Source organism: Streptomyces sp. NPDC090077, from assembly GCF_044747545.1.
Lineage (GTDB): Bacteria > Actinomycetota > Actinomycetes > Streptomycetales > Streptomycetaceae > Streptomyces.
Map to the genome: position 1 here is coordinate 1 of NZ_JBIVEG010000031.1, position 54,925 is coordinate 54,925.

Genomic DNA, 54,925 nt, shown 5'->3' on the forward strand with positions numbered 1-54,925 from the left:
CTCCGCCCCCAGACCCCCGCGCCTCAAACGCCGGCGAGGCTGGATTTGGCCGGCCGGGGCTGGAGTGCGCGGAGCGCACTTCCAGCCTCGTCGGCGTTTCCGGGCGCAGCCCGGGGAATCGGGCGAAGGGCGGATAGGGGACGGCCCCGCGCAGCGGTCGGGGGCCTACGGGATGGCCGGGGCCGGGTGCCAGATGCGGTGGAACGAGACGCGGGCCGCCTCCACCGCGTGCCGCTGGTCGGCGTGCAGCACGCCCAGGGCGTACGCGGTCGCCGGGGCGATGCGCGGCGTACGGGCGGCCGCCGCCGAGGCGGTGGCGGCCTCCGAGGCGTCCCGGTGCAGGTCAAGGGCCTCACCCGCCGCCGAGAGCCGGGCCACGTCCCCGCCGAGCGCCTCCTGCGCGTACCGGTGCACCCGCAGCAGCCGGCGCACCTCGTGCCAGGAGGCGTCCTCGTGCGCCGCGTACGGGGTGCCCTGCGCGGCCGGAAGGGCCGACACGGCCCCCGCCAGGCGGGCCCCGGTGACCTCCGCCAGCGGTTCGAGCACGTCCCCGACCCGGCCCCGCGCCGCCACCGGGTCCAGCGGGACCTCCGAGGCCAGCACCGCCACCGCGTCCGCCACCGCGTGGAAACGGGACGACCCGAGGGCCTGGAGGGTGGCCGAGTGCGCCCGGGTGCGCGCCAGCGTGAGCTGCCGGTCCAGCAGGGCGCCCGCCCGCGCCGAGCCCACCGTGAGGGCGCCCGCGGAGCCCGCCCCGCCGCGCGGCGAGGGCAGCTCGGGGGCGCCCGACAGCCGCTGCAGGGCCTCCATCAGCCGGGACAGCCGGGCGGCGTACGCGTGCTCGTCGGCCAGCGTGGACGACAGCCAGACCAGCTCGGTGCGCAGCGAGTCCGCCCAGCGCGACTCGGTGACCGCCCGGAAGGTGCTCAGCGATCCGGCGATCCGCCGCGCCGCGCCCCGCAGGCCGTACGCCGCCTCGCTGCTCTCCGCCGAGTCGGCGGCGGAGCCGCCCGCCGCGCCCGCGTCGTGCAGGCGCAGCGCGCGCAGGAAAGCGGTGGCCTGGGACCGCAGGTAGACGCCGAGCACGTCACCTGCGGTCAGGTCGTCATGGTTTGGCAGAGCCACGCCGGCGCCTCCGGGCGTCTATGAGCATCTCCTGTACGTGCCGCAGCGGCTGGCCCTCGGCGTCGGTGCTGTGCCGGGTCCATTCGCCGTCCGGGCCCAGGTGCCAGGAGGAGGTGGCGTCGGACATGCCGGTCTCCAGCATCCGGTCCAGTGCCGCGCGGTGGGCCGGGTCGGTGACCCTGACCAGTGCCTCGATGCGGCGGTCGAGGTTGCGGTGCATCATGTCGGCGCTGCCGATCCACACCTCGGGTTCGCCGCCGTTGCCGAAGGCGAAGACCCGGGAGTGCTCCAGGAAGCGGCCGAGGATCGAGCGGACCCGTATGTTCTCCGACAGGCCGGGGACGCCGGGGCGCACGGCGCAGATGCCGCGCACCCAGATGTCGACGGGGACGCCCACCTGGGAGGCCCGGTAGAGGGAGTCGATGAGGGCCTCGTCGACGATCGAGTTCATCTTCAGCCGGACCGACGCCGGGCGGCCGGCCCGGTGGTGGTCGGCCTCCTTGTCGATGCGCGAGATCAGCCCGTCGCGCAGGGACTTGGGGGCGGTCAGCAGCCGGCGGTAGGTCTCGCGGCGGGAGTAGCCGGACAGCCGGTTGAAGAGGTCGGACAGGTCCGCGCCGACCTGTGGGTCGGCGGTGAGCAGGCCGAGGTCCTCGTACAGGCGGGCGGTCTTGGGGTGGTAGTTGCCCGTGCCGACGTGGCTGTAGCGGCGCAGGGTGTCGCCCTCCTGGCGGACGACGAGGGAGAGCTTGCAGTGCGTCTTGAGGCCGACGAGCCCGTAGACGACGTGGCAGCCGGACTCCTCCAGCTTGCGCGCCCACTTGATGTTGGCCTGCTCGTCGAAGCGGGCCTTGATCTCGACGAGGACCAGCACCTGCTTGCCGGACTCGGCCGCGTCTATCAGCGCGTCCACGATCGGGGAGTCGCCGGAGGTGCGGTACAGGGTCTGCTTGATCGCGAGGACGTCCGGGTCCGCGGCGGCCTGTTCCAGGAAGGCCTGGACGGAGGTGGAGAAGGAGTCGTACGGGTGGTGCAGCAGCACGTCGCGTTCGCGCAGCGCGGCGAAGATATCGGGCGCGGACGCTGACTCCACCTCGGCGAGGTCACGGTGCGTGCCGGCGACGAACTTCGGGTACTTCAGCTCGGGCCGGTCCAGGGAGGAGATCCCGAAGAGGGCGGTCAGGTCGAGCGGGCCGGGCAGCGGGTACACCTCGGCGGCGCTGACCTTCAGCTCCTGCACGAGGAGGTCCAGGACGCCGGGGTCGATGGACTCCTCGACCTCCAGGCGCACGGGCGGGCCGAAGCGGCGCCGCATGAGCTCCTTCTCCAGGGCCTGGAGGAGGTTCTCGGCGTCGTCCTCCTCGACCTCCAGGTCCTCGTTGCGGGTCACGCGGAACATGTGGTGCGCGAGCACCTCCATGCCGGGGAACAGCTCCTCCAGGTGCGCGGCGATGACGTCCTCCAGGGGGACGTAGCGCTGCGGGGAGGCCTCCAGGAAGCGGGAGAGGATCGGCGGCACCTTGACGCGGGCGAAGTGGCGGTGGCCGCTGACGGGGTTGCGCACGACCACGGCCAGGTTGAGGGAGAGGCCAGAGATGTACGGGAACGGGTGCGCGGGGTCCACGGCCAGCGGGGTGAGCACCGGGAAGATCTGGTTGCGGAACAGGGTGAAGAGGCGGGCCTGCTCCTTCTCGGTGAGGTCGGGCCACCGGATGAGGTGGATGCCCTCCTCCGCGAGCTGCGGGGCGATGTCGTGCTGGAAGCACGCGGCGTGCCGGGCCATGAGCTCGCGCGAGCGGGTCCAGATCAGGTCCAGCACCTCACGGGGCTGGAGGCCGGAGGCCGAACGGGTGGCGACGCCGGTCGCGATGCGGCGCTTGAGGCCGGCGACGCGGACCATGAAGAACTCGTCGAGGTTGCTCGCGAAGATCGCCAGGAAGTTGGCGCGCTCCAGCAGCGGGGTCGCCGGATCCTCGGCCAGCTCCAGCACGCGCTCGTTGAAGGCCAGCCAGCTGCGCTCCCGGTCGAGGAAGCGGTTCGCGGGCAGCTCGCCGGTGTCGTCCTTGTCCTCGTAGGCGTCCAGATCGGCGTCGAGGTCGGGATCGAGGTCGACGTGACCGGTCACGCGGGAGGAGTGGGGCCGGTGGGCGGCTATGGAACCGAGGCGGGACTTGGCACCACCGGTGCCGCTTCCGCTGCCGTTTCCGCTGCCGCTTCCGGTCGCGGGGGTGTGAGACGGGTGCTGGGCGGGGACCTCGGTGGGGCCTGCGCTGGGCTGGTGGCTCATGACTCCATTCTTCCGCGCACGCGGCAGGACAGGCGCGTCGGAAGTGTCTGCCGTCAGACGGAGTCGGGGCTGCATGTCGGGAGACTCGCAAGCGCGTCTGAATGCCCGGTTAATGGCGTATGGCTTCCTGTCTCCGCCTGGCGCACGGCGCGGGGGCCGGGGCGCCGGGCGCCGCCGGGCGGGGGCGGGGTCCCCCTGGCCCGGATCAGAGAGGGCTTGGGGGTTTCCCGGCAGTCCATCGTCCTTCCGTGTCGGGCCGGCCCGTCAAGGGCGCTCCCTGCGGTCGCGTCGCTGCGCGATGTCGCTTCGCTCCACCCTTGACAGCCCGACCCGCCCCGGAAAGCCGAAAGACTGCCGGGAAACCCCCAAAAGAACGGTCACGGGGCAGAAGACGGAGGGACGGGCCCGTCAGCGACGAGACGAGGGAGCGAGGGCCGGCCCGCCGGGCATCCGGGCCCTCAAGAGACTGATTCCGGGGCGCGAGCGCGACTACCCGCACGAAAAGCCGATCAGAGCCCCTACGGAGCCCCCAGACGCAACAGATCGCTACGCGCTCCCCTTTTCCCGGCGTCCACCGACCGCCCTGGGCCGATACCCGCACCAAACGTTGACCAGGGCAGTGCGGGAAGCACATGGGCGCGACGGATCGCTACGCGCTCCTCCCGGCTTGCGTCCGGCGGTCGTCCGGGGCTGGTATCCGCACCAGACGACTGCCGGGGGCTCAGTCGAGCTGCGCGAGGGTGTCCACCAGCGTCCGGCCTTCACGGGCACCTCGCCTGAGGAGGACGGCACCCACCTTGTGCAGCTCGGCCCAGGCGTGCGGGCGGCCGACCTCCGAGGCGTCGCCGATGACGCCGAGTGCCGTGGTCAGGGCCGCCTCGGCCTCCCCGGCACCCGCGTACGCGTGGGCCAGGCAGGACCCGTACCAGGCCCGGTCCCGGCGGAAGGCCGGGGCGAAGCCGGCCAGCCCCGACGTGAGGTGCCCGACCGCACCCTCCCAGTCCCCCAGGTGCAAGTCGGCCATGCCGCGCTGGGCCGCGAACCAGGATTCCCCGTAGAAGTACAACCACGGCGGGGCGCCGGCGGCGTTCGCGATGATCCGCTGTGCCTCGTCCAGCCTCGCGTACGCCTCGTCGTGCTCGCCCTCCAGTGCGTATCCCCGGCCGGCCATCTGCACGGCCATGGCCCGCGTGGCCTCGCTCGCCCCCGGCATCGCTGCGGCGGCCTCACCCAGCCGGACACAACGCCGCCCGCTCCCGCCGGACCACGCCAGATGGGCCTTCATGCTCATCGTGGTGGCGGCCAAGTCGCCGTACCCGGCCTCCAACGCCCAGTCGTGGGAGCGGTCGAACCACCCCAGCGCCACCGGGGCGTCGTCCTGGTCCTGGGCCATCCACGCCAGGAACTGGGCGTACTCGGCCAACAGCCGCACCACCCGGTCCGCCAGCGCCCCCCGGGCCTGCCCGTACAGCCCGGCCACCTCCTTGAACTGCGCGGTGACCAGCGGCGCAACGACGCGGGACCCCACCGTGTCCTCAGCGCGCCGGTGCGCGGCCAGTAAGGCGTCCAGGGCATCCACCGAGGCGGCGTCCAGCCGCAGCCCACCCCGGCGCACCCCGGCCAACCGCTCACCGTTGGCCTCCGACACCACCCCGGGCAGCACGAGCGACGGCAGCGGTAGTGCCTCCTGTCGGGTGCCGAGGAGTTCCAGGGGCACGCCGAGGCCGTCGACGATGCGTTGCCGCACCTCAGCCGAAGTCACCGCTCGTCGCCGGTTCTCGATGGCGGAGACGTCAGGCTGCGCCAGCCCCACGAGGGCCCCGAGCCGACTCTGGCTGCTGCGCGTCAGCCTCCGCCACGTCCGCAGCAGGGCCGCCCAGTCCTCAGCCGCTGCGGCTGCTCGCAGTTCGGGGTGCACCCACGCATCCAGCTCGGGCTCCATGCCCGAAATATAGGGCGGCCCTATAGCACGCGGGAGTGGATCGGCCCGGGAGGCACCCGAGATGGTGGCTCACGTCTTCCGCTCCAACACCCAGACGACGGCAGGGAGTATCTCCATGGCGAGCCGGATCATGCGCAGCTGTGCCCGTGACGTGCTGAGCATCGACAGACCGGCTGACCCCTCCGCGCTGACAGCCGTCTTGGCCGAGCCGAACGCTGATCTCCTCGATCGCGCACACCTTCCAGGCGGTGGCGGATGAGTGAGCGCTACGAGTACGTCCCCCATCGCCTTCTCCAACGCCGTGTCCGCGATGTCGTTTCAGGGGGCGAGGGCATTCTGATGGCGGTCATCAACGAGAACGTGTCGGACGACCTCACCGAGCAGTGGATGGAGCTCGCCTACATCCGGGGCGCCTCCGGCCGCGAGTTCACCACCGCCGCCACCAACGTCGAACCCGCCCCTGACCAGCCCTAGACGGCCGCCAGTCGCCGAGATCAGAGGAGCGCGTAGCGATCTGACGCGCCCCTGCGCTTCCGCACTGCTCTGGGCGACTTTTGGTGCAGGTATCAGCCCCAGGCGGTCGCCGGACGCTTGGCCGGGAGGAGCGCGTAGCGATCTGTCGCGCTTGGGTGTTCCGTAGCGTGCTCTGAGCGACTTTTGGTGCAGGTTGTCGCGCCCCTGGCCCCGGACCGGGGCTGGACGGGCCCGGAAGGCGGGCCGGCCGGGGCCCGGCCCCTCGCCTCATCGCTGAGAGACCCGTCCCTTGATCATGGACCGTGCCGTTTCTTTGGGGGTTTCCCGGCAGTCTTTCGGCTTTCCGGGGCGGGTCGGTCTGTCAAGGGTGGCCGAAGGCCATCGCGAAGCGACGCGACGAAGGAGCGCCCTTGACAGGCCGGCACGACACGGAAGGACGATGGGACTGACGGGAAGCCCCCAACCTTCTCTGAGACCGCCCGAGGGGATCCCGCTCCCCGCGGCCACCCACCCGCACCCGGGAGGCGGGTGGGCAGGCGCCGATCGGCGGGCAGGGGTCGAGGGGGAGATAGCGGGCCCGGGCCGCAAGCCCCGTACCCCCCCCCCGCCCCCCCCGCGAGCCCCCCTCAGCTCTCCGTGCGGTACATCAGGTCGATCTCGTGCGTCGTGAAGCCCAGCCCCTCGTACACCGCCAGGGCCGCCGGGTTGTCCGCGTCGACGTACAGCATCGCCGTCGGCAGGCCGGACTCCGCCAGGTGGCGCAGGCCGATGGCGGTGAGGGCCTTGCCGAGGCCGCCGCCCTGGGCGCCCGGGCGGACGCCGACCACGTACACCTCGCCCAGCTGCTCCTCGGCGTGGACCTTCGTCCAGTGGAAGCCGACCAGTTCGCCGTCCCGCTCCGCGAGGAAGAAGCCCTTGGCGTCGAACCACGGCTGCGCGATGCGGTCGTTCAGGTCCCGCTGCGTCAGTGCGCCCTGCTCCGGGTGGTGGGCGAAGGCGGCGGCGTTGGCGGCGAGCCAGGCGGTGTCGTCCTGGCCGGGGACGAAGGTGCGGACGGTGACGCCGGCCGGGAGCGCCGGCTCGGGCAGCGGCGGGGCGTCCGGGCCCAGGGGGCGGCGCAGCTGCCGGAGTTCGCGGAAGAGGGTCAGGCCGAGCACCTGGGCGAGGTGCCGTGCGGCGGACTTGCCGCCGTGGGCCCAGACCCGGATCCGCTTGCCGGAGGCGTGCAGCAGGGCGGTGCCGAGGGCGCGGCCGTGGCCGCGGCCGCGCAGGGCGGGGTGGATGACGAGTTCGGCGGCGGGGGCCTCCACCGGGTCGGTGTCCTCCAGCTGCCCGTACCCGCACAGCCGGCCGCCGTCGGTGAGGAGGAAGTGCCGGATGCCCTCGCGCGGGCCGCCGCGCAGCTGGAGGCGGCCCTGTTCGGAGACGGCGGTGGTGCCGTCGGTGCGGGCCGCCTCTCCGATCAGCTCCAGTACGGAGGCGGCCTGCTCCTCCGTCAGCTCTTCGAGGATCTCAATCTGCCGTCCCGGCTCCAGGGCCGCTGCTGCGTCAGTCATGTTCCGAGCCTACGGCGCCACTGCCCGACGGCCGCGCGTAACCAGCTCGCAACCCGCTACCCCCTGTCGTAGCTACGCGCGTTGACCATAGGCTGCGTGGCACCTCCCAAATGTTGTCTCGCTGTCCACAAAGGGGAATAAATGTCAGCGAAGCCACAACGGCCCCGTACGGCCCGCCGGTTGACCCTCGGCGCTCTCGCTCTCACGGCGGGTGCCGGCGCGATGGTCGCCGCCGCACTGCCGGCCGGTGCCGCGAGTGGTGGCGGTACGCCTCCCAAGGGCCGCACCGTCGACGTACAGATGCTCTCGTTCAACGACTTCCACGGCACGCTGGAGCCCCCGCAGGGCTCGTCCGGCACCGTGAGCGAACGTCAGGCAGACGGCACCACCAAGGCCATACCCGCCGGTGGCGTCGAGTACCTCGCCACCAGCCTGCGCGAGGCCCGCAAGGGCCACGAGTACTCCGTCACGGCCGCGGCCGGCGACATGATCGGCGGCAGCCCGATGCTGTCCGGTCTCTTCCACGACGAGCCCTCCGTCGAGGCGCTCAACAAGCTGAACCTCGACGTGTCGAGCGTCGGCAACCACGAGTTCGACGAGGGCAAGACCGAGCTGCGCCGGATGGCGTACGGCGGCTGTCACCCGACCGAAGGCTGTTTCGAGTACGGCAAGACCTTCACCGGTGCGCAGTTCCAGTACCTCGCCGCGAACGTGACGGACGAGAAGACCAAGCGTCCGCTGATGTCGCCCACCTTCATCTGGAAGAAGGGGGACGTGAAGATCGGTTTCATCGGCGTCACCCTGGAGGGCACTCCGGACGTCGTCACCGCCGAGGGCGTCAAGGGCCTGAAGTTCGGCGACGAGGTCGAGACGATCAACAAGTACGCCGCCGAGCTGAACAAGCAGGGCGTGAAGTCGATCGTGGCGCTGATCCACGAGGGCGGTCTGCCCGCGAGCGGCGCGTACAACTACGACTGTGACGTGCCGGGTGCCGGCGCGGGCATCTCGGGTGCGATCGTCGACATCGCCAAGAACGTCGACGCGAAGGTCGACGCGCTGGTGACGGGCCACACGCACCAGGCGTACAGCTGCAACATCCCGGACCCGGCGGGCAACCCCCGTACGGTCACCTCGGCCGCCTCCCTGGGCCGGCTGTTCACCGAGACCAAGCTGACGTACGACCGGGCCACGAAGGACATCGTCCGTACGCCGGTGCTCGCGCCGAAGCCGGTCAACAAGGTCGTCTCCCGGGACGTGCCGAAGGCTCCGGACATGACCGAGCTGATCGACCGCTGGAAGACGCTGGCCGCCCCGGTCGCGAACCGTCCGATGGGTTACATCTCGGCGGACATCCCGGGCCGCGGCTCGGAGTCGCCGGAGAAGCCGCTCGGTGACCTGATCGCCGACGCGCAGCTGGAGGCCACGGCCCCGGCGGACAAGGGCGGCGCCCAGCTGGCCATCATGAACCCGGGCGGCATCCGTTCCGACCTGGCCTACAAGGCCTCGGGCGACGAGGGCGACGGGGTCGTCACGTACGGCGAGTCGTACACGGTCCAGCCGTTCAACAACCTGATGAACATCGTGGACCTGACCGGCGCGCAGCTGATCACCGCGCTCCAGCAGCAGGTCAGCGGTACGGTCAACGGCCCGAACCCGAAGATCCTCCAGGTCTCGAAGGGCTTCACGTACACCCTGGACATGACGAAGGCGGGCGCGGACCGCATCGTCGTGGACTCGGTGAAGCTGAACGGCGCGGCGATCGACCCGGCGAAGACCTACCGGGTCGTGATGAACGAGTTCCTGGCGGGTGGCGGTGACGGCTTCACCGTCCTGAAGGAGCACAAGAACAAGCTGGTGGGCGCGTCGGACCTGGACGCCTTCAACGCCTACCTGGGCAAGTCGACGGCGGCGTCCCCGATCGCCCCGCCGAAGGCGGACCGCATCACGGTCGTCAAGTAGTACCTCTCGTACCTCCGGTACGTCCCCGAGGGGGCGGTGGGCCTCGGCCCGCCGCCCCCTCGGCACGTCCGCCCCCGGGCTCGGTTCAGAGGGTCGCCAGGAACGTTCCGACGGCCGCGTGGAAGCCTTCGGGGTCGGTGAAGGGCACGAAGTGGTCGCCCTCCAGGGCCGTGTACGAGGTCCCCGGGCGCCCGCCGACCATCGCGTCGGCGACGTCCTGGGTGAGCGCCCGGCTCCGGCGGCCGTGGACGAGCAGGGCGGGGCAGGTGCTCGCGGTCCAGGTGCCGCGGTGGTCGCCGGCGCAGGCGTGGATGGAGTCGAGCATGTCCTGGCCGTGGAAGGCGAGCCGCCAGCCGCTCTTGTCGGCGAGGGGCCGCACCCCGTCGGCGACGAAGGGCAGGGCGGCCGGGTCGACGGCGCCGAGGAGTTCCTCGCGGGTGGGAGCGGAGTAGGGCAGGGCGCCGAGGAAGTCGAACCACTGCGGGCCGGCGGAGATGTCGATGACGACGGTGGCGTCGACGCCGATCAGGGCGCTCACCCGGTCGGGGTGGGCGGCGGCGAGGTGGTAGGCGTTGAGGCCGCCGAGGGAGTAGCCGAGGACGGCGACGGGCCCGGTGAGCCCGAGGTGGTCGAGGAGGGCGACGGCGTCGGCGACGTAGCCCTCGCGGCGGTAGTACGGGGCGCGGTCGGAGTCGCCGTGGCCGCGCTGGTCGGGGGCGATGACCCGCCACCCGTCGCCCAGGGCGGCGGCGAGGCCGGTGAAGGCGGCGGCTTCGGACATGCCGCCGTGGAGGGCGAGGAGCGGCCGGCCGGTGCCGCCGAAGTCCAGGTACGAGAGCGTGCGGCCGTCGATGTCCAGCGTGTCGCGCATGTGCGTGTCTCCCCGTGTCCGTGGCCGGCGGTGCTCGTGGGCATCACTCTGCCAGCGTTTGGGCAAGCGTGCAATACGCTCGTATTGCGCGCTTGCCCAAGTGTCGGCGGGAGGGGCGCGGATACCATCCGGGGCATGGGAAATCGCGAGGACCTGCTGGCCGGCGCCCGCCGCTGCCTTGAGGAGAAGGGCTACGCGCGCACGACCGTGCGCGACATCGCCTCGGCGGCGGAGGTGAGCATGGCCGCGATCGGCTACCACTTCGGGTCCCGCGAGGCGCTGCTGAACCAGGCGCTGTTCGCCGCGATGGACGACTGGGCGGCCGGCTCCGGCCGGCTCGCCGGGCAGGGCGGGACGGCGGCGGAGCGGTACGCGGACACCTGGGACCGCAAGATCCGCGACTTCCTCGACATGCGCTGGCTGTGGATCGCCAACATCGAGGCCTTCGTCCACGCCCAGTCCTCGCCCGAGCTGCTGGCGGCCCTGGCCGAGGGGCAGCGCCGGTCCCGGCGGATGGTGGCCGCCCACCTGGCCGGGGTGTCCGAGGAGGCGGTGACCGACGAGGACGTACGGGCCCTCGGGTCGGTGCACCTCGCGCTGCTGAGCGGGGTCATGGTGCAGGCCCTGACCGACCCCGGGCAGGCGCCGACGGGGGCCGAGCTCACCCAAGGGCTGCGCAGGATGGTGGAGTTGCTGGAGGAGCCCGCCCCTACCGACGGGTAGTAAACGCCGGTCCCGCACGCCATAATCCGGTCCCACCAACGGGTCGGCGAAGGGGCGGGACATGGGCGCGGGCAGAGGCACGGACACCGGCAGGACCACGGCCGGGTACACGGGCACGACCACGGCCGGAGGCACGGGCAGGACCACAGCCGGGGACACGGGCACGGCCGGGACCACGGCCCCGACCAAGCCCACGGCCCCGACCCCGACCCCAGCCCCGACCCCAGCCCCGACCACGCGCCCCGGCATCCGTACGGACACGCGCACGCGCCCCGGCACCCGTCCGGCGCCGCCCCGCCGGGCCTTCCTCGCCGGCGCCGCCGCGGTGGGCGCGGGCGCGTTCCTCGGGCTCGGCGCGGCGGCACCGGCCCGGGCGGCAGCCGCCCCCGCGCGGACCCTGGGCACCCAGGACTGGATGGCCGGCCTCGCGGACTCCACCGCCCTCCAGCGGATGACCATCCCCGGCACCCACGACTCCGGCGCCACCAAGGGCGGGCTCTACGTCGCCTGCCAGAACACCTCCATCGCCCAGCAGCTCGACTCCGGCATCCGCTTCCTCGACGTCCGCTGCCGGGTCACGGGCGGCTCGTTCGCCATCCACCACGGCTCGTTCTTCCAGGACCTGATGTTCGGCGACGTCCTCGCCGCCTGCTGGAACTTCCTCGCCGCGCACCCCTCCGAGACGGTCCTGATGCGCGTCAAGCAGGAGTACTCCGCCGAATCCGACGCCGCCTTCCGGGCCGTCTTCGACGACTACCTCGACCACCGCGGCTGGCGCCCGCTCTTCCGGATCGCCGACACCCTGCCCGCCCTCGGCCAGGCCCGCGGCCGGGTCGTCCTCCTCGCCGACAACGCGGGCCTGCCCGGCCTGCGCTACGGCGACGGAGGGGTCTTCGACATCCAGGACGACTACAACACCGAGCCCTTCGCCAAACGCGGCCGCATCGAGGACCACTTCCGCAAGGCCGTCCGCGAGCCCGGCAAGCTCTTCGTCAACTACGTCAGCACGGCCGCCTACATGCCCCCGCGCTGGAACTCCGACCGGCTGAACCCGCAGGTCCACGGCTTCGTCGACGGCTCCGAACTGGCCGGCCGCACCGGCCTCGGCATCGTCCCGATGGACTTCCCGAACACCCGCTCCGGCCTGGTCGCCTCACTGCTCCGGCACAACTGACGGCTGCTGCGACGGCTGCTCCGACGGCGGCGGCGCCGGCGCCCCCGGGATGCGCAGCACCGCCTCCGTGCCGCCCGCCCCGTCCGCGGCCGCCCGCAGTTCGGCGCTGCCGCCCGAGCGGGCGGCCGTACGGGCCACGATGGACAGGCCCAGCCCGCTGCCGGGCAGGGCGCGGGCCGACTCGGAGCGCCAGAACCGCTCGAAGACGTGCGGGAGGTCCTGCGGCGGGATGCCCGGCCCGTGGTCGCGCACGGTCAGCTCGCCCGCGTGCAGCGAGACCTCCACCGCGCCGCCCGGCGGGCTGAACTTCACGGCGTTGTCCAGCAGGTTGACCACCGCCCGCTCCAGCGCCGCCGCCTCGCCGCGTACGTACCAGGACTCCAGGGCGGAGCCGAACCGCAGCTCGGGTCCGCGCAGCCGGGCCCGGGACAGCGCGGAGGCGGCGATCTCGTGCAGGGCCACCACCCCGAGCGGGGCGTGCGGGGCCGCGTCCGGGCGGGACAGCTCCTGGAGGTCCCCGATCAGCGCGGCGAGTTCCGTCATCTGCGCCTTGACCGAGGCCAGCAGCTCCCGGCGGTCGTCGGGCGGGATGGCCCGCCCGGTCTCCTCGCTGCGCGCGAGGAGCTCGATGTTGGTGCGCAGCGAGGTGAGCGGGGTCCGCAGCTCGTGTCCGGCGTCCGCGATCAGCTGGGCCTGCCGCTCCTGGGAGGAGGCGAGCGCGGCGGTCATCGCGTTGAAGGACCGCGACAGGCGGGCGATCTCGTCGTCGCCCTCGTCCGGGATCCGCACCGTCAGGTCCTCGGTGCGGGCGACGTGCTCGACGACACCGGTGAGCTCGTCCACGGGCCGCAGCCCCGTACGGGCCACCCACAGTCCGGCAGCGCCCGCGCCGACGACCCCTATGCCGGAGACCAGGAGCAGCACCCAGGCCAGGGTTGACAGGGGCTTGTCGATGTCGGCGAGGGGTTTGGCGATGGAGATCCCGAAGGTCGGCCCGCCGGTGGTGAGGCGCCGGCCGATCGTGTAGACGCGCATCCGGTCGCCCTCGGCGGTGGTGGCGTCGTGCAGCCGGGCGGTGCTGCGTCCCGCCGCGACGTCCTTGTCGGCCTCGGTGACGGGCAGGTCGGTGCGCCCGCTCACCCAGCAGCGGCCGCCTTCGGCGGTGACGATCTGCACGGTCGCGTTCAGGTCCCCGGCGATGTCCATCTGGTTCGGGGGCGGGCGCAGCGTGCAGCCCTCGCGCAGGGTGCGGAGCACCTGTTCGCTGGGGTCGGTGGCCACCAGCGACTGGTTCAGCTGCTCGTTCAGCTGCGCCCGCACCATCACCCAGGACACGCCCGCCACCGCCGCGACCGCGACGGCGACCGCGACGGTGACCAGCAGCGCCAGCCGGGAGCGCAGCGGCAGTGCGCGGAACCTGGCGGCCGGACCCGTCATTCGGGCCCGCCCTCGCCTACGCGCAGTACGTAGCCGACCCCGCGCACGGTGTGCACCAGGCGGGGCTCGCCGGCCGCCTCGGTCTTGCGGCGCAGGTACATCACGTACACGTCGAGGGAGTTGGAGCTGGGCTCGAAGTCGAAGCCCCACACCGTCTTGAGGATCTGTTCGCGGGTCAGGACCTGGCGCGGGTGGGCCAGGAACATCTCCAGCAGCGTGAACTCCGTACGGGTCAGCTCGACCGGGCGCCCGCCGCGGGTGACCTCGCGGGTGGCGAGGTCCATGCGCAGGTCGCCGAAGGCGAGGGAGTCCCCGGCCGGTCCGGGGCCGGCGGCGGGGACGGCGTAGGAGCTGCGGCGCAGCAGGGCGCGGACCCGGGCGAACAGCTCGTCCAGCTCGAACGGCTTGACGAGGTAGTCGTCGGCGCCCGCGTCGAGGCCGGTGACGCGGTCGCCGACGGTGTCGCGGGCGGTCAGCATCAGCACCGGGGTGACGCTGCCGGAGGCGCGCAGCCGGCGGGCGGCCGTCAGTCCGTCCATCCGGGGCATCTGGATGTCGAGGACGATCAGGTCGGGGGCGTACGAGGCCGCCTGGTCGAGGGCGTCGAGCCCGTCGACGGCGGTCCGTACGTCGTACCCCTCGAAGGCGAGGCTGCGGCGCAGGGCCTCCCGTACGGCCGGCTCGTCGTCGACGACGAGGATCCGCTGCGGGTCGCCTTCGGCAGGGTTCATGGTGGTGGTCCCCCAGGGGTGGTGGTCGGTGCGCGGGGCACGTCCCAGGGTGTCAGAAGGATCAGAACGAGATGCCGAAGCCGTTGCCGCTGCTGTCCGCCCCGCTGTCGGCCCCGCTGTTCCCGTTGCCGCCGCTGCCGCCCTTGCGGAGGGAGTCGAGGTCGGCCTTGAGGGTGTTGACCGGGATGGCGAAGCCGAGGCCGACGCTGCCGGCGCTGGAGCTGTCGCTGCCGGGCGAGTAGATCGCGGAGGGCATCCCGATGATCTCGCCGTTCATGTTGACGAGGGCGCCGCCGGAGTTGCCCGGGTTGAGGGAGGCGTCGGTCTGGATGGCCTTGTACGAGGTCTTGTCGGAGCCGGTGTCGCCGTTGAACTGCTGGCCCTCGAAGGAGAACGGCCAGCCGCCGCCGCGCTGCCGCTGCGGGCTCTGCTGCTGGCGGCCGTCGGACTTCGGGACCTGCACCTCGCGGTTCAGTGCCGAGACGATGCCGCTGGTGACGGTGCCGGTGAGGCGGTCGGGGGAGCCGATGGCGACGACCTGGTCGCCGACCTTGAGCTGGTCGGAGTTGCCGAGCTTGGCGGGCTTGAGGCCGCTCGCGCCCTGGAGCTTGATCAGGGCGAGGTCCTTGGCGGGGTCGGTTCCGACGACCTTGGCGTTGTACTTCTTGCCGTCGCTCATCGTCACCTGGATCTCGGAGGCGCCGTCGATGACGTGGTTGTTGGTGGCGATCTCGCCGTCGGCGGTGAGCACGAAGCCGGAGCCGGTTCCCTGGCCGGAGGCGGTGCGGGTGTCGATGCGGACGACGGACGGGCTGACCTGCTCGGAGACTCCGGAGACGGTGCCGTTGGCGGTCTGCGAGACGTTGGTGCCGTTGACTCCGCCGACGACGGCGCCGGCCTGTCCGAGGAACTGCTGCACGGCGACGGCCGTCCCGCCGCCGACCACGGCCGCGGCGAGGGCGACGGCGGCGAGCAGTGCGACGGGGCGCTTGGCGCGGGCCGCGTGCGCGCGTCCGGCGGGGGCCGCCGCGGGGGCGGAGCCCCAGGCGTCCCACCCGCCGCCGTGGCCGCTGCCGCTCGTGCCGGCCGGGACGGTCTCGCCCTGGATCACCGGGGGCTGGTGCGCCTCGTGCCATCCGGGGGCCGGGGCGGCCGGCGGGTACGCGGGCGGCGGCGGATAGGCGGCGTCACCGGCTCCGGCGGCTCCGGCCCCGGTGTCCCGCGCCAGCCGCTCGCGCCCCCGCTGCCAGTCGTCCCCGAAGGGCGCGTCGTGGGCCGGGCCGTTCTCCTGGGGGTACTCGCCTTCGCGGCGGAAGCTCTCGGTCATGTCTACGACTCTGTCCGCGGATCATGAAAGCTTTCTGAGTCCCGGCTGAGAAGCCCGACAGAACCGCGTATGCCCGGAATAAGGGGGTGGCGGCCCGGCCCCCGCGCAGCCGCGCGGGCGGCGCGTCAGGAGGGGCGGCAGCCGCAGCTGCGGCGGATGACGAGGGCCGACGGGAACTGCTTGAGGCGCTCCCGGCGGGAGCCGGCCACGCGGAGGGCGTCGTCCAGGACGAGGTCCACGGCCGCGCGGGCCATCGCCGGGCGGTCCGAGGCGATCGTCGTCAGCGGCGGGTCCGTCAGGGCCGCTTCCTTGACGTCGTCGAAGCCGGCCACCGCCAGCTGCTCGGGCACGTCGATGCGCAGCTCGCGCGCGGCGCGCAGCACCCCGATGGCCTGGTCGTCCGTCGCGCAGAAGATCGCCGTCGGCCGGTCGGGCCGGGCGAGGACCTCCAGGGCGACCCGGTAGGCGTCGTAGCGGTTGTACGGGGCCTCGATGAGCCGGCCCTCGACCGACCGCCCGGCCTCCAGCATGGCCCGGCGCCAGCCCTCGACGTGGTCGGCGACCGGGTCGCCGACCGAGGGGGTGTTCTCGATGCCGCCGATGCAGGCCACGTACTCGTGCCCGTGTTCCAGCAGGTGGCGGGTGGCGAGCTGGGCGCCGCCGATGTCGTCGGTGACGACGGCGACGTCGTCGATGGCCTCCGGGCGCTCGTGCAGCAGCACCACCCGCGCGTCCCAGGCGTCGATCTCCGAGGCGGCGCGCTCGCTCATGCCCTGGCTGACCAGGATCAGCCCCGACACCCGCATGCCGAGGAAGGCGCGGAGGTAGTGGACCTCGCGCTCGTCCCGGTAGTCGGAGTTGCCGACCAGGACCATCTTTCCGCGTTCGGCGGCGGCCTGCTCGACCGCGTGCGCCATCTCCGCGAAGAACGGCTGGCGGGCGTCGGGGACGATCATGCCTATGAGGTCGGTGCGGCGCGACGCCATGGCCTGGGCCACGCGGTCGGGCCGGTACCCCAGCTCCTTGATCGCGGCGAGTACACGCTCGCGCGTGGCCGGGGCGACCGGCCGGGGTCCGTTGTTGATGACGTAGCTCACGACGGCGGTAGAAGTCCCCGCAAGTCGCGCTACGTCATCCCGCGTCACCTTGGCCACGCGCGGAAGTCTACGCGGGGTGACCTACCTCTGGGCAGGGTGTTTGGCCGACTGGATGGTCACAGGAGCTTCCTCCGAACGGGCTACCGGTCCGCTCGTACGGTCCGCGGCCTGCGCCGGGGCCTGTCCCTGGCCCTTTCCGGAGGTCTGCTTCGCCGCTGCCTCGGCGGCCGCGCGCTCCACCTTCTCCGGGGTGACGAAGCGGTAGCCGACGTTGCGGACGGTGCCGATCAGGGACTCGTGCTCGGGGCCGAGCTTGGCCCGCAGCCGCCGTACGTGGACGTCGACCGTCCGGGTGCCGCCGAAGTAGTCGTAGCCCCAGACCTCCTGGAGGAGCTGGGCGCGGGTGAAGACCCGGCCGGGGTGCTGGGCGAGGTACTTCAGCAGCTCGAACTCCTTGAAGGTGAGGTCGAGGACCCGGCCCTTCAGCTTCGCGCTGTACGTCGCCTCGTCGACCGACAGGTCGCCGTTGCGGATCTCCATGGGGGAGTCGTCCGAGCCCAGCTGCTGGCGGCCGGTGGCCAGCCGCAGCCGCGCCTCGACCTCGGCGGGGCCGGCGGTGTCGAGGAGCACGTCGTCGATGCCCCAGTCGGCGGTGACGGCGGCGAGGCCGCCCTCGGTGACCACCAGGACGAGCGGGCAGCCGGGTCCGGTGGACCGCAGCAGCTGGCACAGCGACCGCACCTGCGGCAGGTCGCGGCGGCCGTCGACGAGGATCACGTCGGCGCCGGGGGTGTCGACGAGGGCCGGTCCCTCGGCGGGGGCCACCCGGACGTTGTGCAGCAGCAGGCCGAGTGCGGGCAGCACCTCGGTCGACGGCTGCAGGGCATTGGTCAACAGGAGGAGAGAGCTCATGCCCGGCCACCTGCCCGGTTCGGGCGGCCGTGCTCCTGTTTGCTTCGCTGGTCCATCACGTCGGTTCCTCCTCGGTCCCGTCGAGGACGTGCGCTGTAATGCTTCGTACGTCGTGCCCGGCACCCGCCGCGGCCCCCGCGCCCTGGGGTCCCGATGGATGCCACTGTTCTCGGTCCGTTCAACGTGCTGAAAGCACAAAAGGACCCGGGGGCCACGTTGCCCGGATCCTCTACGCCGCCAGAATAGCCCACCGGCCCTTTCGGGGCCGAGGGCTGCCGTGCACCGCATTCTGTGGTTCGCGCCACGCCTTCCTCCTGCGTATGCCCTGGTTTCACCGGATCGAGCGGTCCGCCGACCGGTCCTGCGGGGCCTCGGGGCGCATGGACGGCGCGCTGAGGCACGCCGGGGTGACGGGCCGGAGGGGTCATCATGGAGGCCGACGGTAGAGAGCCGACGGAGCCGACCGATAGGAGCTGCAGTGGCAACCGGAACCATCCGCTACTGGGCGGCGGCGAAAGCCGCGGCCGAGACGGCGGAGGAGCCGTACTCGGCGCACACACTGGCCGAGGCGCTCGACGCCGTGCGGGACCGCCATCCGGGGGAACTCACCCGGGTCCTGCAGCGCTGCTCCTTCCTCGTGAACGACGAGCCCGTGGGCAAGCGCCCGCACGATGCCGTCCTGCTGACCGAGGGGGGCACCGTCGAGGTGCTCCCGCCGTTCGCGGGCGGGTGAGCGGAAACCGATGAGCACTCCAGAAGAGCAGCAGAGGCAGCGGCAGCAGGCCGCCGAGCAGGACCCGTACGCCACCCAGACCTGGCAGAGCGACACCTGGGAGACCGGCTACCAGCCGGTGCAGCCGCCGCTGGGCTCGGTGCCCGGCCAGCCGGCCGCCCCGGCGCCGGCCCAGGCCCCGCAGCAGCAGTGGGGGCAGGTCCCCGGGGCCGTGCCGTGGCCGGACGCCACCGGGGGCGGTGCGGCCGCCGAGACGGCGTACCTGCCGCCGGTGCCGGCCCAGCAGCCGCAGCAGCCGCAGTCCGCGGTGCCCGAGGGCTGGTTCCGCGACGAGCCGGCGCAGCAGCCGCAGGCTCCCGCGCAGGGTGGCTGGTCCGCGGACGCGGCCGCGCAGACGGCGTACCTGCCGCCCGTGCCGGCCCAGCAGCAGCCGGTGCCGCCGCAGCAGCCGCACTCCGCCGTGCCCGACGGCTGGTTCCGCGACGAGCCGGCGCAGCAGCCGCAGGCTCCGGCCGTGCCGTGGCCGGACGCCACCGGGGGCGGTGCGGCCGCCTCCGCAGTCGCCGAGACGGCGTACCTGCCGCCCGTGCGGGAGCCCGCCGGGGCGGCCGAGCAGACCGCGTACCTGCCGCCGGTGCAGCCGCAGGCGCCGCAGCAGCCGCAGCAGGCCTCCGCGCCCGACGGCTGGTTCCGCGAGGAGCCCGGGGGGCCCGGTTCCGCGGCCGCTTCCGCCGCCGCCGAGACCGCCTACCTGCCGCCCGTGCGGGAGCCCGCCGGAGCCGCGGAGCAGACCGCGTACCTGCCGCCCGTGCAGCCGGGTGCCGCCGCGCCGGACGCGTGGTCCGCGGGCGCCGCGGCCGCCGCCGAGACGGCGTACCTGCCGCCCGTGCGGGAGCCCGCCGGGGCGGCGGAGCAGACCGCGTACCTGCCGCCGGTCCCGTCGGAGCCGCAGCCGCAGCCGCAGTCGCAGCCGCAGCCGCAGCCGCAGCCGCAGGGCGGCCCGTCCGCCGAGTACTCGCCGCCGACCCTCGGCGGCAACACGCTGCGCGCCGTCGACCCCGCCCAGGCCCGCGCCGAGGGCCGGTCGCCGATCATCGACCCGGGTCCGCAGTCGGCGATACTGACCGCCGCCCTGGGCCTGCTGATGGCCGGTGCCGCCGCGTTCGGCCAGTGGGCGCTGCTCCTCCCGCTGATCGCCCTCCAGGGGCTCACCGCGGCCGGCTGGTTCCGCCTCAACGGCATGTGGCCGGCCCGTCAGGGCATCGTCCTCGCCTTCGCCGGGGCCCTCGTCGCCGACGGGGCGGTGCTCGCGCTGGACCGTACGTACGCCCCCGGTGCGATCGTCGGCACGCTCGGCGTCTGGGTGCTGCTGACGCTGGTGCTCCAGCTGCGCAGCCACGCGGACCCCGACGAGCGGATGTACGGGCTGATGGCCTCGGTGGCCTCCGCCGCGCTGGCCGTCGTCTGCGCGGGCTTCCTCGCCGCGGACTGGGAGCCGGTGACCACCGGTGCCGCCGCGGTGGCGGTCGCCGTCTTCGCGCGGGCCCTGCCGCTGCCCACGCCGGCCTCCGTCGGCGTCTCGCTGGCCGCCGCGGCCGGTGCGGGCATCGCGGTCGGCGGGCTGACCGGGCTGGGCGCCGGAGGGGCCCTGGTGGGCCTCGCGGCCGGCGTGTGCGCCCTGATCGGGCTGCGCGTGGCCGCGTACGACTACCCGTCCAAGTTCGTCCACATGACGGCCGGCGTCGCGCTGCCGCTGGCCGCCGCGGCCCCCGCGGTCTACCTGATGGGCCGGGTGGTCGGCTGACGTCCCGCCGGCGGGCCCCCGCCGGCACCGCCCGCGCCGCCCCCACGGCCGATCATGGTCCACTAGAACGTACGTACCGACTAGTTGGGGGAGGGACACGTGCGTTTCCTACGTGTCGTGGTGATCATCGGCGTGGTGCTGGGGGCGCTGTTCGTGGGCGCCGACCGCTGGGCGGTCGGCTACGCCGAGGACCGGCTGGCCGAGCAGGTCCGGTCCCGGCAGGGGCTCGCGGGCAGCGCCGAGGTGGAGATCCACGGCTTCCCCTTCCTGACCCAGGCGCTCAGCCGGGACCTGGAGCAGGTGGACCTGAAGCTCGGGGGCGTCGACGTCACCGCCGACGGCCGCAAGACGCGCCTGTCGGAGCTGAAGGCCTCGTTCCACGAGGTGAAGCTGAACGAGGGCTACAACGGCGGCACGGCCAAGCGGGCCGAGGGCTCCGCGCTGATCTCGTACGAGGACCTCACCAAGGCCTCCCAGAACGGCGTGGTCCTCACCTACGGCGGGGCGCCGAACAAGGTGAAGGTCACCGCGACCCTGGACTTCCTCGGCAAGACCGTGACCCGCAGCGTGGTGTCGACCGTCGCCCTCGTCGAATCCGGCGGCTCCAAGGTCGTCCGGGTCCGCGCGGACTCCGTCCCCGGTGAGGGCATCCCGGGGATCGAGAGCGCGGTGCGCAAGCGGACCGACTTCGACCGCCGCATCGACGACGGCCTGCCGGCCGGGCTCAAGCTCTCCTCGCTGACCTCGGACGAGTCCGGCGTGCACCTCGCCCTGAGCGGTTCGGACGTGTCCCTGGCCGGATCGTGAGACGGAGCGGTCCGATCCGCAGGAGGACGGGCCGCCCGACCAGCCCCGGAAGGCCGTGGGACGGCCGTCCGGGGCTTTCTCATCCCGAAATCCGGACGATCCTGTCTCGCTATATGACACGCCGGTGACAGGGCGGCCGGTTCGTCCCTACGATCCATGGCTATGAAGCATCAGCAGGCGGACCTCACGAAGCGGCGGGCAGTGGACCTGTGTCGCGTCGCCGCCATGCTCTGTCGCTCCATGTGAGGTGTGAGCCTTCCGCTCCACCGGCCGGACCGACGGCCCTTCATCCGCGTGACCGCACCGCCGCGCACCAGCCTCCTGCCCCCTGACGCCTCCCCGCGCAGGGCCCGAGAGCCGCACCCGGAACGGCACGCACAGCACAGCCCGCTTCGCAGCAGCCCCAGCACAGCCCCGCCGCAACTGCCCCGGAGGAGAACACCATGAGCCGCAGCGACGTCCTCGTAGACGCCGACTGGGTCGAAGCCCACCTGAACGACGCCAACGTCGTGATCGTCGAGGTGGACGAGGACACGTCCGCGTACGACAAGAACCACATCACCAACGCCGTCCGGATCGACTGGAAGCAGGACCTCCAGGACCCGGTCCGCCGCGACTTCGTGGACCAGGAGGGCTTCGAGAAGCTCCTCTCGGCCAAGGGCATCTCCAACGACGACACCGTCGTCCTCTACGGCGGCAACAACAACTGGTTCGCGTCCTACGCCTACTGGTACTTCAAGCTCTACGGCCACCAGGACGTCAAGCTCCTCGACGGCGGCCGCAAGAAGTGGGAGCTCGACTCCCGCGACCTGGTCGACGGCAAGGACGTCCCGAACCGCCCGGCCACCGAGTACAAGGCCAAGGCCCAGGACACCTCGATCCGCGCCTTCCGCGACGACGTCGTGGCCGGCATCGGCGCCCTCAACCTGGTCGACGTCCGCTCACCCGACGAGTTCTCCGGCAAGCTGCTCGCCCCGGCGCACCTCCCGCAGGAGCAGTCGCAGCGCCCCGGCCACGTGCCGAGCGCCCGCAACATCCCGTGGTCGAAGAACGCCAACGACGACGGCACCTTCAAGTCCGACGAGGAGCTGACCGCCCTCTACGAGGCCGAGCAGGTGGACCTGGCGAAGGACACCATCGCCTACTGCCGCATCGGCGAGCGCTCCGCGCTCACGTGGTTCGTGCTGCACGAGCTCCTGGGCCAGGAGAACGTCAAGAACTACGACGGCTCCTGGACCGAGTACGGCTCGCTGGTCGGCGTGCCGATCGAGCTCGGCCCCAACAAGTAATCCGGCGGCGGGGCGGGCACGCGACGCCCGCCCCCGCGCCCCCGCAGCAGCAGGACCTCTCTAGGACAGGACAGAGAACATGTGTGGAGCACAGATCGGCGGGCCCGACCTCGCGACGCTGAAGCCCGGTGAGACCGCGATCCAGGGCCAGGTGACCAAGGACGGCGAGCCCATCAGCGGCTACGTCCGCCTGCTGGACTCGACCGGCGAGTTCACCGCCGAGGTCCCCACCTCCGCGACGGGCCAGTTCCGCTTCTACGCGGCCACCGGCTCCTGGACCCTGCGGGCGCTCGTCCCGGGTGCCCAGGCCGACCGCGCCGTCGTGGTCGCCGAGGCCGGCGGCGTGACGGACGTCGCCATCGCGGTCTGACGCACGACCGCACCGCTGTACCGGCCGAAGGGCCGCACCCCCGGGGGTTGGACGCCACTGGAACGGGGTGCGGCCCTTCGCGCCGTCCGCCTCCGGCCCTACGCTGGAGGCATGTACGCGCGGCGCCGGCGCGCCTATTTCTGGCTCATGGGCGGATGCCTGTTCCTCTTCGTCTCCGCCTGGTCCTTCGTGCGCCTCTTCTCGGTCGAGGCGGCGGTCGCGCTGTGCGTGGTCGCCATGGTCATCCCGCCGGTCGCGGCGATGGTGGCGAACCGGCGGGGGCCGGACGACCGCTGGTGGGACGACCCCTCGGGCGATCCGAAATCGGACGAGTGGTGGGACGAACTGGACGGAAAGCGGCGCCCCGAAGACTGAAGACCGCCTATATAAAAGCGTAATAAAGATGCGTACAACGGCTCCCCGGCCCAGGGTGTCTTGGATGTGCGCGGGCGAACCATCCCGCGGCTCCATTCCCGTGGGGGGAACCCGTCTTGGAAACCGAAAACCAGGATTCGGGCACTCCGGAAATTCCGCCGGCTGATCCGGCCATTCCGGACGTACCCGTTCCGACCCGTGCGCCGCGCCGCCGCGGCCGTACGGCGCTCCTCATCGCCGCCGCCCTCGCCCTGGGCGCGGCCGCCGGCACCGTCACCGGCTACGCCGTCCAGTACCACCGCCCGCCCACGGCCCTGCCGCCGCTGGCGCAGCAGAAGCTCGACACGCCGAAGGCGCTGGCGCCGGACGACGCGACGACGGCCAAGTCGGTCAACGCGAACCGCTGGCACAAGACGGACGGGAGCCTGGCCGAGCTGCTGCTCCCGGCGCCGGACGGAGCCATGATCATGGGCAGCGGCTACGAGGCCCTGGACGTCTTCGCGGCGGACTACTTCGAAGAGCCCGGCGCGGCGCTGGCCGAACTCGCCGACGACCGGTTCCGGCGTGTCGCCTCCACGGTGTGGGCCGACGGTCACGTGGTGGTCGAAGCCCGGCTCCTGCAGTTCCGCGAGCGCGCCGGGGCGGAGACGTACCAGCAGAACCAGTTCTCGTACATGCCCGAGCCGAACTTCGCCGGCAACCGCGGAGTGGCCATCCCCGGCATGGCGCCGGACCTCGGCCACGTGTGGGTGCATTCCAAGGCCGACGGCGGCGTCCTCGGAGCCCGCGCCCTCGCCCGCCGGGGCGACATCGTCGTCGACATCAACTATTACGACGACCGGGGCAAGATCGCGGAGAGCGACGTCATCGACCTGGCCAAGCGACAGCTGGAGCGACTGTGACCGAGCCGCTGAACGACCCCGCCCCCTCGCCCACCGTCGCCGTGGGCCCGGGACGCCGCCGGACCCGCGCCTTCATCGCCGCCGGGATCGGCACCGCCCTTCTGGCGGTCGGCGCGTTCGGGGCCTCCTGGGCCCTCGACACGGCCGACCGGACTGCGACGACCCGCTACTGGGGCACCGAAGACGTCAGCCCCCGGGGACCCGGGACGCCGGAGTCCGTGCCGCCCAACGCCCTGTCGGCCAAGCTGCTGCCCCTGCCGGGCAGCCACACCCTGGGGCCGGACCTCGGGGGCGACGGCAACGACTTCTTCGTCTCCGGGGACGACGCGGTCCAGGGCTTCAAGGACGCCCGCAAGGGCCTCTCCAACACCGAGCGCAAGAAGCGCGACGAGGCGCTCGCCGAGCTCAAGCTCAAGGGCCGGGCCGGCCGCACCTACACGGAACCCACGGGCCGGTCGGTCGTGGAGATCCGGCTCATGCAGGCCGATCCGCGGTTCCTGGGCAAGACCTCCGAAATCAGCAAGAAGCTCATGGAAGCCGTCTCCCAGGGACGCGAGACGCCGAAGGTGGACGGCTACCCCGACGCGAAGTGCGCCGTGGTCACCCTCGGCGACGAGAAGCAGAAGGACAGGATCGACTCGATGGAGTGCGTGGCACTCGAGGGTGACGTCCTCGTCAGCTTCCGCGCCTACGGCCCGCAGCCCTTCTCCTCCGCCGATGCCGTCAAGTTCTTCCGGAACCAGCTGAACCACCTGAAGTCCCCCGGGGAGTCCGCGTGACCGAGCAGAGCACCACCGTCGCGGACCACCCCGAGGTACAGCCGGCCGAGGCCCCCGTACCGCCCGCCCCGAAGGACCGGCGCCGGCTCCGCGCGGCCCTCCGATGGACCGCCGCCGTCCTCGCCTTCGCGGCCGCCGGCACCGGAGCGGCGTACGGGATCACCCGGGCCGAGCGCACCGACCTGCCGGGTCTGTCCACCCTGGACGACGGCCGCTGGACCTACCCGGCGCTCGCCAAGCCGACCCTGGCTCCCGGAGCCGCCCAGCCCTTCGCCCGGGACAACGAGGACGGCATCCACTACGCGGCCCTGTCCCAGCTCCTGCTGCCCGCCCCCGAGGGCTCCGCCCCGGACCCCGCGCTCAAGCTGGAGAAGGACCAGGCGGTGTCCGTCGACACCTTCCTGGAGGAGTACGAGCCCTCCGTCCGAACCAAGATGAAGCAGGCCTTCACGGACGACGGGCTGCGCCGGATCGCCGCCCGCGGCTGGACCATGCCCGACGGCACCCGCACCCGCGTCTACCTGCTGCGCTTCCACTCCTCCGGGTTCGTCGACGCCTTCGAGGGCTGCGGCATCAACATGAACCTCAACGGGGTCAACCGCATCGAGCACGACAGCGACTGGAGCAAGGTCAAGAACGACCAGAACCCGCCCGACCTCGCGGACGTGTCCCTCTTCGCCGAAGCCGCTCCGGCCGGTGACGAGGAGGTGAAGGCCGGCTGCGTCAAGGGCGGCGACGTGCAGGCCGTGGTCCTCCAGACCCGCAAGGGGAAGGTGGCGGCCGTCCCGCTCCACCAGACGGTGATCCTCCAGGACCAGCTGCTCCACTAGGCCGCTACGGCCCACCTCACCGCGTGCGCCGGGCCCCGGGCCAGTAGGCTTGGGGACCGGCCCCGTCCACCCGCACCGAATCCTCCGAGGAGCACCCCGTGCTTGAGGCAGTCTTCACCTCCCTGCTGGTCCTGGTCTGCGTCGGCGTTCTCGCCTTCACCGGTCTGGCCGTCAAGAAGCTGTACCAGGGTCAGCGCTGAGCATCCGCCCAGCCGACCGCCCCGGAACCCCTCCCACAGATCGCCTGAGCAGCCAACCATGATCCAGATCCCGTCCGACCTGAACCCGGGCCTCGTCCCCCTCGCCTTCCTCCTCGGCACCTGGGAAGGCGCCGGCGTGTTCGACTTCCCCGGCGAGGAGAAGTGCAACTTCGGCCAGGAAGTCGTCTTCAGCCACGACGGCCGGGACTTCCTGGAGTACACCTCCCACTCCTGGGTGCTCGACGCCGAGGGCAACAAGGTGCGCCCCCTGGAGTCCGAGTCGGGCTACTGGCGCATCGACAAGGACCGCAAGGTCGAGATCGTCATGGTCCGCGACCAGGGCGTCGTCGAGGTCTGGTACGGCGAGCTCGCCGACCAGAAGCCCCAGATCGACCTGGTCACCGACGCGGTCGCGCGTACCGCCGCGTCCGGCCCGTACAGCGGCGGCAAGCGCCTCTACGGCTACGTGAAGAGCGACCTCATGTGGGTCGGCGAGAAGGCCACCCCCGACGTCGAGCTGCGCCCGTACATGTCGGCCCAGCTCAAGAAGGTCGTCACCCCGGAGGAGATCGCCGACATGGCGCGCAACCTCCCGGAGCTCCCGGAAGACGGCATCGCCTTCTTCCGCTGATCAGGCGGGCGAACGAACGGAGGAAGGGGACCGCGGGCTGACCGCGGTCCCCTTTCCGCGCTTACACTGGCCGGGTGGTGACCACCGACTGGAAGAGCGATCTGCGGCAGCGCGGCTACCGGCTGACACCGCAGCGCCAGCTCGTGCTGGAAGCGGTCGACGCCCTGGAGCACGCCAGCCCCGACGAGATCCTCGTGGAGGTCCGCAAGACGGCCTCCGGGGTGAACATCTCCACCGTCTACCGGACCCTGGAGCTCCTGGAGGAGCTCGGACTGGTCTCCCACGCCCACCTCGGGCACGGGGCCCCCACCTACCACCTCGCCGACCGGCACCACCACATCCACCTCGTCTGCCGCGAATGCACCGGCGTCATCGAGGCCGACGTGGACATCGCCGACGAGTTCACCGCGAAACTGCGCGCCACCTTCGGCTTCGAGACCGACATGAAGCACTTCGCGATCTTCGGGCTCTGCAAGAAGTGCGCGGCGGCCGAGCGCAAGCAGGGCTCCGCGTAGCTCCGTCGGCTCCGTCGTACGCTGGTGGCATGACCAGCAGCCCCTTGCTCCATCTCCCCGGCGCCGTAGAGGCCGAAGGCCGTGACGCGGGCGTGGCCGCCCACTACGGAGAGCTCTACGGCGAACAGCGCGCCCTCGCCGACGGCCGCGGCTTCGTCGACCTGTCCCACCGGGGCGTCATCGCCGTCACCGGCGCGGACCGGCTGAGCTGGCTGCACCTGCTGATCACCCAGCACGTCAGCGACCTCCCCGCCGGCCAGGCCACCGAGGCGCTGATCCTCTCCGCCAACGGGCACATCGAGCACGCCCTCTACCTCGTCGACGACGGCGAGACGGTCTGGGCGCACGTCGAGCCCGGCACCCGGGAGGCGCTCCTCGGCTACCTGGAGTCGATGAAGTTCTTCTACCGCGTCGAAGTGGCCGACCGCACGGACGAGTTCGCCGTCGTCCACCTCCCGGCCGGCTCCATCGCCGAGGTCGCGAAGGAGCACGTCGTACGGGAGACCGCGCACGGCCGGGACGTCTTCCTGCCCCGCCCGCAGCTGGAGGAGTTCGCGGCCGCCCACGGCCCCGCCGCCGGGCTCCTCGCCTACGAGGCCCTGCGCGTCGAGGCCCACCGGCCGCGCCTCGGCCTGGAGACCGACCACCGCACCATCCCGCACGAGCTGGGCCTGATCGGTGTCGCCGTGCACCTCCAGAAGGGCTGCTACCGGGGCCAGGAGACGGTGGCCCGCGTCCACAACCTGGGGAAGCCCCCGCGCCGCCTGGTCTTCCTGCACCTGGACGGCTCCGAGGTACTGCTCCCCGCGCACGGCACCCCCGTACGCCTCGCCGCGGACGGCGAGGACGGCCGCCAGCTCGGCTTCGTCACCACCGCGGTGCGCCACCACGAGCTCGGCCCGATCGCCCTCGCCCTGGTCAAGCGGAACGTCCCCGTGGACGCACCGCTGCTGGCCGGGAACACGGCCGCCGCGCAGGAGGTCGTCGTAGCGCCCTGACCGGGACGGCCCGGACGTCGACGGCTAGACGTCGATGACGATGGTGAACGGGCCGTGGTTCGTCAGCGAGACCCGCATGTCCGCGCCGAACCGCCCCGTCGCCACCGTCGCGCCCAGCGCCCGCAGCTGCGCCACGACCTCGTCGACCAGCGGTTCGGCCACCGGCCCGGGCGCGGCCGCGTTCCACGTGGGGCGACGGCCCTTGCGGGCGTCCCCGTACAGCGTGAACTGCGAGATCACCAGCAGCGGGGCGTCCACGTCGCTGCAGGACTTCTCCGCCTCCAGGATCCGCACGGACCACAGCTTGCGCGCCAGCACGGCCGCCTTCTCCGGGGTGTCGTCGTGGGTCACCCCCACCAGCACGCACAGCCCCTCGCCGACGATCTCGCCGACCGTCTCGCCCGCCACGACGACGCTCGCGCCGTCCACCCTCTGCACCACTGCTCGCATACCACCTGTGTACCAGGCGTGCACCCGTCCGGGGCCGATCGGGTGGACTGGGACTGCGTCGGCACCACGGAGAGTGGCACCATGCACGCAGGCGGTGCCCCCAGCACCGGTCGAGGGGACGGATACAACGTCATGAACACTTCTGGTACCTCCGCACCTGCACCCGCGTCACCCGCCCCGGACACCTCCGCGGGCGCCACGGGGCGGCCTCCCGCGCAGCGCACCGGCGAGCCGCTGGGGCCGACCACCCCCGCCACCGCCCTCGGCCTGCCCGAGCTGCGGGCGATGCGGCGCGACGCGCAGCGTGACGAGGCCGACCTCAGCTACGTGCGCAGACTCCTGCAGGGCCGCATCGACATCCTGCGCGCCGAGCTGGCCCGCCGTACGGACCCCGAGGCGCCGGTGGTGGACCGGCTCTCGGAGATCCTCGCCGACGCCCCGTCGACCCGCAGCGCCTCCGCCCGGCACGTCACCCTCGGCACCCCGCACAACGAGGAGTACCGGCTGCTGGCGGCGGAGATGCTGTCGGACGTGGAGCTGTCCGACCTGGAGGCGCGCACCGACGGGGAGCTGCACGACGCGATGGGCCGGCTGGTCCGCTACGAGCAGCAGGTCTCGCGGCGCCGGCAGCAGCTCCAGCGGACGGCCGACGACTCCAGTGCGGAGATCACCCGCCGCTACCGCGAGGGCGAGGCGCAGGTGGACGACCTGCTGGCGTAGCGCCGGGGCGGGTGGCCGGGTGGTGGCGCGGCGGCGGCCGGGCGGAGGCTCGGTCGGCGGCGGCTCGCCCGGCGGCGGTGAAATTGGGGCGACCCGGCCGGGGACCGGCGGTTAGCGTGGCCGGTTATGAGCGCTGACGTGCGGCCGATCGCCGCATCCGAACTTCCCGCCTGGCTCACCGCGTTGAACTCGGGCTTCCTCACCCCGGGGGCTCCGACCGAGTCCGATGTGGCCCAGCGGGCCGCGCACAGCGACCTCGCGCGCATGCAGGGGGCCTTCGACAAGGAGACGGGCCGGTGCGTCGCCACCTTCCGCTCCTTCGCCCAGGAACTGACCGTGCCCGGCGGCGCCGCCGTCGCGAGCAGTGCGATCTCGAACGTGGCCGTGCTGCCCACCCACCGCCGGCAGGGCCTGCTGACGCGCATGATGGAGGCCGAACTGGCCGCCGCCCGCGCGCGCGGTGACGTCCTGTCGACGCTGATCGCCGCCGAGTACCCGATCTACGGGCGGTACGGCTACGGCGCCGCGACCGTCCACGCCGAGTGGGAGGTCGACGTCGCCCGCACCGGCCTGGACCGCAGCCGTCCGGCGCCGGTGGACGGCGGCCGGATCGACCTGGTCGACGCCGCCGAGGTGCGGCGGGTGGGACCGGCCCTGCACGAGCGGATGCGGGCCTCCCGCCACGGCATGGTCGACCGGGACGCGCGCTGGTGGAGCCTGAAGACGGGCCTGGAGCAGATGTCGCACCGCCCGTACCGGGAGAAGATGCAGGCCGTGTACCGGGACGCGGCCGGCGAGGTGGCGGGTCTGGCCGTCTACCAGGCCGACGACCACTGGACGGACGCGAAGACCCCGCTGAACACGGTGCAGGTCGTCGACCTCCTCGCGGCCACCCCGGCGGCCGAGCGGGCGCTGTGGCACTTCCTGTGTTCCATCGACTGGGTGCTGAAGGTCCGCACCGGCAACCGCGCCCCCGACGACCTGCTGCCGGAGCTGCTGCCCGACGCGCGGGCGGCCCGGCCGGTGTCGGCCGCGGACTTCCTGTGGGTGCGCGTCCTGGACGTCGTACGGGCGCTGGGCGCGCGGACGTACGAGGTGCCCGGGGTGCTGGTGCTGGAGGTCGAGGACCCCACCGGTCCGGCGGCCGGGCGCTACCGGCTGGACGCGGGCGCCGGCACGTGCACCCGTACCGGGGAGCCGGCCGGGGTGCGGCTCGACGCGTCCGCGCTGGGCTCCCTGTACCTGGGCGACGCGTCGGCGGTGCGGCTGGCCGCGCTGGGCCGGGTCGCCGAGCTGGAGCCGGGGGCGGTGCGGCTGGCCGACGCGGTGTTCCGCACCGCGCGCCGGCCGTGGTGCCCGGACGTCTTCTGAGGCCCGGACGGGCGGGGGACATGACGGACCCGGCCGCCCGGCCGGGTCCGGGCGCCGCGGGGGGCCTATCGTCGCCACCGGGACTGCCGGGTTCCGGTGCTGTGCAGAACCAAGAGGACTGAGTGATTTGACATCGATTGTGGAACGGCTGCGCGCGGCCGGCTGCGTCTTCGCGGAGGAGGAGGCCGACCTGCTGGTCGCGGCCGCCACCGACGACGGGCACCTGTCGGGCATGGTGGCCCGCCGGGTGGACGGCGAACCGCTGGAGCACGTCGTCGGCTGGGCGGAGTTCTGCGGGCTGCGCGTGGAGGTGGGCGCGGGGGCGTTCGTACCGCGCAGGCGTACGGAGTTCCTGGTCCAGGAGGCGGTGGGGCTGGCCCGCCCGGGTGCGGTGGTGCTGGACCTGTGCTGCGGGGTCGGCGCGCTCGGGGCGGCGGTGGCGGCCCAGGTTCCGGGCGGGGTCGAGCTGCACGTGGCCGACATCGACCCGGCGGCGCTGGCGTACGCGCGGCGCAACGTGGCCCCGTACGGCGGTGCGGTGTGGGAGGGCGACCTGTACGCGGCGCTCCCGGCCGGGCTGCGGGGGCGGGTGGACGTGCTGGTGGTCAACGCCCCGTACGTGCCGACGGGGGAGATCGGGCTGATGCCGCCCGAGGCCCGCGACCACGAGCCGCGGGTCTCCCTCGACGGGGGCTCGGACGGCCTGGACGTGCACCGCCGGGTCGCGGCGGGGGCGCTGGAGTGGCTCGCTCCGGGCGGGCACCTGCTGATCGAGACCAGTGCCCGGCAGGCGCCGCTGACGGCGTCCGCGCTGACCGGGGGCGGGCTCGTGGTGCGGGCGGTCAGCTCGGAGGAGCTGTACGCGACGGTGGTCATCGGACGGGCGCCGGCTCCGGCTGCCTGACGAGGAGTAGGGGAGGGGCGGACGTGGACGAGCAGGTGGACGAGCACGTGGACCTGGACGGGGACCCGGACGGGGGCGCGGCCCGGGGGGCTTCGCTCACGGAGCGGTTCGAGGAGCACCGCGGCCATCTGAGGGCGGTGTCCTACCGGATGCTCGGCTCGCTCAGCGAGGCCGACGACGCGGTCCAGGAGGCCTGGCTGCGGCTGGACCGCACCGACGTGAGCGAGGTCGGGAACCTCGGCGGCTGGCTGACGACGGTGGTCTCGCGGATCTGCCTCAACCTGTTGCGTTCGCGCGAGGCGCGGCGCGAGGACCCGGTCGAGCGGCTGGAGACTCGGGTCCCGGACCCGCTCATCAGCCCGGTGCGGAGGATCGATCCCGAGCAGGAGGTGCTGCTCGCCGACTCGGTGGGGCTGGCGCTGATGGTGGTGATGGAGTCGCTGGCCCCGGCGGAGCGGCTGGCGTTCGTCCTGCACGACATGTTCGCGGTGCCGTTCGACGAGATCGCGCCGCTGATCGAGAAGTCCGCCGCGGCGACCCGGCAGCTCGCCAGTCGCGCACGCCGCAAGGTGCAGGGGCAGGCCCCGGCGCCCGACGCGGACCTCGCCCGTCAGCGGGAGGCGGTGGACGCGTTCTTCGCCGCCGCGCGGGACGGGGAGTTCGAGGCGCTGGTCGCGGTGCTCGACCCGGACGTGGTGCTGCGTTCCGACGGGGGTGTGGGCGGCCGGCAGACGGTGGTCTTCACCGGTGCGCGGGAGGTGGCGAGCCAGGCCGCGGGCTACCGGGCGCTCACGCCGTTCGTGCGGCCCGTGCTGGTCAACGGCGCGGCGGGCGTGGTCGTCGTACCGAAGGCGAACGCGGTGGCCGTCATGGCCTTCACGGTCGTCGGCGGGAAGATCGTGGCGATCGACGTGCTGTCCGACCTGGCCCGGCTCAAGGAGCTGGACCTTTCGGTGCTGGAGGGCTGAGGCGGCGGGGCCGCCGCCCCGCCCGGCCGTCGTCAGACGGTCAGGGCGAGGGCGACGGCCATCGGCGCGGAGTAGATCACCGGGAAGACGACGTGGGCGTAGTCCTTGGCCCGCAGGGTGGTGATGACGGCGCCGATGAAGTAGAGCACCAGGCCGATGCCGGCGGCGATCCCGATGGCGGGGACGGCGAACCCGACGAGGAGGCCGATGGCGCCGGCGACCTTGGCGGCGGCCATCCGGTTCCACCAGCTCTCGGGGACGCCGTACTGGACGAGGGGCTCGACGGTGTACTTGGAGCGGGCGAAGAGCGAGGCGCCGGAGTAGCCGGCCAGGACGGCGGCGATGACGGTGAAGACGGTGGCGGTGGTGGACATCGGGGGCTCCTTCGGGGTGTGCTCGCTTGCTGCGACATCCCTCTGACCCGCCGCGCCGCACGGATGTGACAGCCCGCCGGAAGTTTTTTCCGGCGGGCTTTCCGGGGGTTCTCCGCGGCCTAGCCGAGGAGGAGCGGCACCCGCGCGCCCAGCTCCCCGGGCTGCCCGAGCGCGGCCTCCTCGGCGGCGGTCGGGGTGCGGCGGCCGGTGCCGACGAGCAGCGCGTCCTCGTCGGAGAACGACGGCGGGAAGGGGGCACCGGCGACGCGCTCCAGCAGTGCGCGGGCCCCGGCGAGCCCCGCTGCGGGCGGGCGCGGCGCGCGGGGGAGGTGGGCGACGAGGTCGAGGTGGTGCAGCGTCCACTCCAGGACGTACGCGGACAGGTAGTCGGCGGCGGTGAGCACCTGGCCGCGGGTGCCGACCCGGGCCGAGGGGTCGGCGAGGGCGCCGGCGCGTCCGGCGGCGGAGCCGACGTCGTCGAGGTGGAACTTCAGCAGCCACGGCTCCCCGTACGCGGCGGCCAGCCGCACGGTCAGCGCGTCGAGGGGGTCCTCCGCGGCCGGGTCCCCGCCGGTCTCCCAGTACGTGGCCGCGTCCCGGGTGGGTTCCGCGCCGGAGGGCGTGGCGAGGGTGATCAGTACGTCCTGGGCGTCGATGACCAGGTGGCAGGCGAGGTCCCGGACGAGCCAGCCCCGGCAGCCCGAGGGGCGGCCGAAGTCCTCGTCGGCGAGCCCGGCGACCGCGGCGCGCAGCGCCGCCCACGTCAGTGAGAAGAGGTCCACGTCCGCAAGCTAGCACCGGCCGCGTCCGGCGGGTGGGAGCTATTGCTAGCAAGCGCTTGCAATAGTTAGCACGGTGCGGCAGGATCGGGGCATGGCATCGCTCAACGTCGGAAACCTCGGCGAATACCTCCGCGAGCAGCGGCGGCAGGCCCAGCTCTCGCTGCGGCAGCTGGCCGAAGCGGCAGGGGTGTCGAATCCGTACCTGAGCCAGATCGAGCGCGGGCTGCGCAAGCCGAGCGCGGACATCCTCCAGCAGCTGGCCAAGGCCCTGCGGATCTCCGCGGAGACGCTGTACGTGCAGGCCGGGATCCTCGACGAGCGGGACCGGGACGAGGTGGAGACGCGGGCCGTCATCCTCTCCGACCCGTCGATCAACGAGCGGCAGAAGCAGGTGCTGCTCCAGATCTACGACGCGTTCCGCAAGGAGAACGCGCTGGAGGACGAAGACGCCTCCGGCGAGAGCGCCGGCGACGACGCCGCGATGCCCCCTACGAATTGACTGTGATCCGGGAGGACCCGCACATGGCCATCGCCGATGACCTGAAGAAGACCCTCACCGACCCCACCCCCCTCTACTTCGCCGCCGGCACGGCCGACCTCGCCGTCCAGCAGGCCAAGAAGGTGCCCGCGCTCATCGAGCAGCTGCGCGCCGACGCCCCCGCGCGCATCGAGGCCGTCAAGAACACCGACCCGAAGGCCGTGCAGGAGGCCGTCACGGCCAAGGTCACCGAGGTCTTCGGCTCGATCGACCCGAAGAAGCTCGGCGAGACCGCCCAGGACCTCGCGCTGCGCGGCGTCGGCGTGGCCGCCGAGTACGCCGTCCGGGCCAAGGAGACCTACGACAAGGTCGCCGAGCACGGCGAGCAGACCGTGCGCGCCTGGCGCGGCGAGGTCGCCGAGGAGATCGTGGACATCGCCGAGGCCGTGGAGCCGGAGCCCGCGCAGGCGGAGGCCGCGCAGGACGGGGCCCCGGCGGAGGCCGCGGGCGAGGAGAAGCCCGCCGCCAAGAAGCCCGCCGCGCGCCGTGCGGCGGCCAAGAAGGCGGCTGCCGAGCCGGCCGCCGCCTCGGCCGAAGGGGCCTGAACGGACGGATTCCGGGCCGGGCACCCGGCGGGTGCCCGGTTCGTTGTCGTTTGGGAAAGCGGCTCCGGCGGTAGCGTGGAGTCAGTGGTGCCGGATGCGAGAAGGCGGTCGAGACGATGCTGATGCAGGGGTTCGATAACGGGGTCCTCCCGTTGCTCGGCTACGCCATGCTGGCGCTCGCCGTCGTGGCCTTCGTCCTCGCGCTGCTGGCGCGCGAGGACGCGTACCGGGCCGCCGACAAGCAGACGAAGACGTTCTGGCTGGTCATCCTCGGGATCACCGTCCTCGTGGACTTCTTCCTCGGGATGCTGTTCCTGCAGATCGCGGGGCTGGTCGCGAGCATCGTGTTCTTCGTGGACGTGCGCCCGGCCCTCAAGCAGGTCTCCGGCGGCGGCCCGCGCCGCGGCGGCAGCAGCAGCGACGGCCCCTACGGGCCGTACAACGGCGGCCGCTGAGCGGCCCCGGGGTTCCTACCCCGCCGCGCGGGAGAGCAGGACCACGGCGACGTCGTCGGTGAGCTCGCCGCCGTTGAGGCGGCGGGCCTCGGTCACGGACGCCTCCAGCAGCGCCTCGCCGCTCAGGCCGCGCTCGATGTGGCGGTTGATCATCTCGACCATGCCGTCCTGCCCGAGGCGCTCACGGCCTTCGCCGATGCGGCCCTCGATGAGCCCGTCGGTGTAGAGCATCAGGCTCCAGGTGCCGCCCAGGTCGACCTGGCGGCGGGGCCAGCGGGCCCGGGGCAGCAGCCCGAGCGCCGGGCCGCTGTTCTCGTACGGGAGCAGCCGCGCGGGCTTGCCCGGCCTGGAGATCAGCGGGGCCGGGTGCCCGGCCAGGCACAGGCCCGCGCGCCGGCCGTCCGGGGATATGTCGACCGTGCACAGCGTCGCGAAGATCTCCTCGCAGGGCCGCTCCACCTCCAGGACCTCCTGGAGGGTGGCGAGCAGGTCGTCCCCGCACAGCCCGGCCAGGGTCAGGGCGCGCCAGGCGATGCGCAGCTCGACACCGAGGGCCGCCTCGTCGGGGCCGTGCCCGCAGACGTCGCCGATCATGGCGTGGACGGTGCCGTCGGGGGTGCGGACGGTGTCGTAGAAGTCGCCGCCGAGCAGGGCCCGGCTGCGGCCGGGGCGGTAGCGGGCGGCGAAGCGGAGGTCGGAGCCGTCCAGGAGGGGCGTGGGGAGCAGTCCGCGTTCCAGGCGGGCGTTCTCCTGGGCGCGCAGTTTCGATTCTGCAAGCTTGTACTGGGCGATGTCCGCCCGCTTTCTCTCCACGGCGTAGCGGATGGCGCGGCTCAGCAGCCGGCCGTCGAGCTCGTCGCGGTAGAGGAAGTCCTGGGCGCCCACGCGCACGGCCTCGGCGGCGCGGTCGGCGTCGGCCTCGCCGGTCAGGACGAGCACGGCGTGGCGCGGGGCGATGCGGAGCACCTCGCGCAGGACCCCGAGGCCGTCCTCGTCGGGGCCGGGCAGGGCCAGGTCGAGCAGGACGCAGTGCACGTCCGGGGTGAGCAGCCGCGCGGCCTCGGTGAGGTTGCGGGCGCTGCGGATGCGGATCCGGTGGCCGTCGGCGTCGAGGATCTCGGGGACGGTGAGGCCGCCCGCGGGGTCGTCCTCCACCACCAGCAGCGTCAGCGACGCCTGGGCGGCGGGGCCGCCGTCCGTGGCCGGGGTGTCCCGCTGCCGCGGTACGGGTACGGGCATCGTCTCCGGTTCCTTGCCTCCCCCCGAAGGTGCGCTCATGCGGCAGACCCTAGCGGGCGGGTACGGGCGAGCGGAATGGGAGCCGGGGGAGGGCCGCCGTCATATGCCCCTATCGCGGGGGAAAACCGCGCGGCCGGGATGACCAACGTCACGGCCGGACCCCTGCCGTCTCGCCCACCGAGATCCCCTGGACGGGCGGCCTCCGGCAGCCTCGGGAGCGGGGTTCCCGGGACCGGTCGCCGCCCGGCCGCGGCTCACGCGTCGGGGCGGACCACCGCCTTGATCGGCATCGAGCCCGCGCCCGCCATCGTCACCGTGCGGCCCGGGCGCGGGGCGTGGACCATCGCGCCGTCGCCGACGTACATGCCGACGTGGGTCGCGTCGTCGAAGTAGATGATGAGGTCCCCCGGCCGCATGTCCTTGACCGCCACCTTCGGCAGCAGCCGCAGCTGCTCCTGCGAGGTGCGCGGGATCCCCCGCCCCGCCGCCAGCCAGGCCTGCGAGGTCAGTCCGGAGCAGTCGAAGGAGTCCGGGCCCGTCGCCCCCCAGACGTAGGGCTTCCCTATCTGCGCGGTCGCCCACTGCACGGCCCGCTTGCCCGCGTCGGTGGCGGCGCCGTTGACGTCCTTCATCCCGCCCGACGACAGCCACGCCGTCTGCGCCTTGTACTGCGCCTCCTGCTCCAGCTGGAGCAGCCGGGCCTTCTCCTCGGCCGCCAGCCGGTTCTCCAGGGCCTCCGCCGCCTTGATCTTCTCCTCGATCTCCTTCTTGGCGGCTTCCTTCTTGACCCTGTTGTCCTCCATCTTCTGCCAGAGCGCGGCCGCTTCCTTCGCGTACCGCTCCAAGTCCGTCTGCGTGCGGTTCAGTTCCGAGAGCAGGTCCGTGGTGGCCTTCTCGCCCTGCCGCAACCGGCCCGTCCCGTCCAGGTAGTCGGCCGGGCTGTCGCTCAACGCCAGCCGCGCGCCCGGCGGCAGGCCGCCCGAGCGGTACTGGGCGCGGGCGGCGGAGCCCGCGCGGTCCTTCAGGGAGGAGATCCGGTCCTGGCCCGCCACCACGAGGTTGGCGATCTGGACGATCCGCTCGGACTGCGCCTTCGTCTCGCCCTCCGCGAGGTTGTACGCGTCCGTCGCGGTGCCGGCCTGCCGGTAGAGGTCCTCGATCTCCTTGCGGACCTGTTCGAGGGACTTGGCGCCCGGCTCGGGAGCCGCCGGCGCGGCGGGGGCCGAAGGGGCCGAGGGTGCGCCCGGAGCGGCGTACGCGGTGCCCGCGAGCCCCGGGGCCGCCAGTATCGTCATGGCGCACAGCAGCGTGAGGGCGGACACGCCCTGCCGACGCGACGACGCTCGCTTCACGGTCCCCATGGCTCCCCCAGGCGCCCCAGGTCAGACCGATGCCACCGGCGGCCCGGCGGGCGGGCAGCCGGAATTCCGGGCAGAAGGGCGCGAACAGCCCTCATCCGGACCGGACATCAGATCTGACTATTCATCAGTAACTTGGCACTGTCACCGGGATGGTGCCACGACTCGGTGAATTCCAACACCCTCCGGATGCCCCACCGATCATGACGGCCCACACCCCGACCGTCCCAGCCGACTCAACGGACCGCCCCCGACGCCGGTTCCCCACCGCGCGAGGTTCACCCCGCCGGGCGCAACGCCTCCCACCGCACCGTCAGTTCCCCCTGCCGCCACCGCACCGGACCGTCCGCCAGCGGCCAGTCCGCGGCCAGCGCCCGCGCCGTCCGGATCCACCGCTGCCGCGCCCCGTACGAGGCGTACGGGGCCGCCGCCGCCCACGCCCGGTCGAAGTCGCGCAGGAACGCGTACACCGGCTCACCCGGCACGTTCCGGTGGATCAGCGCCTTCGGCAGCCGCTCCGCCAGGTCCGACGGCCGCTCCAGCGACCCCAGCCGCGTCGCGAACGTCACCGTGCGCGGCCCCTCCGGCCCCAGCGCCACCCACACGTGCCGCCGGCCGATCTCGTCGCAGGTCCCTTCCACCAGCAGCCCGCCCGGCGCCAGCCGGTCGCACAGCCGCTGCCACACCTCCGCGACCTGCTCCTCGTCGTACTGCCGCAGCACGTTCGCCGCCCGGATCAGCGCCGGCCGCTCCCCGCGCTCCAGCGGCACCTCGAAGCCGCCGTGCCGGAAACTCAGCCCCTCCCGCTCGTACGGCTTGGCCCCCGCCACCCGGGCCGGCTCGATCTCGATCCCGACCACCCGCACCGCCGGAGCCGCCTCCCGCAGCCGCGCCAGCAGCTCCACCGCCGTCCACGGCGCCGCCCCGTACCCCAGGTCCACCGCCACCGGCGCGTCCGCCCGGCGCAGCGCCGCCCCGTGCGCGGCGGCGATCCAGCGGTCCATGCGGCGCAGCCGGTTCGGGTTCGTCGTCCCGCGCGTCACGGTGCCCACGGGGCGCTTCGGGGACGGCGGAGTGCTGCGGGAGACCATGCGCCGAGCGTAAGCGGAGCCCGCGCCCAAGATAAAAATCCGGCAAACGAGCAGGAACTTCCGGGCTCCCGGAATGCGGCGGACCGCCATCCGGGTTGCACTCCTTGCAGGGCGCCGACAGCGCTCCCGCAGCCATGCCGCCCCACCGGCACTGCCGACCCGAACGCCAGAACGGGTCGCAGAGGACCGCCGACCGTCGTCCGAGCGAGAGGAACTGCTCCCTTGAGCCAGTACGTGTCCCGTCTCGGCGGCAGCATCAGCGGCCGCATCGCCGCCGCCCGCGGCGCCCGCCCCGACGCCCCCCGCCTGCGCCTCCCGGCCGTCGGCCACCACCGCAAGCCGCGCCGCGTGGCCATGCTCAGCGTGCACACCTCACCGCTGCACCAGCCCGGCACCGGCGACGCCGGCGGCATGAACGTCTACATCGTCGAGCTCGCCAAGCGGCTCGCCGCGATCAACATAGAGGTCGAGGTCTTCACCCGCGCCACCACCGGCGGCCTGCCGCCCGTGGTCGAACTGGCCCCCGGGGTCCTCGTACGGCACGTCGACGCCGGCCCCTACGAAGGCCTCGCCAAGGAAGAGCTGCCCGCCCAGCTGTGCGCCTTCACCCACGGCGTCATGCAGGCCTGGGCCCGCCACCGCCCCGGCCACTACGACCTCGTCCACTCCCACTACTGGCTCTCCGGCCACGTCGGCTGGCTCGCCGCCGAACGCTGGGGCGTCCCGCTCGTCCACGCCATGCACACCATGGCCAAGGTCAAGAACGCCGCCCTCGCCGAGGGCGACACCCCCGAGCCCGCCGCCCGCGTCATCGGCGAGACCCAGATCGTCGCCGCCGCCGACCGGCTCATCGCCAACACCGCCGAAGAGGCCGAGGAACTCGTACACCACTACGACGCCGACCCCGGCAAGGTCGCCGTCGTCCACCCCGGCGTCAACCTCGACCGCTTCACCACCGGCGACGGCCGCGCCGCCGCCCGCGCCCGCCTCGGCCTGCCGCAGGACGCCGTGATCCCGCTCTTCGCCGGCCGCATCCAGCCCCTCAAGGCCCCCGACATCCTGCTCCGCGCCGTCGCCGAACTCGTCGACCGCGACCCCTCGCTGCGCCGCCGCCTCTTCGTCCCCGTCGTCGGCGGCCCCAGCGGCAGCGGCCTCGCCAAGCCCGAGGGCCTCCAGAAGCTCGCCGCGAAGCTCGGCATCACCGACCTCGTCCACTTCCACCCGCCCGTCGCCCAGGACGGCCTCGCCGACTGGTTCCGGGCCGCGTCCGTGCTGGTCATGCCCTCGTACAGCGAGTCCTTCGGCCTCGTCGCCATCGAGGCCCAGGCCACCGGCACGCCCGTCCTCGCGGCGGAGGTCGGCGGGCTGCCCGTCGCCGTCAACGACGGGGTCACCGGGATCCTCGTACCCGGCCACGACCCGGTCGACTACGCCCGCCAGCTGCGCCGCTTCGTCGACGACCCCGGCCTCACCGACCGGATGGGCGCCGAGGCCGCCCGGCACGCCCAGTTCTTCGGCTGGGACACCGCCGCCAGCGGCACCGCCGACGTGTACACCGCGGCCATGCATGATCATCGCCGTCGCGTACGCTCCCACCATGGCTGACGCTGACACCGCCGCGATCATCGAGTCCACGCTGGCCGGCGCCGAGCTGAGCTGGGAGAGCCCCGAACCGGGCACGTACGTCGTCCAGCTCCCCGGCACCCGCAAGCTGAGCACCACCTGCGCGCTCCGCATCGGCCGGCACTCCCTGTCGGTCAACGCCTTCGTCATCCGCCACCCCGACGAGAACGAGGCGGGCGTCCACCGCTGGCTGCTGGAACGCAACCTCAAGCTCTACGGGATGGCGTACGCGGTGGACCCCCTCGGCGACGTCTACCTCACGGCCAGGCTCCCGCTCTCGGTGATCACCCCGGACGACCTGGACCGCCTCCTCGGCACGGTCCTGGAGGCGGCGGACGGCGCCTTCAACACCCTCCTGGAGCTGGGCTTCGCGAGCGCGATCCGGCGCGAGTACGAATGGCGCGTGGCGCGCGGCGAACCGACCCGCAACCTGGACGCCTTCAAGCACCTCACGCGGCCGGCGTCCCCTCCTTCTTGACGCGCCGCACTCCTTTTTCACGCGCCGCTCGCGCGGTGCGGCCGCGGGCGGCCTTACCGGCTTCGCGCCGCTGCGACAGCCTCCGGCCGTCGGACCGGGGGCGGGGCCGGTTTGGGTGGCTGGTGCCGGTGGGAGTGTGCGGGTGGGTGGGCCGCTGCGCGGAAGCGGGTCCCCTACCCACCCTTCCACCGTTCCCAGGGGCTCCGCCCCTGACCCCCTACGGCGCTACCGCGCCCGCGCCTCAAACGCCGGCGAGGCTGAAATCAGCCTCGCCGGCGTTTGAGGCGCGGGGGTCTGGGGGCGGAGCCCCCAGGAAGGGGTCCGGGCGCAGCCCGGGGAACGGGCGAAGGGCGGGTAGGGGAACCAGCCCCGCGCAGCGGCACCGCCGCCCCACCGCACCGGCCCCCTGCCAAGGGTCAGGCACCCCCGCCCGCAGGGGCGGCCACCGCCTCCGGGGCCTGGCCGGAGGCGGCGGGCACGCCCCCGGGCGCCGAGGCGACGGGCTCCGTACCCCCGTCCCGGAGCCCGCCCATCAGCACCCAGTACCCCACCGCCGCCACCGTCCCGAGCACACCGGTGGCCCCCCACAGCCACCCCGCCCCGTACCGGTCGATCACGAACCCGGCCATCAGCGGAGCCACCAGCGCCGCCACCGCCCACGACATCGTGTACATCCCCTGGTACCGCCCCCGCCCGTGCACCGGCGACAGCCGCACCACCAGCGCCATCTGCGTCGGCGAGTTCACGATCTCCGCCAGCGTCCACACGCACACCGTCAGCGCGTACGCCCACAGCGACCCCGCGAAGGCCGTCATCGCGAACCCGTAGCCCGCCAGCAGCGCCGAGGCGACCAGCAGCATCCGCGGGTCGCGGTGCTCGATGAACCGCGTCACCGGGATCTGCAGCATGACGATCAGCAGCCCGTTCGCCGCCACGACCAGCCCGTAGTCCCCCGGGGAGAAGCCCGCCTGCCCCATGGCCACCGGCAGCCCCACCGAACCCTGCGTGAAGATCAGCGAGATCAGGAACGACAGCCCGACCACCGCCATGAACCGGCCGTCCCGCAGCACGGTCCCCAGCCCGGTCTCCGGCTCCGTCCCCTTCTCCGCCTCCTCCTGCACCGGACGCGACTCCGGCAGCTTCGCGAACACCAGCACCGCGCACACCAGGGTCAGCGCGGCCTCGCCCAGGAAGCCGGCCAGGTAGCTGTACTCGGCGACCACGCCCGCCACCACCGAGCTGATCCCGAAGCCCAGGTTGATCGCCCAGTAGTTCAGCGCGAAGGCCCGCACCCGGTCCTCGGGCGGGACGATGTCCGACATCATCGCCTGGACCGCCGGCCGCGAGGCGTTCGACGCCATGCCCACCAGGCCCGCCACCGCCGCGATCGCCGCCGGGTGCTCCATGAACCCCAGCAGCGCCACCGACAGCGCCGTCGACACGTTCGCCGCCAGCATCGTGGGGCGCCGCCCCAGCCGGTCCGTCATCACGCCCGCCACCAGCGAGGACACCACCCCGCCGAGCCCGTGCAGGGCGACCACCAGTCCCGCGAAGGAGGCCGAATAGCCCCGGTCCAGGGTCAGGTACAAGGTCATGAACGTCGCGACGAAAGCCCCGAGCCGGTTCACCAGCGTGCTGGCCCACAGCCACCAGAACGCGCGCGGCAGACCTGAGACGCTCTCCCGGGCGGCCCGTCTCAAACTGGCAGCGGACATGCGGATTCCCCCGATGATGTAAGTACCCCTGGATCTGCTGGCACATTACGAACGAGGGCCCGTCGCAGTCCACTGGATTGACGCCGTCCGTCAATCGGAGGCGCGCGACCGCCCGCCGCCGTCCACTAGGCTCGTACGCATGGCCGACGCACCGTACAAGCTGATCCTCCTCCGCCACGGCGAGAGCGAATGGAACGCGAAGAACCTGTTCACCGGCTGGGTGGACGTCAACCTCAACGAGAAGGGCGAGAAGGAGGCGGTCCGCGGCGGTGAGCTGCTCAAGGACGCCGGCCTGCTCCCCGACGTCGTGCACACCTCGCTCCAGAAGCGCGCGATCCGCACCTCCCAGCTCGCGCTGGAGGCCGCCGACCGCCACTGGATCCCCGTGCACCGCTCCTGGCGCCTGAACGAGCGCCACTACGGCGCCCTCCAGGGCAAGGACAAGGCCCAGACCCTCGCCGAGTTCGGCGAGGAGCAGTTCATGCTGTGGCGCCGCTCGTACGACACCCCGCCGCCGGCCCTCGAGGACGGCACCGAGTTCTCCCAGTCCGAGGACCCGCGCTACGCCTCCATCCCGCCGGAGCTGCGCCCGCGCACCGAGTGCCTCAAGGACGTCGTCGTCCGCATGCTGCCGTACTGGTACGACGCGATCGTCCCGGACCTCCTCGACGGCCGCACCGTCCTGGTCGCCGCCCACGGCAACAGCCTCCGCGCCCTGGTCAAGCACCTGGACGGCATCTCCGACGCCGACATCGCGGGCCTGAACATCCCCACCGGCATCCCGCTCTCCTACGAGCTCGACGCCGACTTCAAGCCCCTCAACCCGGGCGGCACCTACCTCGACCCGGCCGCCGCCGCGGCCGCGATCGAAGCCGTCAAGAACCAGGGCAAGAAGTAGCACGTTCCGTGATCACGCCCCCCACCTGCGCCCGCGGCGCGGTGGGGGGCGTTTTCGTGTGGCCCGGCAAAAGTGGGCCGGGCCTAGTTCTGCTGGTGGAACTGCCTGGGAGCGGGGTCGGCCGCCGTGGTCGACTGGGTCTGCCGCGGGGGCGCTCCGCGCGGGCGGGCAACCCCACCGCCCGCGCAGGGCGCCCCCGTACGGCTCCCCCTCCAGCAGAGCGAAAGGCAAGACCCACCATGAAGCAGAAGGTCATCCTGCTCGCCGGTGCCCTGGCCCTGGCCGGCGGTGTCGCCATCGCGGTCCCCGCCACCGGTCAGGCGTCCGACGCCGGCCGCGGCCAGTCCGTCTCCACCCCCTCCCCGTACGCGACCGTGGCCGGCGAGTGGGGCACGGGCCGGAAGAACCCGCGCGCCTAGCGGCGTACGTCCCCGGGAACAGGAAGGCCCGGGGACGTACGCGCGCAGGGACGCCAGAGGGCCCCGTCCGGATCGGACGGGGCCCTCTGCGTGTCGTGGGCGGGTCAGCCGCCGCACTGGCACGGGGCGCCGGACTGGCAGCCGCAGCCGCAGCCCGAGCCGCAGCCGCAGGCCGCGAGCAGCGGGAGGCGCAGCGGCTCCGGGCGGGGCGGCTGCTCCTGTTCCGGCGTGATGGGGACAGGGGACTCGGGCATGGTGCCTCCTCGCAGGCGGCGTACGGGAAGTCGTGGTGCCTTCGCCTCATTCATGCCCAGCCACACCGGCGCGTCAACGGCGCATTGGGGCGTGCCGTGCGGAGCGGCTCAGACGCCCTCGACCTGCGTCGGCTGCTGCAGTTCGTCCGCGTGCTCACCCGTCACCAGGTACACCACGCGCTTCGCCACCGACACCGCGTGGTCCGCGAACCGCTCGTAGTAGCGGCCCAGCAGCGTCACGTCGACGGCCGTCTCGATGCCGTGCTTCCAGCGGTCGTCCATCAGGTGCTGGAACAGCGTGCGGTGCAGCTGGTCCATCTCGTCGTCGTCCTGCTCCAGCTGGAGCGCCAGGTCCACGTCCTTGGTGATGATGACCTCGGCCGCCTTCGCCATCAGGCGCTGCGCCAGCTGGCCCATCTCCAGGATCGTCGCGTGCAGGTCGCGGGGGACCGCGGTGTCCGGGAAGCGCAGCCGGGCCAGCTTCGCCACGTGCTGCGCCAGGTCGCCGGAGCGCTCCAGGTCGGCGCTCATGCGCAGCGAGGTGACGACGATGCGCAGGTCGGTGGCGACCGGCTGCTGCCGGGCCAGCAGGGCGATGGCGCGCGCCTCCAGGTCGTGCTGGAGGTCGTCCACCTTCTGGTCCGCGGCGATGACGCTCTCCGCGAGCTTCAGGTCGGCGTCGAGCATGGCGGTGGTGGCCCGCCCGATCGCGGAACCGACGAGCCGGGCCATCTCGACCAGGCTCTCTCCGATCGAGTCCAGTTCCTCGTGGTACGCGTCGCGCATGGTGTCCCTCTCCTGCCTGCTTGCCTGCTGCTCGCTACTGCTCGTGCGGGGCGTTCCGGCCCCACGTTTACACGTTCGGTCGCCAACGCGTCCGACTCCGGCATCACAAATGAATCAACCCCGTCGTCAGGGTGAACTCTGGGCGACGACTGTTCGAGGTGCCACCCGAACGGCTGTGGAAGTGTCGTCGTGCCTGCTTAACCTGGACGCATGGACGTGAACGCGGCGGTCGCCGCAGCTGCGGCGATCGCCGGTCTCTGCACCGGAGTGATCGCCATGCTGGCGTTCCGCTGGAGCGAGCGCGACCAGGCCCGCCCCACCCGGAGCTCCATGCGCCCCGACATCAACGCGGTGCTGCCGCCCGGAGTGGACACCGTCCTCTCCGTGCTCCGCTCCTCCGCCGTGGTCCTCGACGAGGGTGACGCGGTGGTCAAGGCCAGTTCGGCCGCGTACGCGCTCGGGCTGGTCCGCGGCGGCAAGCTGGCCGTGGAGCCCATGCTCCACATGGCCCGCGACACCCGCCGGGACGGCGAGATACGCCAGATCGAGCTCGACCTGCCCCGGCGCGGGACCGGCCGCGGCGAGGCCCTCGCGGTCTCCGCCCGGGTGGCCCCGCTGGGCTCCCGCCTGGTGCTGCTGCTGGTCGAGGACCTCACCGAGGCCCGCCGGATCGAAGCGGTGCGCCGCGACTTCGTCGCGAACGTCTCGCACGAGCTGAAGACCCCGGTCGGGGCGATCTCCCTGCTTTCCGAGGCGGTCATGGACGCCGCCGACGACCCCGAGGCGGTCACCCGCTTCGCCGGCCGCATGCAGATCGAGTCCACGCGGCTGATCAACCTCGTGCAGGAGCTCATCGACCTCTCCCGGGTACAGAACGACGAGGCCCTGGAGGACGCCGAGCCCGTACGGGTCGACACGCTCGTGGCGGAGGCCATCGACCGCTGCCGCCACACGGCCACCTCGAAGCAGATCACCATGGCCGCCGGCGGCACCGCCGACCTGCGGGTGTGGGGACACCGGGGGCAGCTGGCCGCCGCCCTCGGAAACCTCGTCGAGAACGCCGTGAACTACAGCCCGGCCCGCACCCGCGTCGGCATCGCCGCGCGCCGGGTGACGGCTCCCGGGGGAGACTTGATCGAGATCGCCGTGACCGACCAGGGCATCGGCATCCCGGAGAAGGACCGCGAGCGCATCTTCGAGCGCTTCTACCGCGTCGACCCGGCCCGCTCCCGCGCCACGGGAGGAACCGGCCTGGGCCTCGCGATCGTGAAGCACGTGGCGGCCTCGCACGGCGGGGAGGTGTCGGTGTGGAGCTCCGAGGGCCAGGGCTCCACGTTCACCCTGCGACTCCCCGAGGCGGCCGCGCCGGCCCCGGCGACCGCCACCGGACCCGCCAGACCCCAGCTTGACCCAGAACCTGTCATTCCTGCCCCGGAGGTCCTTCCGTGACCCGAGTGCTCGTCGTCGAGGATGAGGAATCCTTCAGCGACGCCCTGTCCTACATGCTCCGCAAGGAAGGCTTCGAGGTCGCGATCGCCGCGACGGGGCCCGACGGGCTCGACGAGTTCGAGCGCAACGGCGCCGACCTCGTCCTCCTGGACCTGATGCTGCCCGGCCTGCCGGGCACCGAGGTCTGCCGGCAGCTGCGCGGCCGCTCCAACGTTCCCGTGATCATGGTGACCGCGAAGGACAGCGAGATCGACAAGGTCGTCGGGCTGGAGATAGGAGCCGACGACTACGTCACGAAGCCCTTCTCCTCCCGGGAGCTGGTCGCCCGCATCCGCGCGGTCCTGCGCCGCCGCGGGGAGCCGGAGGAGGTCACCCCGGCGGCCCTGGAGGCCGGGCCCGTACGCATGGACGTGGACCGGCACGTGGTCACCGTCGCCGGCGCCAAGGTCGACCTCCCGCTGAAGGAGTTCGACCTGCTGGAGATGCTCCTGCGCAACGCGGGCCGCGTGCTGACCCGCATGCAGCTGATCGACCGGGTCTGGGGCGCGGACTACGTCGGCGACACCAAGACCCTGGACGTCCACGTCAAGCGCCTCCGGGCCAAGATCGAGCCGGACCCGGGTGCCCCGCGCTACCTGGTGACGGTGCGCGGCCTGGGCTACAAGTTCGAGCCGTAGGCCGACGGCGTACGGACGGGCCCCCACGGCCGGCCGGAGGCCGGCGCAGCGTCCCGAAGCCGGTGAGGCCCCCCGGGGCCGAGCCGCGCAAGGGGCGCACGGGGGAGGGGTTCGAGCCGGACCCGGGTGCCCCGCGCTACCTGGTGACGGTGCGCGGCCTGGGCTACAAGTTCGAGCCGTAGGCCGACGGGCTTCGAGTGGTCCTCTGGTGCTCCGGAGGCGTCCGCCAAAAGGGGAGGGCCCCCGCCGCGATGCGGCGGGGGCCCTCCCCTTTTGCTGCTGCTGCGCTCAGTGGCCCGCGCTGCGCGACGGCGACGCCGAGGCGGCGCCCGAGGCGGTGCCCGACGGGGTGGCGCCGGCGGACGGGGAGCCCGAGGCGGCGGGGGTGCCCGAGGCGCCCGGGGAGGGGGAGCCCGAGGGGGTGCCCGACGCGGCGGGGGCCGGTGCGGGGGCCGGGGCCTCGGTCGGGCCGTAGCCCGCGTACATGCCGGTGGCCGGGACGACGAAGGCGCCCAGCTCCACGTCACCGGCGGTGCTCAGCTGGAAGACGACGTCCTGCACGTTGCCGTTCTGCACGGCCTCGCGGCCGCCCTCGACGACGGCGGAGGCGTTGCCCTTGCCGCCCAGCACCACGGAGCCGCCGGCCGGCACGGTGATCTTGCCGGAGCCCTCGGCGGCCTTCAGGACCACCTTGGACTTGCCACCCTTGAGGGTGATCCCGTCCAGGGTCTGGGGCTTGCTGCCGGAGTTGAACACGGTCGCCGAGACGGCGGCCGGCCCCTTCTTGTCCTTCTCGCCCTTGGTGATCACCAGGGCGTTCTGGATCTTGATGTCGCCCTTGGTGACGGCGGCGTTGTCCGGCTTGATCTGGAGAGTCTGCGCGTCGTTGCCCGCACCGCACGCTGCGAGCGAAGCAAGGGAGAACACGACGGCGGTAGCGGCGAGAGCGCCGCGTCGAAGGCTGCGGCTCACGGCGGCGGCAACTCCTTGGACGTACGGACGGGACGGGTACAGGCTCAGGGTGGCCGAGGTAAAGCCGCCCTAAGGGTGTGTCAGCGCGCTTAGGTTACCGAGCCGCCGCCCCGCCCCCGCACCCGACCCTCCGCAGTGCGCGCACCGCGCTGCGCCGGTCCGGCGATCTTGCATTCCGCTATCCCGTCCGGGGCCGTCCCGTGATCAATTCCGGGAATCCCTCGAACGCGGCCGGATGATCAATTCGAGATTGGGCCTGAACCCGGTGCGTACGGGTGGCCGCCAGTCGAACGGAGTACTTCCGTTTCATGTCCAGGAACCCGGCAAAACGGGACGTACGTCACACTGGTGGCCGCGTCCGCCAGGTGTAACGTGGTCGTTTCGCCCGGTCCGCACAGCGCCTCCGACCTGCGAATACCCCCCTCCGGAAGCCTTCCGCAGCACGTTCGTGTCGCTGTTGTCAAGCCCCGAGATGTGCCCTGACCTGCGAAAACGCCATTCATAACAGTCAGTTCTCGTGTTACCCTGGATAGCCACGGAAGGGGTACCTGTCACATGACGTTCAAGGTTGGCGACACCGTGGTCTATCCCCATCACGGGGCCGCGCTGATCGAGGCCATCGAAACTCGCCAGATCAAAGGCGTGGACAAGACCTACTTGGTGCTCAAGGTCGCCCAGGGCGACCTGACGGTTCGTGTGCCTGCGGACAATGCAGAGTTCGTCGGCGTTCGCGACGTAGTCGGCCAGGACGGGCTGGACCGGGTCTTCGAGGTGCTCCGCGCACCGTATGCAGAAGAGCCCACGAACTGGTCCCGTCGTTACAAGGCAAATCTGGAGAAGCTCGCCTCCGGCGATGTCATCAAGGTCGCCGAAGTGGTGCGTGACCTGTGGCGTCGTGAGCGTGAGCGCGGTCTCTCCGCTGGAGAGAAGCGCATGCTCGCGAAGGCGCGTCAGATCCTGGTGAGCGAGCTCGCGCTCGCCGAGAACACCAACGAGGACAAGGCCGAGGCCCTCCTCGACGAGGTTCTTGCGTCCTGACGCACGAACCGGCCACAGTGTGCCGCGGTGCCCGATGACCCGCCCTCTCGATTCGAGAGGGCTGTTGCCGGGCGCTGCGGCACGTCTGCGTCCGGCCACCTCACCCGATTCACCCGGTCCGGGCACCGCGCCCGTCCGGTCCCGCTCCACCCGGTCCCGGCTCCGCCGGCCCCGGGTCGTACTGCCGTACCCCGACGGCCGTACCCTGCGCTCATCCCGCCGTACCCTGCGTGTGCACACCCGCACGGTCCCGTTCTGGCGTGCCGGGTCCGGGCAGCCGGCTCGACCGGTCGTCACGGAAGGGGCGAGGGCGTCGCACCCGGCACTCCCCCCGGCCGGAGCCGGGGGTACGCCCAAGGCCATACCCATGTCGGCCGAAGTCACAAACCTGGCTCGGAGCTACTGATGTCTGACGAATCCCGCCCCCACCGCACCGCCGCGGTGATCCCGGCCGCCGGCCGCGGGGTACGCCTCGGTCCCGGCGCCCCCAAGGCCCTGCGGGCCCTCGGCGGGACCCCGATGCTGATCCACGCCGTCCGCGCCATGGCCGCCTCCCGCGCGGTCGCCCTGGTCGTGGTCGTCGCCCCGCCCGACGGCGCGGCCGAGGTCCGCCACCTGCTGGACGAGCACGCCCTGCCCGAGCGGACCGAGATCCGGGTCGTCCCCGGCGGCGACACCCGCCAGGAGTCCGTGAGCGCCGGCCTGGCCGCCCTGCCCGCCGACATCACCTCCGTGCTCATCCACGACGCGGCCCGCCCGCTGGTCCCCGTCGACACCGTGGACTCCGTCGTCGAGGCCGTCCGCGACGGCGCCCCGGCCGTGGTCCCCGCCCTGCCCCTGGCCGACACCGTCAAGGAGGTCGAGCCCGGCGCCCCCGGCGAGCCCGAACCGGTCGTCGCCACGCCCGAGCGGGCCCGGCTGCGCGCCGTGCAGACCCCGCAGGGCTTCGACCTCGCCACCCTGCTGCGCGCGCACGAGGCCATCGCCGTCAGCGGCGAGGGCGCCACCGACGACGCCGGCATGGTGGAGCGCACCGGGGTCACCGTCGTGACCGTCCCCGGCCACGAGGAGGCCTTCAAGGTCACCCGCCCGCTCGACCTGGTCCTCGCCGAGGCCGTACTCGCCCGCAGGAGGGCCACCGATGTCTACTGACCTGCCCCTGATCCCGCTCGTCGGGATCGGCACCGACGTGCACGCCTTCGAGACCGGCCGCGAGCTGTGGTGCGCCGGCCTGCTCTGGGAGGGGGAGGACGGCCTCGCCGGGCACTCGGACGGCGACGTCGCCGCCCACGCCGCCTGTGACGCCCTCTTCTCCGCCGCCGGCGTCGGCGACCTCGGCGCGCACTTCGGCACCTCCCGCCCCGAGTGGTCCGGTGCCGCCGGGGTCACCCTGCTGGCGGAGGCCGCCCGGATCGTCCGCGCCGAGGGCTTCGAGATCGGCAACATCGCGATCCAGGTGATCGGCGTGCGCCCGAAGATCGGCAAGCGGCGCGAGGAAGCGCAGAAGGCGCTCGCGGCGGCGGCGGGCGCCCCCGTCTCCGTCTCCGGCACCACCACCGACGGACTGGGCCTGACCGGCCGCGCCGAGGGCCTCGCCGCCATCGCCACCGCCCTCGTCTACCGGACGAACCGGACCTGAGTACGGCCCGGGGCCACGGGCCGCCCGTTACGGATGTCACCTCTTCGGCAACAAACCGTCCGGGCGGCCTCAATAGGTCCTCGGGCACTCCCGCTGGCGCACTACCCTGGATGCCGTGACTATTCGCCTGTACGACACCAGCGCCCGGCAGATCCGCGACTTCGTCCCGCTCGAACAGGGCTGCGTCTCGATCTACCTGTGTGGCGCGACCGTGCAGGCCGCCCCGCACATCGGGCACATCCGGTCGGGCCTCAACTTCGACATGATGCGCCGCTGGTTCACCCACCGCGGCTACGACGTCACGTTCATCCGCAACGTCACGGACATCGACGACAAGATCATCTCGAAGTCCGCGGAGCAGGGCCGCCCCTGGTGGTCCATCGGCTACGACAATGAGCGCGCGTTCAACGACGGCTACACGGCCCTCGGTTGCCTGCCGCCCACCTACGAGCCCCGCGCGACCGGACACGTCACCGAGATGGTCGAGATGATGCGCGGGCTCATCGAGCGCGGCCACGCGTACGAGTCCGAGGGCAACGTCTACTTCGACGTGAAGTCCTTCCCGGGCTACCTCTCGCTGTCCCGCCAGGAGCTCGACAACATCCGCCAGCCGGAGTCCACCGGCGAGACCGGCAAGCGCGACGCGCGCGACTTCGCCATGTGGAAGTCCGCCAAGCCGGGCGAGCCCTCCTGGGAGACCCCCTGGGGCCGCGGCCGTCCGGGCTGGCACCTGGAGTGCTCCGCGATGGCGCACAAGTACCTCGGCGAGGCCTTCGACATCCACGGCGGCGGGCTCGACCTGATCTTCCCGCACCACGAGAACGAGATCGCCCAGGCCAAGGCCTTCGGCGACGGGTTCGCGAACTACTGGGTGCACAACGCCTGGGTCACCATGTCCGGCGAGAAGATGTCGAAGTCGCTGGGCAACTCGGTGCTCGTCTCCGAGATGGTCAAGCAGTGGCGCCCGATCGTCCTGCGCTACTACCTCGGCACCCCGCACTACCGGTCGATGATCGAGTACAGCGAGGAGGCGCTGCGCGAGGCGGAGTCCGCCTTCGCCCGCATCGAGGGCTTCTACCAGCGGGTCATGGAGAAGGCGGGCGGCTCCGTCGAGGCCGCCGCCGAGGTCCCGCCGGCCTTTGCCGAGGCGATGGACGACGACCTGGGCGTCCCGCAGGCGCTGGCCATCGTCCACACCACCGTCCGTCAGGGCAACAGCGCGCTCGCCGCGGACGACAAGGACGAGGCGATCGCCCGGCTGTCCGAGGTGCGCGCCATGCTGGGCGTCCTCGGCCTGGACCCGCTCGACCCGCACTGGGCCGGCGAGGCCGACCGCGGCGAGGACCTGCACGGGGCCGTCGACACCCTCGTGCGCCTCGTCCTGGAGCAGCGCGAGTCCGCCCGCGCCCGCAAGGACTGGGCGACCGCCGACGCCATCCGCGACCAGCTGAACCAGTCGGGTCTGGTCATCGAGGACAGCCCCAGCGGTCCGCGCTGGACCCTCGCCCCCCGCTGATCCGGACCCACCCGGACCAGCCATGTTGTGCCGCCCGGGCTTCCGGGCGGCACACTCTTCATACGTACATATCGCAGCACGAACGAAAACAGGTAGAGGTCATGGCCGGGAACAGCCAGCGCAGGAACCGCCGCACGTCCAACAAGAAGGGCGCGACGGTCGGCAGCGGTGGCCAGCGGCGCAAGGGCCTGGAGGGCAAGGGCCCCACGCCCAAGGCCGAGGACCGCAAGAAGCACAAGGCGAACCGCATCGCCAACGCCATGGCCCGCCAGGCGGCCAAGCGCCGCCCCGCGCCCCGCCGCGGCGGCCCCAAGGGCACCAGCGAGATGGTCGTCGGCCGCAACCCGGTCTTCGAGGCGCTGCGCGACGGCGTGCCCGCCACCACCCTCTACGTGCAGCAGTTCATCGACAACGACGAGCGCGTCCGCGACGCCCTCAAGCTCGCCGGCGAGCGCGGCAACATCAACCTGATGGAGGCCCCGCGCCCCGAGCTCGACCGGATGACCAACGGGCTCAACCACCAGGGCCTCGTCCTCCAGGTCCCGCCGTACGAGTACGCGCACCCCGAGGACCTCCTCGACGCCGCCCACGACAACGGCGAGGACGCCCTCATCGTCGCCCTCGACGGCGTCACCGACCCGCGCAACCTCGGCGCGATCGTCCGTTCCGTCTCCGCCTTCGGCGGCCACGGCGTGGTCATCCCCGAGCGCCGCGCCGCCGGCATGACCGCCGGCGCCTGGAAGACCTCCGCCGGCACCGCCGCCCGCACCCCGGTCTCCCGCGTCACCAACCTCACCCGCGCGCTCCAGGACTACAAGAAGGCCGGCATCACCGTCGTCGGCCTCGCCGCCGAGGGCACGCACGAGGTGCAGGACCTGGACGCCCTCGGCGGCCCGGTCGTCATCGTCGTCGGCTCCGAGGGCAAGGGCCTCGGCCGCCTCGTCGGCGAGAACTGCGACTACCTCGTCCGCATCCCGATGCCGGGTGGCGCCGAGTCCCTCAACGCCGGTGTCGCCGCCGGCGTGGTCCTCTACGAGGCCGCCCGCAAGCGCGCCGAGCGCGGCCGCGTCTGACCCGGACGGCCGCAAGGGCCTGATCCACTTGGCCCACGGGACGTGACCCGTGAGCGTGTCGCCCCGCCCGTCCCGGGCGGGGCGACTTGATCTTGACGGGTCTCGGACAGATCCCTCGTGTCAAGGCAGTGTCCTAAACACTCATCACTCGGTTAGATGAGTGTGGACACCAGAACGTCAGGGTTCGACGACCAGCCCGCGCTGAGCATGGTCAAGGTGCCGTGCGACCCCGCACAGGTCATCGTCAACCACGCCAGCTTCCGCGTGCGGCTCGCACCGAGCCCGAGCGCGCGTTCCAAGCCCGCGAAGGCCCCCGGCCGCGCGCCCCTCCTCGGTGCCGTCGCCGTCGCGACCGCCGGAGCCACCCGCCGCCGCGCACCCGTCGTCTGGAGCGGCAAGTCCGCCCCCGGTGACGCCGCGGCCATGGGGGGACTCCTCCAGGCCGTGCGCGAAGCGGGCCGCGGCCACGACGACCACGACGGCGGAGCCGCCACCCAGACCATCCCCCGGGTCGACCTGGCACACGACCTGGGCGAGGACACCCTCGCCACCCCCACCGTCATCGGCCAGCGCACCTACGGCGACCCGGACGAGACCCGCCCCCTCGCCGCCGTGCGCGACCTCCCGCGCGAGCCGTACCCGCCGTACGACGCGCACGACGGCGGCCACCCGGGCCACGACACCGGCCCCGACAGCCGGCGCCCCGCCGCCGACGCCCGGGGCCAGGCCTCCTACTACCCCGGCCGCCGGATGAACCTCGGCGTCGTCCTGCTCCCGCTGCGGGTCTTCCTCGGCTTCATCTCCATCTACGCCGGCATGGGCAAGCTGTGCGACCCCGTCTACTTCGACGGCGGCGAACGCGGCTCGATGGTCACCTGGCTCCAGACCCTGCACCCCTGGGCCCTCGCCGAACCGCTGCGCGACTTCGCGCTCGCCCACCCCGTCGGAGCGGGCCTCAGCGTCGCCTTCCTCCAGGTCATCGTCGGCGTCCTGACCGTCTTCGGCCTCTGGCAGCGCTTCGCCGCCTGCATCGGCGCCCTGCTCTCCGCCGCGCTCCTCATGACGGTGAGCTGGAAGACCGTCCCCGCCTACGACGCCCCCGACATCATCTACCTCGCCGCCTGGAGCCCGCTGGTCATCGCCGGCGCGCCCGTCTACTCCCTCGACGCGCGCCTGACCGGCGAGGCCTGGCGCACCCTCGGCCCGCGCTCCGAGATCTGGCGGCTGCGCCGCCGGGTGCTGCGCCGCGGCGCCGTCATGGCCACCGTCGTCTGCGGACTCACCCTCCTCATCGGCTCCCTGCTCGGCGGGGCCGTCCGCTCCTCCACCGTCGTCACCGTCCCGGGCCCCGGCCAGGCCCCCAGCAACTACCTCCCCGGCAGCCCGCTCCCGCAGCCCCCCGCCCAGCAGCCCGCCCCCGGCAGGCAGCAGCAGCCCTCGAAGCAGGCCTCGCCGTCCGCCGCGCCCTCCGAGCCCGCCGCCAAGTCCGGCCGCACCGGCAGCAGCGCCCCGGCCCGCGACAGCTCCACGACCGGCTCCGGGGCCCCCAGCGCCACCAAGAGCTCCGGCAGCGGCAGCCAGACCCCGCGCAGCAGCGCCCCGAAGCAGTCCAGCCCGCAGCAGCCGCCGGCCACGTCCTCCGGGACCCGCAGCGGCTCCGGCGGCGGCGACGGCACGGCCAAGAAGCCCGGTCTCGTCGGCGGCCTCCTCGGCTGACCGGGCCACCCACCGGACGAAGGGCCCGG

56 protein-coding genes are annotated in these 54,925 nt (G+C 72.9%); 36 read left to right on the forward strand and 20 right to left on the reverse strand.

The annotated features are described in order from the left end of the window. Window positions 1–165 precede the first annotated feature (165 nt). The 3 genes from ACIPW5_RS33195 to ACIPW5_RS33205 form a co-directional block, all read right to left on the reverse strand. Window positions 166–1,125, reverse strand: coding sequence for a CHAD domain-containing protein (locus tag ACIPW5_RS33195; protein WP_401253064.1), 960 nt, complete (start codon window positions 1,123–1,125; stop codon window positions 166–168). Continuing rightward, window positions 1,106–3,412, reverse strand: coding sequence for an RNA degradosome polyphosphate kinase (locus ACIPW5_RS33200; RefSeq protein WP_401253067.1), 2,307 nt, complete (start codon window positions 3,410–3,412; stop codon window positions 1,106–1,108). The genes ACIPW5_RS33195 and ACIPW5_RS33200 overlap by 20 nt, the downstream gene beginning before the upstream one ends. A 721-nt stretch (window positions 3,413–4,133) precedes the next feature. Continuing rightward, window positions 4,134–5,354, reverse strand: a complete 1,221-nt coding sequence (locus ACIPW5_RS33205; RefSeq protein WP_401253070.1) for a helix-turn-helix domain-containing protein — start codon at window positions 5,352–5,354, stop codon at window positions 4,134–4,136. Window positions 5,355–5,609: 255 nt separating this feature from the next. On the opposite strand from ACIPW5_RS33205, the gene ACIPW5_RS33210 reads away from it, so the two are divergent. Beyond that, complete coding sequence (locus tag ACIPW5_RS33210) at window positions 5,610–5,828, forward strand: hypothetical protein (protein ID WP_401253073.1); 219 nt, start codon at window positions 5,610–5,612, stop codon at window positions 5,826–5,828. Between the two features lie 626 nt (window positions 5,829–6,454). Here ACIPW5_RS33210 and mshD read toward each other — a convergent pair. Next, window positions 6,455–7,384 (reverse strand): mycothiol synthase, encoded by a 930-nt coding sequence (gene mshD, locus ACIPW5_RS33215; protein ID WP_401253076.1) that lies wholly within the window; start codon window positions 7,382–7,384, stop codon window positions 6,455–6,457. A 141-nt stretch (window positions 7,385–7,525) separates the two neighbouring features. Between mshD and ACIPW5_RS33220 the strand changes: the two genes are divergently transcribed. After that, window positions 7,526–9,343 carry a bifunctional metallophosphatase/5'-nucleotidase gene (locus ACIPW5_RS33220; protein WP_401253078.1) on the forward strand — a complete coding sequence of 606 codons (1,818 nt, stop codon included), beginning with the start codon at window positions 7,526–7,528 and terminating at the stop codon, window positions 9,341–9,343. Between the two features lie 85 nt (window positions 9,344–9,428). Here ACIPW5_RS33220 and ACIPW5_RS33225 read toward each other — a convergent pair whose 3' ends face one another. Further along, window positions 9,429–10,214, reverse strand: coding sequence for an alpha/beta fold hydrolase (locus ACIPW5_RS33225; RefSeq protein ID WP_401253081.1), 786 nt, complete (start codon window positions 10,212–10,214; stop codon window positions 9,429–9,431). A gap of 135 nt (window positions 10,215–10,349) precedes the next feature. Here ACIPW5_RS33225 and ACIPW5_RS33230 point away from each other — a divergent pair, with 135 nt between their 5' ends. Together ACIPW5_RS33230 and ACIPW5_RS33235 are read left to right on the forward strand one after the other, a co-directional pair. After that, entirely contained in the window at window positions 10,350–10,937 is a 588-nt protein-coding gene (locus tag ACIPW5_RS33230; protein ID WP_401253084.1) for a TetR/AcrR family transcriptional regulator, read from the forward strand. A 247-nt stretch (window positions 10,938–11,184) separates the two neighbouring features. Continuing rightward, on the forward strand, window positions 11,185–12,111 hold the full coding sequence (locus ACIPW5_RS33235) for a phosphatidylinositol-specific phospholipase C (RefSeq protein ID WP_401253248.1): 927 nt from the start codon (window positions 11,185–11,187) through the stop codon (window positions 12,109–12,111). Here ACIPW5_RS33235 and ACIPW5_RS33240 read toward each other — a convergent pair. The 5 genes from ACIPW5_RS33240 to ACIPW5_RS33260 form a co-directional block, all read right to left on the reverse strand. Then, window positions 12,091–13,548 (reverse strand): sensor histidine kinase, encoded by a 1,458-nt coding sequence (locus tag ACIPW5_RS33240; RefSeq protein ID WP_401253087.1) that lies wholly within the window; start codon window positions 13,546–13,548, stop codon window positions 12,091–12,093. The two genes, ACIPW5_RS33235 and ACIPW5_RS33240, sit on opposite strands and share 21 nt — an antisense overlap. Beyond that, complete coding sequence (locus ACIPW5_RS33245; RefSeq protein WP_401253090.1) at window positions 13,545–14,279, reverse strand: response regulator transcription factor; 735 nt, start codon at window positions 14,277–14,279, stop codon at window positions 13,545–13,547. The genes ACIPW5_RS33240 and ACIPW5_RS33245 overlap by 4 nt, the downstream gene beginning before the upstream one ends. A gap of 61 nt (window positions 14,280–14,340) precedes the next feature. Continuing rightward, window positions 14,341–15,606, reverse strand: a complete 1,266-nt coding sequence (locus ACIPW5_RS33250; protein WP_401253093.1) for a S1C family serine protease — start codon at window positions 15,604–15,606, stop codon at window positions 14,341–14,343. 125 nt (window positions 15,607–15,731) lie between these two features. After that, a complete protein-coding gene (locus ACIPW5_RS33255; protein WP_401253096.1) occupies window positions 15,732–16,760 on the reverse strand; it encodes a LacI family DNA-binding transcriptional regulator in 1,029 nt (342 codons plus the stop codon). A 24-nt stretch (window positions 16,761–16,784) separates the two neighbouring features. Further along, window positions 16,785–17,615, reverse strand: a complete 831-nt coding sequence (locus tag ACIPW5_RS33260; protein ID WP_401253099.1) for a response regulator transcription factor — start codon at window positions 17,613–17,615, stop codon at window positions 16,785–16,787. Between the two features lie 478 nt (window positions 17,616–18,093). On the opposite strand from ACIPW5_RS33260, the gene ACIPW5_RS33265 reads away from it, so the two are divergent. From ACIPW5_RS33265 to ACIPW5_RS33325, 13 genes are all read left to right on the forward strand, one after another. Then, window positions 18,094–18,348 carry a MoaD/ThiS family protein gene (locus ACIPW5_RS33265; RefSeq protein ID WP_361608620.1) on the forward strand — a complete coding sequence of 85 codons (255 nt, stop codon included), beginning with the start codon at window positions 18,094–18,096 and terminating at the stop codon, window positions 18,346–18,348. A 586-nt stretch (window positions 18,349–18,934) separates the two neighbouring features. Beyond that, complete coding sequence (locus tag ACIPW5_RS33270; RefSeq protein WP_401253250.1) at window positions 18,935–20,152, forward strand: hypothetical protein; 1,218 nt, start codon at window positions 18,935–18,937, stop codon at window positions 20,150–20,152. 99 nt (window positions 20,153–20,251) lie between these two features. Continuing rightward, the gene (locus ACIPW5_RS33275; protein WP_401253102.1) at window positions 20,252–20,959 is read left to right on the forward strand and encodes a DUF2993 domain-containing protein; all 708 of its coding nucleotides are present in this window, start codon (window positions 20,252–20,254) and stop codon (window positions 20,957–20,959) included. A 162-nt stretch (window positions 20,960–21,121) separates the two neighbouring features. Next, window positions 21,122–21,205 carry a putative leader peptide gene (locus tag ACIPW5_RS33280; protein ID WP_350206375.1) on the forward strand — a complete coding sequence of 28 codons (84 nt, stop codon included), beginning with the start codon at window positions 21,122–21,124 and terminating at the stop codon, window positions 21,203–21,205. A 197-nt stretch (window positions 21,206–21,402) separates the two neighbouring features. Next, entirely contained in the window at window positions 21,403–22,248 is an 846-nt protein-coding gene (locus tag ACIPW5_RS33285; protein WP_401253105.1) for a sulfurtransferase, read from the forward strand. A gap of 79 nt (window positions 22,249–22,327) precedes the next feature. After that, the gene (locus ACIPW5_RS33290; RefSeq protein WP_007265476.1) at window positions 22,328–22,618 is read left to right on the forward strand and encodes a DUF1416 domain-containing protein; all 291 of its coding nucleotides are present in this window, start codon (window positions 22,328–22,330) and stop codon (window positions 22,616–22,618) included. 111 nt (window positions 22,619–22,729) lie between these two features. Next, window positions 22,730–22,993: a DUF3099 domain-containing protein gene (locus ACIPW5_RS33295; protein ID WP_362457812.1), complete on the forward strand. Its 264-nt coding sequence runs from the start codon at window positions 22,730–22,732 to the stop codon at window positions 22,991–22,993. A 116-nt stretch (window positions 22,994–23,109) separates the two neighbouring features. Further along, window positions 23,110–23,895 (forward strand): hypothetical protein, encoded by a 786-nt coding sequence (locus ACIPW5_RS33300; protein ID WP_401253109.1) that lies wholly within the window; start codon window positions 23,110–23,112, stop codon window positions 23,893–23,895. Further along, entirely contained in the window at window positions 23,892–24,674 is a 783-nt protein-coding gene (locus ACIPW5_RS33305; protein ID WP_401253112.1) for a hypothetical protein, read from the forward strand. Before ACIPW5_RS33300 ends, ACIPW5_RS33305 begins: the two co-directional genes overlap by 4 nt. Next, window positions 24,671–25,504 carry a hypothetical protein gene (locus ACIPW5_RS33310; protein WP_401253115.1) on the forward strand — a complete coding sequence of 278 codons (834 nt, stop codon included), beginning with the start codon at window positions 24,671–24,673 and terminating at the stop codon, window positions 25,502–25,504. The genes ACIPW5_RS33305 and ACIPW5_RS33310 overlap by 4 nt, the downstream gene beginning before the upstream one ends. Window positions 25,505–25,762: 258 nt before the next feature. Continuing rightward, entirely contained in the window at window positions 25,763–26,335 is a 573-nt protein-coding gene (locus ACIPW5_RS33315) for an FABP family protein (RefSeq protein ID WP_389612208.1), read from the forward strand. 74 nt (window positions 26,336–26,409) lie between these two features. Next, window positions 26,410–26,850 carry a Fur family transcriptional regulator gene (locus ACIPW5_RS33320; RefSeq protein ID WP_401253118.1) on the forward strand — a complete coding sequence of 147 codons (441 nt, stop codon included), beginning with the start codon at window positions 26,410–26,412 and terminating at the stop codon, window positions 26,848–26,850. Window positions 26,851–26,879: 29 nt separating this feature from the next. Next, a complete protein-coding gene (locus ACIPW5_RS33325; protein WP_401253121.1) occupies window positions 26,880–27,848 on the forward strand; it encodes a YgfZ/GcvT domain-containing protein in 969 nt (322 codons plus the stop codon). Window positions 27,849–27,872: 24 nt separating this feature from the next. Here ACIPW5_RS33325 and dtd read toward each other — a convergent pair whose 3' ends face one another. Beyond that, a complete protein-coding gene (gene dtd, locus ACIPW5_RS33330) occupies window positions 27,873–28,298 on the reverse strand; it encodes a D-aminoacyl-tRNA deacylase (protein WP_042801357.1) in 426 nt (141 codons plus the stop codon). A gap of 132 nt (window positions 28,299–28,430) precedes the next feature. Here dtd and ACIPW5_RS33335 point away from each other — a divergent pair, with 132 nt between their 5' ends. From ACIPW5_RS33335 to ACIPW5_RS33350, 4 genes are all read left to right on the forward strand, one after another. Next, on the forward strand, window positions 28,431–29,018 hold the full coding sequence (locus ACIPW5_RS33335) for an AmfC protein (RefSeq protein ID WP_401253123.1): 588 nt from the start codon (window positions 28,431–28,433) through the stop codon (window positions 29,016–29,018). Window positions 29,019–29,144: 126 nt separating this feature from the next. After that, on the forward strand, window positions 29,145–30,389 hold the full coding sequence (locus ACIPW5_RS33340; protein WP_401253126.1) for a GNAT family N-acetyltransferase: 1,245 nt from the start codon (window positions 29,145–29,147) through the stop codon (window positions 30,387–30,389). Between the two features lie 118 nt (window positions 30,390–30,507). After that, complete coding sequence (locus ACIPW5_RS33345) at window positions 30,508–31,293, forward strand: putative protein N(5)-glutamine methyltransferase (RefSeq protein WP_401253253.1); 786 nt, start codon at window positions 30,508–30,510, stop codon at window positions 31,291–31,293. Window positions 31,294–31,340: 47 nt separating this feature from the next. Next, window positions 31,341–32,261, forward strand: a complete 921-nt coding sequence (locus tag ACIPW5_RS33350; RefSeq protein ID WP_401253256.1) for a sigma-70 family RNA polymerase sigma factor — start codon at window positions 31,341–31,343, stop codon at window positions 32,259–32,261. A 32-nt stretch (window positions 32,262–32,293) separates the two neighbouring features. Here the strand turns inward: ACIPW5_RS33350 and ACIPW5_RS33355 are convergent, their stop codons facing one another. Together ACIPW5_RS33355 and ACIPW5_RS33360 are read right to left on the reverse strand one after the other, a co-directional pair. Beyond that, complete coding sequence (locus ACIPW5_RS33355; protein ID WP_401253128.1) at window positions 32,294–32,635, reverse strand: DoxX family protein; 342 nt, start codon at window positions 32,633–32,635, stop codon at window positions 32,294–32,296. A 119-nt stretch (window positions 32,636–32,754) separates the two neighbouring features. Then, on the reverse strand, window positions 32,755–33,417 hold the full coding sequence (locus ACIPW5_RS33360; RefSeq protein WP_401253130.1) for a maleylpyruvate isomerase N-terminal domain-containing protein: 663 nt from the start codon (window positions 33,415–33,417) through the stop codon (window positions 32,755–32,757). Between the two features lie 91 nt (window positions 33,418–33,508). Here ACIPW5_RS33360 and ACIPW5_RS33365 point away from each other — a divergent pair, with 91 nt between their 5' ends. From ACIPW5_RS33365 to ACIPW5_RS33375, 3 genes are all read left to right on the forward strand, one after another. Further along, window positions 33,509–33,916: a helix-turn-helix domain-containing protein gene (locus tag ACIPW5_RS33365; protein WP_401253133.1), complete on the forward strand. Its 408-nt coding sequence runs from the start codon at window positions 33,509–33,511 to the stop codon at window positions 33,914–33,916. A gap of 23 nt (window positions 33,917–33,939) precedes the next feature. Continuing rightward, a complete protein-coding gene (locus tag ACIPW5_RS33370) occupies window positions 33,940–34,500 on the forward strand; it encodes a hypothetical protein (RefSeq protein ID WP_401253135.1) in 561 nt (186 codons plus the stop codon). A gap of 116 nt (window positions 34,501–34,616) precedes the next feature. Next, the gene (locus ACIPW5_RS33375) at window positions 34,617–34,955 is read left to right on the forward strand and encodes a DUF2516 family protein (protein WP_401253137.1); all 339 of its coding nucleotides are present in this window, start codon (window positions 34,617–34,619) and stop codon (window positions 34,953–34,955) included. A 15-nt stretch (window positions 34,956–34,970) separates the two neighbouring features. Here the strand turns inward: ACIPW5_RS33375 and ACIPW5_RS33380 are convergent, their stop codons facing one another. The 3 genes from ACIPW5_RS33380 to ACIPW5_RS33390 all read right to left on the reverse strand — a co-directional run bounded on the left by ACIPW5_RS33380 (window position 34,971) and on the right by ACIPW5_RS33390 (window position 38,643). Then, window positions 34,971–36,233, reverse strand: coding sequence for a PP2C family protein-serine/threonine phosphatase (locus ACIPW5_RS33380; RefSeq protein WP_401253140.1), 1,263 nt, complete (start codon window positions 36,231–36,233; stop codon window positions 34,971–34,973). 215 nt (window positions 36,234–36,448) lie between these two features. Next, on the reverse strand, window positions 36,449–37,555 hold the full coding sequence (locus ACIPW5_RS33385) for an NlpC/P60 family protein (protein ID WP_401253143.1): 1,107 nt from the start codon (window positions 37,553–37,555) through the stop codon (window positions 36,449–36,451). Window positions 37,556–37,830: 275 nt separating this feature from the next. After that, a complete protein-coding gene (locus ACIPW5_RS33390; protein ID WP_401253146.1) occupies window positions 37,831–38,643 on the reverse strand; it encodes a class I SAM-dependent methyltransferase in 813 nt (270 codons plus the stop codon). A 222-nt stretch (window positions 38,644–38,865) separates the two neighbouring features. Between ACIPW5_RS33390 and mshA the strand changes: the two genes are divergently transcribed. Both mshA and ACIPW5_RS33400 read left to right on the forward strand, forming a co-directional pair. Then, window positions 38,866–40,248, forward strand: a complete 1,383-nt coding sequence (mshA, locus tag ACIPW5_RS33395) for a D-inositol-3-phosphate glycosyltransferase (protein WP_401253149.1) — start codon at window positions 38,866–38,868, stop codon at window positions 40,246–40,248. Continuing rightward, a complete protein-coding gene (locus tag ACIPW5_RS33400) occupies window positions 40,241–40,744 on the forward strand; it encodes a YbjN domain-containing protein (protein ID WP_401253152.1) in 504 nt (167 codons plus the stop codon). Before mshA ends, ACIPW5_RS33400 begins: the two co-directional genes overlap by 8 nt. 416 nt (window positions 40,745–41,160) lie before the next feature. Here the strand turns inward: ACIPW5_RS33400 and ACIPW5_RS33405 are convergent, their stop codons facing one another. After that, a complete protein-coding gene (locus tag ACIPW5_RS33405; protein WP_401253154.1) occupies window positions 41,161–42,459 on the reverse strand; it encodes an MDR family MFS transporter in 1,299 nt (432 codons plus the stop codon). A 139-nt stretch (window positions 42,460–42,598) separates the two neighbouring features. Between ACIPW5_RS33405 and ACIPW5_RS33410 the strand changes: the two genes are divergently transcribed. Beyond that, complete coding sequence (locus tag ACIPW5_RS33410; RefSeq protein WP_401253157.1) at window positions 42,599–43,357, forward strand: phosphoglyceromutase; 759 nt, start codon at window positions 42,599–42,601, stop codon at window positions 43,355–43,357. Between the two features lie 239 nt (window positions 43,358–43,596). Beyond that, window positions 43,597–43,776, forward strand: a complete 180-nt coding sequence (locus ACIPW5_RS33415; protein WP_401253158.1) for a hypothetical protein — start codon at window positions 43,597–43,599, stop codon at window positions 43,774–43,776. A gap of 104 nt (window positions 43,777–43,880) precedes the next feature. Here the strand turns inward: ACIPW5_RS33415 and ACIPW5_RS33420 are convergent, their stop codons facing one another. Together ACIPW5_RS33420 and phoU are read right to left on the reverse strand one after the other, a co-directional pair. Next, window positions 43,881–44,030 (reverse strand): hypothetical protein, encoded by a 150-nt coding sequence (locus tag ACIPW5_RS33420; protein WP_351889844.1) that lies wholly within the window; start codon window positions 44,028–44,030, stop codon window positions 43,881–43,883. Window positions 44,031–44,138: 108 nt separating this feature from the next. After that, window positions 44,139–44,816: a phosphate signaling complex protein PhoU gene (gene phoU / locus ACIPW5_RS33425; protein WP_401253161.1), complete on the reverse strand. Its 678-nt coding sequence runs from the start codon at window positions 44,814–44,816 to the stop codon at window positions 44,139–44,141. Window positions 44,817–45,026: 210 nt separating this feature from the next. Here phoU and ACIPW5_RS33430 point away from each other — a divergent pair, with 210 nt between their 5' ends. Together ACIPW5_RS33430 and ACIPW5_RS33435 are read left to right on the forward strand one after the other, a co-directional pair. Further along, a complete protein-coding gene (locus ACIPW5_RS33430; RefSeq protein ID WP_401253164.1) occupies window positions 45,027–46,265 on the forward strand; it encodes a sensor histidine kinase in 1,239 nt (412 codons plus the stop codon). After that, window positions 46,262–46,942, forward strand: coding sequence for a response regulator transcription factor (locus ACIPW5_RS33435; protein WP_007265514.1), 681 nt, complete (start codon window positions 46,262–46,264; stop codon window positions 46,940–46,942). Before ACIPW5_RS33430 ends, ACIPW5_RS33435 begins: the two co-directional genes overlap by 4 nt. A 288-nt stretch (window positions 46,943–47,230) precedes the next feature. Here ACIPW5_RS33435 and ACIPW5_RS33440 read toward each other — a convergent pair whose 3' ends face one another. Continuing rightward, entirely contained in the window at window positions 47,231–47,914 is a 684-nt protein-coding gene (locus tag ACIPW5_RS33440; RefSeq protein WP_401253167.1) for a DUF461 domain-containing protein, read from the reverse strand. Window positions 47,915–48,469: 555 nt separating this feature from the next. Here ACIPW5_RS33440 and ACIPW5_RS33445 point away from each other — a divergent pair. The 6 genes from ACIPW5_RS33445 (at window position 48,470) to ACIPW5_RS33470 (ending at window position 54,896) form a co-directional block, all read left to right on the forward strand. After that, a complete protein-coding gene (locus tag ACIPW5_RS33445; RefSeq protein WP_003953493.1) occupies window positions 48,470–48,952 on the forward strand; it encodes a CarD family transcriptional regulator in 483 nt (160 codons plus the stop codon). 405 nt (window positions 48,953–49,357) lie between these two features. Next, entirely contained in the window at window positions 49,358–50,104 is a 747-nt protein-coding gene (gene ispD / locus ACIPW5_RS33450; RefSeq protein ID WP_401253170.1) for a 2-C-methyl-D-erythritol 4-phosphate cytidylyltransferase, read from the forward strand. After that, window positions 50,094–50,591, forward strand: coding sequence for a 2-C-methyl-D-erythritol 2,4-cyclodiphosphate synthase (gene ispF / locus ACIPW5_RS33455; RefSeq protein ID WP_401253171.1), 498 nt, complete (start codon window positions 50,094–50,096; stop codon window positions 50,589–50,591). The genes ispD and ispF overlap by 11 nt, the downstream gene beginning before the upstream one ends. 115 nt (window positions 50,592–50,706) lie before the next feature. Continuing rightward, the gene (cysS, locus tag ACIPW5_RS33460) at window positions 50,707–52,107 is read left to right on the forward strand and encodes a cysteine--tRNA ligase (RefSeq protein WP_401253174.1); all 1,401 of its coding nucleotides are present in this window, start codon (window positions 50,707–50,709) and stop codon (window positions 52,105–52,107) included. A 101-nt stretch (window positions 52,108–52,208) separates the two neighbouring features. Continuing rightward, window positions 52,209–53,180 carry a 23S rRNA (guanosine(2251)-2'-O)-methyltransferase RlmB gene (gene rlmB, locus ACIPW5_RS33465; RefSeq protein WP_362470105.1) on the forward strand — a complete coding sequence of 324 codons (972 nt, stop codon included), beginning with the start codon at window positions 52,209–52,211 and terminating at the stop codon, window positions 53,178–53,180. A gap of 156 nt (window positions 53,181–53,336) precedes the next feature. Further along, the gene (locus tag ACIPW5_RS33470; RefSeq protein WP_401253177.1) at window positions 53,337–54,896 is read left to right on the forward strand and encodes a DoxX family protein; all 1,560 of its coding nucleotides are present in this window, start codon (window positions 53,337–53,339) and stop codon (window positions 54,894–54,896) included. Window positions 54,897–54,925 lie beyond the last annotated feature (29 nt).

Excerpts from the sequence above, each read along its gene's own strand:
- ACIPW5_RS33200 (WP_401253067.1), bottom strand. The coding sequence starts at position 3,412 with ATGAGCCACCAGCCCAGCGCAGGCCCCACCGAGGTCCCCGCCCAGCAC.
- ACIPW5_RS33205 (WP_401253070.1), bottom strand. The coding sequence starts at position 5,354 with ATGGAGCCCGAGCTGGATGCGTGGGTGCACCCCGAACTGCGAGCAGCC.
- ACIPW5_RS33210 (WP_401253073.1), top strand. The coding sequence starts at position 5,610 with ATGAGTGAGCGCTACGAGTACGTCCCCCATCGCCTTCTCCAACGCCGT.
- mshD (WP_401253076.1), bottom strand. The coding sequence starts at position 7,384 with ATGACTGACGCAGCAGCGGCCCTGGAGCCGGGACGGCAGATTGAGATC.
- ACIPW5_RS33220 (WP_401253078.1), top strand. The coding sequence starts at position 7,526 with ATGTCAGCGAAGCCACAACGGCCCCGTACGGCCCGCCGGTTGACCCTC.
- ACIPW5_RS33225 (WP_401253081.1), bottom strand. The coding sequence starts at position 10,214 with ATGCGCGACACGCTGGACATCGACGGCCGCACGCTCTCGTACCTGGAC.
- ACIPW5_RS33230 (WP_401253084.1), top strand. The coding sequence starts at position 10,350 with ATGGGAAATCGCGAGGACCTGCTGGCCGGCGCCCGCCGCTGCCTTGAG.
- ACIPW5_RS33240 (WP_401253087.1), bottom strand. The coding sequence starts at position 13,548 with ATGACGGGTCCGGCCGCCAGGTTCCGCGCACTGCCGCTGCGCTCCCGG.
- ACIPW5_RS33245 (WP_401253090.1), bottom strand. The coding sequence starts at position 14,279 with ATGAACCCTGCCGAAGGCGACCCGCAGCGGATCCTCGTCGTCGACGAC.
- ACIPW5_RS33250 (WP_401253093.1), bottom strand. The coding sequence starts at position 15,606 with ATGACCGAGAGCTTCCGCCGCGAAGGCGAGTACCCCCAGGAGAACGGC.
- ACIPW5_RS33260 (WP_401253099.1), bottom strand. The coding sequence starts at position 17,615 with ATGAGCTCTCTCCTCCTGTTGACCAATGCCCTGCAGCCGTCGACCGAG.
- ACIPW5_RS33280 (WP_350206375.1), top strand. The coding sequence starts at position 21,122 with ATGAAGCATCAGCAGGCGGACCTCACGAAGCGGCGGGCAGTGGACCTG.
- ACIPW5_RS33285 (WP_401253105.1), top strand. The coding sequence starts at position 21,403 with ATGAGCCGCAGCGACGTCCTCGTAGACGCCGACTGGGTCGAAGCCCAC.
- ACIPW5_RS33290 (WP_007265476.1), top strand. The coding sequence starts at position 22,328 with ATGTGTGGAGCACAGATCGGCGGGCCCGACCTCGCGACGCTGAAGCCC.
- ACIPW5_RS33295 (WP_362457812.1), top strand. The coding sequence starts at position 22,730 with ATGTACGCGCGGCGCCGGCGCGCCTATTTCTGGCTCATGGGCGGATGC.
- ACIPW5_RS33315 (WP_389612208.1), top strand. The coding sequence starts at position 25,763 with ATGATCCAGATCCCGTCCGACCTGAACCCGGGCCTCGTCCCCCTCGCC.
- ACIPW5_RS33325 (WP_401253121.1), top strand. The coding sequence starts at position 26,880 with ATGACCAGCAGCCCCTTGCTCCATCTCCCCGGCGCCGTAGAGGCCGAA.
- dtd (WP_042801357.1), bottom strand. The coding sequence starts at position 28,298 with ATGCGAGCAGTGGTGCAGAGGGTGGACGGCGCGAGCGTCGTCGTGGCG.
- ACIPW5_RS33335 (WP_401253123.1), top strand. The coding sequence starts at position 28,431 with ATGAACACTTCTGGTACCTCCGCACCTGCACCCGCGTCACCCGCCCCG.
- ACIPW5_RS33340 (WP_401253126.1), top strand. The coding sequence starts at position 29,145 with ATGAGCGCTGACGTGCGGCCGATCGCCGCATCCGAACTTCCCGCCTGG.
- ACIPW5_RS33355 (WP_401253128.1), bottom strand. The coding sequence starts at position 32,635 with ATGTCCACCACCGCCACCGTCTTCACCGTCATCGCCGCCGTCCTGGCC.
- ACIPW5_RS33365 (WP_401253133.1), top strand. The coding sequence starts at position 33,509 with ATGGCATCGCTCAACGTCGGAAACCTCGGCGAATACCTCCGCGAGCAG.
- ACIPW5_RS33370 (WP_401253135.1), top strand. The coding sequence starts at position 33,940 with ATGGCCATCGCCGATGACCTGAAGAAGACCCTCACCGACCCCACCCCC.
- ACIPW5_RS33375 (WP_401253137.1), top strand. The coding sequence starts at position 34,617 with ATGCTGATGCAGGGGTTCGATAACGGGGTCCTCCCGTTGCTCGGCTAC.
- ACIPW5_RS33380 (WP_401253140.1), bottom strand. The coding sequence starts at position 36,233 with ATGAGCGCACCTTCGGGGGGAGGCAAGGAACCGGAGACGATGCCCGTA.
- ACIPW5_RS33385 (WP_401253143.1), bottom strand. The coding sequence starts at position 37,555 with ATGGGGACCGTGAAGCGAGCGTCGTCGCGTCGGCAGGGCGTGTCCGCC.
- ACIPW5_RS33390 (WP_401253146.1), bottom strand. The coding sequence starts at position 38,643 with ATGGTCTCCCGCAGCACTCCGCCGTCCCCGAAGCGCCCCGTGGGCACC.
- ACIPW5_RS33400 (WP_401253152.1), top strand. The coding sequence starts at position 40,241 with ATGGCTGACGCTGACACCGCCGCGATCATCGAGTCCACGCTGGCCGGC.
- ACIPW5_RS33405 (WP_401253154.1), bottom strand. The coding sequence starts at position 42,459 with ATGTCCGCTGCCAGTTTGAGACGGGCCGCCCGGGAGAGCGTCTCAGGT.
- ACIPW5_RS33410 (WP_401253157.1), top strand. The coding sequence starts at position 42,599 with ATGGCCGACGCACCGTACAAGCTGATCCTCCTCCGCCACGGCGAGAGC.
- ACIPW5_RS33415 (WP_401253158.1), top strand. The coding sequence starts at position 43,597 with ATGAAGCAGAAGGTCATCCTGCTCGCCGGTGCCCTGGCCCTGGCCGGC.
- ACIPW5_RS33420 (WP_351889844.1), bottom strand. The coding sequence starts at position 44,030 with ATGCCCGAGTCCCCTGTCCCCATCACGCCGGAACAGGAGCAGCCGCCC.
- phoU (WP_401253161.1), bottom strand. The coding sequence starts at position 44,816 with ATGCGCGACGCGTACCACGAGGAACTGGACTCGATCGGAGAGAGCCTG.
- ACIPW5_RS33430 (WP_401253164.1), top strand. The coding sequence starts at position 45,027 with ATGGACGTGAACGCGGCGGTCGCCGCAGCTGCGGCGATCGCCGGTCTC.
- ACIPW5_RS33445 (WP_003953493.1), top strand. The coding sequence starts at position 48,470 with ATGACGTTCAAGGTTGGCGACACCGTGGTCTATCCCCATCACGGGGCC.
- ispD (WP_401253170.1), top strand. The coding sequence starts at position 49,358 with ATGTCTGACGAATCCCGCCCCCACCGCACCGCCGCGGTGATCCCGGCC.
- ispF (WP_401253171.1), top strand. The coding sequence starts at position 50,094 with ATGTCTACTGACCTGCCCCTGATCCCGCTCGTCGGGATCGGCACCGAC.
- rlmB (WP_362470105.1), top strand. The coding sequence starts at position 52,209 with ATGGCCGGGAACAGCCAGCGCAGGAACCGCCGCACGTCCAACAAGAAG.
- ACIPW5_RS33470 (WP_401253177.1), top strand. The coding sequence starts at position 53,337 with ATGAGTGTGGACACCAGAACGTCAGGGTTCGACGACCAGCCCGCGCTG.